This window comes from Variovorax gossypii (assembly GCF_003965815.1).
Classification (GTDB): Bacteria; Pseudomonadota; Gammaproteobacteria; order Burkholderiales; family Burkholderiaceae_C; genus Variovorax; species Variovorax gossypii.
Map to the genome: position 1 here is coordinate 1 of NZ_RXOE01000007.1, position 54521 is coordinate 54521.

54 protein-coding genes and 1 tRNA gene (1 of these 55 running past the window's edge) are annotated in these 54521 nt (G+C 68.5%); 24 read left to right on the plus strand and 31 right to left on the minus strand.

The genetic code is table 11. From position 1 onward, the window contains the following. Positions 1 to 37: 37 nt before the first annotated feature. The 7 genes from EJP69_RS22220 to EJP69_RS22255 form a co-directional block, all read right to left on the minus strand. A complete protein-coding gene (locus tag EJP69_RS22220; RefSeq protein WP_093195717.1) occupies positions 38 to 997 on the minus strand; it encodes a branched-chain amino acid ABC transporter permease in 960 nt (319 codons plus the stop codon). Beyond that, on the minus strand, positions 994 to 1866 hold the full coding sequence (locus EJP69_RS22225) for a branched-chain amino acid ABC transporter permease (protein WP_093195716.1): 873 nt from the start codon (positions 1864 to 1866) through the stop codon (positions 994 to 996). The genes EJP69_RS22220 and EJP69_RS22225 overlap by 4 nt, the downstream gene beginning before the upstream one ends. A 161-nt stretch (positions 1867 to 2027) precedes the next feature. Continuing rightward, on the minus strand, positions 2028 to 3209 hold the full coding sequence (locus EJP69_RS22235; protein WP_126472530.1) for an ABC transporter substrate-binding protein: 1182 nt from the start codon (positions 3207 to 3209) through the stop codon (positions 2028 to 2030). Then, positions 3206 to 4012 (minus strand): alpha/beta fold hydrolase, encoded by an 807-nt coding sequence (locus EJP69_RS22240; protein WP_126472531.1) that lies wholly within the window; start codon positions 4010 to 4012, stop codon positions 3206 to 3208. The genes EJP69_RS22235 and EJP69_RS22240 overlap by 4 nt, the downstream gene beginning before the upstream one ends. Beyond that, positions 4009 to 5628 carry a benzoate-CoA ligase family protein gene (locus tag EJP69_RS22245; RefSeq protein WP_126472532.1) on the minus strand — a complete coding sequence of 540 codons (1620 nt, stop codon included), beginning with the start codon at positions 5626 to 5628 and terminating at the stop codon, positions 4009 to 4011. Before EJP69_RS22245 ends, EJP69_RS22240 begins: the two co-directional genes overlap by 4 nt. Before the next feature lie 31 nt (positions 5629 to 5659). Continuing rightward, entirely contained in the window at positions 5660 to 7228 is a 1569-nt protein-coding gene (locus EJP69_RS22250) for a 3,4-dehydroadipyl-CoA semialdehyde dehydrogenase (protein ID WP_126472533.1), read from the minus strand. A 123-nt stretch (positions 7229 to 7351) separates the two neighbouring features. Then, positions 7352 to 7846: a 4-hydroxylaminobenzoate lyase gene (locus tag EJP69_RS22255; protein ID WP_126472534.1), complete on the minus strand. Its 495-nt coding sequence runs from the start codon at positions 7844 to 7846 to the stop codon at positions 7352 to 7354. 163 nt (positions 7847 to 8009) lie between these two features. Here EJP69_RS22255 and EJP69_RS22260 point away from each other — a divergent pair, with 163 nt between their 5' ends. From EJP69_RS22260 to EJP69_RS22280, 5 genes are all read left to right on the plus strand, one after another. Next, on the plus strand, positions 8010 to 8954 hold the full coding sequence (locus EJP69_RS22260) for a helix-turn-helix transcriptional regulator (RefSeq protein ID WP_125952426.1): 945 nt from the start codon (positions 8010 to 8012) through the stop codon (positions 8952 to 8954). 258 nt (positions 8955 to 9212) lie between these two features. Further along, positions 9213 to 10889 (plus strand): 2,3-epoxybenzoyl-CoA dihydrolase, encoded by a 1677-nt coding sequence (gene boxC / locus EJP69_RS22265; protein ID WP_126472535.1) that lies wholly within the window; start codon positions 9213 to 9215, stop codon positions 10887 to 10889. Positions 10890 to 10920: 31 nt separating this feature from the next. Continuing rightward, positions 10921 to 12348 carry a benzoyl-CoA 2,3-epoxidase subunit BoxB gene (boxB, locus tag EJP69_RS22270; protein WP_093195708.1) on the plus strand — a complete coding sequence of 476 codons (1428 nt, stop codon included), beginning with the start codon at positions 10921 to 10923 and terminating at the stop codon, positions 12346 to 12348. A gap of 130 nt (positions 12349 to 12478) precedes the next feature. Beyond that, positions 12479 to 13771: a benzoyl-CoA 2,3-epoxidase subunit BoxA gene (gene boxA, locus EJP69_RS22275; RefSeq protein ID WP_126472536.1), complete on the plus strand. Its 1293-nt coding sequence runs from the start codon at positions 12479 to 12481 to the stop codon at positions 13769 to 13771. A gap of 10 nt (positions 13772 to 13781) precedes the next feature. Further along, the gene (locus EJP69_RS22280; protein ID WP_093300457.1) at positions 13782 to 14225 is read left to right on the plus strand and encodes a MaoC family dehydratase; all 444 of its coding nucleotides are present in this window, start codon (positions 13782 to 13784) and stop codon (positions 14223 to 14225) included. Positions 14226 to 14312: 87 nt separating this feature from the next. Here the strand turns inward: EJP69_RS22280 and EJP69_RS22285 are convergent, their stop codons facing one another. The 4 genes from EJP69_RS22285 to EJP69_RS22300 form a co-directional block, all read right to left on the minus strand. Further along, positions 14313 to 14777, minus strand: coding sequence for an adhesin (locus EJP69_RS22285; RefSeq protein WP_093300458.1), 465 nt, complete (start codon positions 14775 to 14777; stop codon positions 14313 to 14315). A gap of 175 nt (positions 14778 to 14952) precedes the next feature. Next, the gene (locus EJP69_RS22290) at positions 14953 to 15984 is read right to left on the minus strand and encodes an alpha/beta hydrolase family protein (protein ID WP_126472537.1); all 1032 of its coding nucleotides are present in this window, start codon (positions 15982 to 15984) and stop codon (positions 14953 to 14955) included. Between the two features lie 113 nt (positions 15985 to 16097). After that, positions 16098 to 17285, minus strand: coding sequence for an AraC family transcriptional regulator (locus tag EJP69_RS22295; RefSeq protein WP_126472538.1), 1188 nt, complete (start codon positions 17283 to 17285; stop codon positions 16098 to 16100). 60 nt (positions 17286 to 17345) lie between these two features. Next, complete coding sequence (locus tag EJP69_RS22300) at positions 17346 to 18260, minus strand: reverse transcriptase family protein (protein WP_126472539.1); 915 nt, start codon at positions 18258 to 18260, stop codon at positions 17346 to 17348. Between the two features lie 691 nt (positions 18261 to 18951). On the opposite strand from EJP69_RS22300, the gene EJP69_RS22310 reads away from it, so the two are divergent. The 3 genes from EJP69_RS22310 to EJP69_RS22320 all read left to right on the plus strand — a co-directional run bounded on the left by EJP69_RS22310 (position 18952) and on the right by EJP69_RS22320 (position 20456). Beyond that, complete coding sequence (locus tag EJP69_RS22310; RefSeq protein ID WP_126472541.1) at positions 18952 to 19413, plus strand: RrF2 family transcriptional regulator; 462 nt, start codon at positions 18952 to 18954, stop codon at positions 19411 to 19413. Beyond that, positions 19403 to 20308 (plus strand): NAD(P)/FAD-dependent oxidoreductase, encoded by a 906-nt coding sequence (locus EJP69_RS22315; protein ID WP_126472542.1) that lies wholly within the window; start codon positions 19403 to 19405, stop codon positions 20306 to 20308. Before EJP69_RS22310 ends, EJP69_RS22315 begins: the two co-directional genes overlap by 11 nt. A gap of 72 nt (positions 20309 to 20380) precedes the next feature. Next, positions 20381 to 20456, plus strand: a tRNA-Gly gene (locus tag EJP69_RS22320). A 52-nt stretch (positions 20457 to 20508) separates the two neighbouring features. Here EJP69_RS22320 and EJP69_RS22325 read toward each other — a convergent pair. The 9 genes from EJP69_RS22325 to EJP69_RS22360 all read right to left on the minus strand — a co-directional run bounded on the left by EJP69_RS22325 (position 20509) and on the right by EJP69_RS22360 (position 28193). After that, positions 20509 to 21606: an RNA ligase (ATP) gene (locus EJP69_RS22325; RefSeq protein WP_126472543.1), complete on the minus strand. Its 1098-nt coding sequence runs from the start codon at positions 21604 to 21606 to the stop codon at positions 20509 to 20511. A 48-nt stretch (positions 21607 to 21654) separates the two neighbouring features. Then, positions 21655 to 21795 carry a hypothetical protein gene (locus EJP69_RS29550; RefSeq protein ID WP_170217211.1) on the minus strand — a complete coding sequence of 47 codons (141 nt, stop codon included), beginning with the start codon at positions 21793 to 21795 and terminating at the stop codon, positions 21655 to 21657. Between the two features lie 102 nt (positions 21796 to 21897). Next, positions 21898 to 23223 carry a fumarylacetoacetase gene (gene fahA / locus EJP69_RS22330; RefSeq protein WP_126472544.1) on the minus strand — a complete coding sequence of 442 codons (1326 nt, stop codon included), beginning with the start codon at positions 23221 to 23223 and terminating at the stop codon, positions 21898 to 21900. Between the two features lie 13 nt (positions 23224 to 23236). Continuing rightward, positions 23237 to 24043, minus strand: a complete 807-nt coding sequence (locus EJP69_RS22335; RefSeq protein WP_126472545.1) for a cyclase family protein — start codon at positions 24041 to 24043, stop codon at positions 23237 to 23239. A 54-nt stretch (positions 24044 to 24097) separates the two neighbouring features. Then, entirely contained in the window at positions 24098 to 24886 is a 789-nt protein-coding gene (locus tag EJP69_RS22340; RefSeq protein WP_126472546.1) for an ABC transporter permease, read from the minus strand. Beyond that, positions 24883 to 25653, minus strand: coding sequence for an ABC transporter permease (locus EJP69_RS22345; protein WP_093300466.1), 771 nt, complete (start codon positions 25651 to 25653; stop codon positions 24883 to 24885). Before EJP69_RS22345 ends, EJP69_RS22340 begins: the two co-directional genes overlap by 4 nt. Continuing rightward, positions 25646 to 26503, minus strand: a complete 858-nt coding sequence (locus EJP69_RS22350; RefSeq protein ID WP_093300467.1) for an ABC transporter ATP-binding protein — start codon at positions 26501 to 26503, stop codon at positions 25646 to 25648. Before EJP69_RS22350 ends, EJP69_RS22345 begins: the two co-directional genes overlap by 8 nt. Continuing rightward, positions 26500 to 27444, minus strand: coding sequence for an ABC transporter substrate-binding protein (locus EJP69_RS22355; RefSeq protein ID WP_126472547.1), 945 nt, complete (start codon positions 27442 to 27444; stop codon positions 26500 to 26502). The genes EJP69_RS22350 and EJP69_RS22355 overlap by 4 nt, the downstream gene beginning before the upstream one ends. Beyond that, on the minus strand, positions 27441 to 28193 hold the full coding sequence (locus tag EJP69_RS22360) for a TetR/AcrR family transcriptional regulator (RefSeq protein WP_126472548.1): 753 nt from the start codon (positions 28191 to 28193) through the stop codon (positions 27441 to 27443). The genes EJP69_RS22355 and EJP69_RS22360 overlap by 4 nt, the downstream gene beginning before the upstream one ends. 100 nt (positions 28194 to 28293) lie before the next feature. Here EJP69_RS22360 and EJP69_RS22365 point away from each other — a divergent pair, with 100 nt between their 5' ends. Then, positions 28294 to 30297, plus strand: a complete 2004-nt coding sequence (locus EJP69_RS22365) for an acetoacetate--CoA ligase (protein ID WP_126472549.1) — start codon at positions 28294 to 28296, stop codon at positions 30295 to 30297. A gap of 8 nt (positions 30298 to 30305) precedes the next feature. After that, on the plus strand, positions 30306 to 30752 hold the full coding sequence (locus EJP69_RS22370; protein ID WP_240652264.1) for a YbaY family lipoprotein: 447 nt from the start codon (positions 30306 to 30308) through the stop codon (positions 30750 to 30752). A gap of 7 nt (positions 30753 to 30759) precedes the next feature. On the opposite strand, the gene EJP69_RS22375 is transcribed toward EJP69_RS22370, so the two are convergent. Next, complete coding sequence (locus EJP69_RS22375) at positions 30760 to 32712, minus strand: adenylate/guanylate cyclase domain-containing protein (protein WP_126472550.1); 1953 nt, start codon at positions 32710 to 32712, stop codon at positions 30760 to 30762. 222 nt (positions 32713 to 32934) lie between these two features. Next, positions 32935 to 33648: a 2OG-Fe(II) oxygenase gene (locus EJP69_RS22380; protein WP_126472551.1), complete on the minus strand. Its 714-nt coding sequence runs from the start codon at positions 33646 to 33648 to the stop codon at positions 32935 to 32937. A 117-nt stretch (positions 33649 to 33765) separates the two neighbouring features. On the opposite strand from EJP69_RS22380, the gene EJP69_RS22385 reads away from it, so the two are divergent. The 4 genes from EJP69_RS22385 to EJP69_RS22400 are packed head-to-tail and all read left to right on the plus strand — an operon-like array spanning position 33766 to position 36243. Next, complete coding sequence (locus tag EJP69_RS22385; protein WP_240652265.1) at positions 33766 to 34113, plus strand: hypothetical protein; 348 nt, start codon at positions 33766 to 33768, stop codon at positions 34111 to 34113. Next, positions 34110 to 34934 (plus strand): zeta toxin family protein, encoded by an 825-nt coding sequence (locus EJP69_RS22390; RefSeq protein WP_126472552.1) that lies wholly within the window; start codon positions 34110 to 34112, stop codon positions 34932 to 34934. Before EJP69_RS22385 ends, EJP69_RS22390 begins: the two co-directional genes overlap by 4 nt. Beyond that, complete coding sequence (locus tag EJP69_RS22395; protein ID WP_126472553.1) at positions 34931 to 35437, plus strand: GFA family protein; 507 nt, start codon at positions 34931 to 34933, stop codon at positions 35435 to 35437. The genes EJP69_RS22390 and EJP69_RS22395 overlap by 4 nt, the downstream gene beginning before the upstream one ends. 5 nt (positions 35438 to 35442) lie before the next feature. Further along, positions 35443 to 36243 carry a 2-keto-4-pentenoate hydratase gene (locus EJP69_RS22400; RefSeq protein WP_126472554.1) on the plus strand — a complete coding sequence of 267 codons (801 nt, stop codon included), beginning with the start codon at positions 35443 to 35445 and terminating at the stop codon, positions 36241 to 36243. Here EJP69_RS22400 and EJP69_RS22405 read toward each other — a convergent pair. After that, on the minus strand, positions 36230 to 37144 hold the full coding sequence (locus EJP69_RS22405) for a LysR substrate-binding domain-containing protein (protein WP_126472555.1): 915 nt from the start codon (positions 37142 to 37144) through the stop codon (positions 36230 to 36232). The two genes, EJP69_RS22400 and EJP69_RS22405, sit on opposite strands and share 14 nt — an antisense overlap. A gap of 185 nt (positions 37145 to 37329) precedes the next feature. On the opposite strand from EJP69_RS22405, the gene EJP69_RS22410 reads away from it, so the two are divergent. From EJP69_RS22410 to EJP69_RS22425, 4 genes are all read left to right on the plus strand, one after another. Continuing rightward, positions 37330 to 38529 (plus strand): acyl-CoA dehydrogenase, encoded by a 1200-nt coding sequence (locus EJP69_RS22410; RefSeq protein WP_126472556.1) that lies wholly within the window; start codon positions 37330 to 37332, stop codon positions 38527 to 38529. 7 nt (positions 38530 to 38536) lie between these two features. Beyond that, complete coding sequence (locus EJP69_RS22415) at positions 38537 to 39775, plus strand: CaiB/BaiF CoA transferase family protein (protein ID WP_126472557.1); 1239 nt, start codon at positions 38537 to 38539, stop codon at positions 39773 to 39775. An 18-nt stretch (positions 39776 to 39793) separates the two neighbouring features. Next, entirely contained in the window at positions 39794 to 40225 is a 432-nt protein-coding gene (locus EJP69_RS22420; protein ID WP_126472558.1) for a VOC family protein, read from the plus strand. Between the two features lie 219 nt (positions 40226 to 40444). Then, positions 40445 to 40858: an organic hydroperoxide resistance protein gene (locus EJP69_RS22425; RefSeq protein ID WP_126472559.1), complete on the plus strand. Its 414-nt coding sequence runs from the start codon at positions 40445 to 40447 to the stop codon at positions 40856 to 40858. Positions 40859 to 40873: 15 nt separating this feature from the next. On the opposite strand, the gene EJP69_RS22430 is transcribed toward EJP69_RS22425, so the two are convergent. Continuing rightward, positions 40874 to 41332: a CopD family protein gene (locus tag EJP69_RS22430; protein WP_126472560.1), complete on the minus strand. Its 459-nt coding sequence runs from the start codon at positions 41330 to 41332 to the stop codon at positions 40874 to 40876. Positions 41333 to 41391: 59 nt separating this feature from the next. Further along, positions 41392 to 42393, minus strand: a complete 1002-nt coding sequence (locus EJP69_RS22435; protein ID WP_240652266.1) for a LysR family transcriptional regulator — start codon at positions 42391 to 42393, stop codon at positions 41392 to 41394. Between the two features lie 128 nt (positions 42394 to 42521). Here EJP69_RS22435 and EJP69_RS22440 point away from each other — a divergent pair, with 128 nt between their 5' ends. From EJP69_RS22440 to EJP69_RS22450, 3 genes are read left to right on the plus strand one after another with little or no spacing between them, the layout of a single operon-like run. Then, positions 42522 to 43865, plus strand: coding sequence for a DUF3100 domain-containing protein (locus EJP69_RS22440; RefSeq protein ID WP_126472561.1), 1344 nt, complete (start codon positions 42522 to 42524; stop codon positions 43863 to 43865). A gap of 30 nt (positions 43866 to 43895) precedes the next feature. Then, positions 43896 to 45086, plus strand: coding sequence for a M20 aminoacylase family protein (locus tag EJP69_RS22445; RefSeq protein WP_126472562.1), 1191 nt, complete (start codon positions 43896 to 43898; stop codon positions 45084 to 45086). Next, entirely contained in the window at positions 45083 to 46468 is a 1386-nt protein-coding gene (locus tag EJP69_RS22450; RefSeq protein ID WP_170217216.1) for an L-serine ammonia-lyase, read from the plus strand. The genes EJP69_RS22445 and EJP69_RS22450 overlap by 4 nt, the downstream gene beginning before the upstream one ends. Before the next feature lie 22 nt (positions 46469 to 46490). On the opposite strand, the gene EJP69_RS22455 is transcribed toward EJP69_RS22450, so the two are convergent. Together EJP69_RS22455 and EJP69_RS22460 are read right to left on the minus strand one after the other, a co-directional pair. Next, positions 46491 to 47105, minus strand: a complete 615-nt coding sequence (locus EJP69_RS22455) for a VOC family protein (protein WP_126472564.1) — start codon at positions 47103 to 47105, stop codon at positions 46491 to 46493. A gap of 35 nt (positions 47106 to 47140) precedes the next feature. Further along, positions 47141 to 48013, minus strand: a complete 873-nt coding sequence (locus EJP69_RS22460) for a fumarylacetoacetate hydrolase family protein (protein ID WP_126472565.1) — start codon at positions 48011 to 48013, stop codon at positions 47141 to 47143. A 138-nt stretch (positions 48014 to 48151) separates the two neighbouring features. Here EJP69_RS22460 and EJP69_RS22465 point away from each other — a divergent pair, with 138 nt between their 5' ends. From EJP69_RS22465 to EJP69_RS22475, 3 genes are read left to right on the plus strand one after another with little or no spacing between them, the layout of a single operon-like run. Next, positions 48152 to 49069 carry a LysR substrate-binding domain-containing protein gene (locus EJP69_RS22465; RefSeq protein WP_126472566.1) on the plus strand — a complete coding sequence of 306 codons (918 nt, stop codon included), beginning with the start codon at positions 48152 to 48154 and terminating at the stop codon, positions 49067 to 49069. Positions 49070 to 49128: 59 nt separating this feature from the next. Continuing rightward, the gene (locus EJP69_RS22470; protein WP_126472567.1) at positions 49129 to 49956 is read left to right on the plus strand and encodes an isocitrate lyase/PEP mutase family protein; all 828 of its coding nucleotides are present in this window, start codon (positions 49129 to 49131) and stop codon (positions 49954 to 49956) included. Beyond that, positions 49892 to 50536 carry a uracil-DNA glycosylase family protein gene (locus EJP69_RS22475; protein ID WP_420824231.1) on the plus strand — a complete coding sequence of 215 codons (645 nt, stop codon included), beginning with the start codon at positions 49892 to 49894 and terminating at the stop codon, positions 50534 to 50536. Before EJP69_RS22470 ends, EJP69_RS22475 begins: the two co-directional genes overlap by 65 nt. 7 nt (positions 50537 to 50543) lie before the next feature. On the opposite strand, the gene EJP69_RS22480 is transcribed toward EJP69_RS22475, so the two are convergent. The 4 genes from EJP69_RS22480 to EJP69_RS22495 form a co-directional block, all read right to left on the minus strand. After that, complete coding sequence (locus EJP69_RS22480) at positions 50544 to 52220, minus strand: amidohydrolase (RefSeq protein ID WP_126472569.1); 1677 nt, start codon at positions 52218 to 52220, stop codon at positions 50544 to 50546. 1 nt (position 52221) lies between these two features. Next, positions 52222 to 53211, minus strand: a complete 990-nt coding sequence (locus EJP69_RS22485; RefSeq protein WP_126472570.1) for a tripartite tricarboxylate transporter substrate binding protein — start codon at positions 53209 to 53211, stop codon at positions 52222 to 52224. A gap of 65 nt (positions 53212 to 53276) precedes the next feature. Continuing rightward, positions 53277 to 53633 (minus strand): cupin domain-containing protein, encoded by a 357-nt coding sequence (locus EJP69_RS22490; RefSeq protein ID WP_126472571.1) that lies wholly within the window; start codon positions 53631 to 53633, stop codon positions 53277 to 53279. A 21-nt stretch (positions 53634 to 53654) separates the two neighbouring features. Continuing rightward, positions 53655 to 54521: the 3' portion of a quinone oxidoreductase family protein gene (locus EJP69_RS22495; RefSeq protein ID WP_240652267.1), read on the minus strand. It continues 141 nt past the right edge of the window; 867 of the gene's 1008 nt are visible here — the last part of the coding sequence; its start codon lies off the right edge, out of view — the gene reads right to left on this strand; the stop codon is at positions 53655 to 53657.

Below are 54521 nucleotides of genomic sequence, written 5' to 3' on the forward strand. Positions count from 1 at the left end.
CTCCCCCAGCGGGGGAGGGAGGAAGTCATCGTGCAAGTCATGCAGCCCCCTTCGGCGACAGGCGTTGGACGAGACCGATCAGGCCCTTGGGCAGCAGCGCCACGAACACGATGATCGTGAGGCCCAGCGTCAGCTGCCAGTGGTCGGCCAGCGGGCCCATCACGGCATGCGTGGAGAAGATCTCCTTCAGCAGCGTGAACGCCACCGCGCCGATGACCGCGCCGCGCAGATGGCCGAGGCCGCCGAGGATCACCATCAGAAGCACCTCGCCCGAGTTGTGCCAGGCCATCAGCTCCGGGTTGACCACGCCGTCGCGCGAGGCCAGCAGGAAGCCCGCGAGCCCGGCCAGCGCGCCCGCCAGCACGAAGGCCGCGAGCTTGTAGCCGTACACCGCGAAGCCGGCGGCGCGCATGCGCTGCTCGTTCACGCGGATGCCGGCCAGCGCCGCGCCGAAGCGCGAGCGCCGGATGAGCGCCAGCAGCGCGTAGGTGAACACCAACGAGCCCAGCACCACGTAGAACAGCACCGTGCGGTTCTCCATGTCGAGCGCGCCGATGGCGGGCCGCACGTACATGTAGATGCCGTCGCTGCCGCCGCCCACCTTGGTGTCGTGGAACACGAAGAAGGCCATCTGCGCGAAGGCCAGCGTCACCATGATGAAGTACACGCCGCGCGTGCGCAGGCTCAGCGCGCCGACGAAGAGTGCGTAGAGCCCGGCCGCGCCCATGGCCGCCGGCAGCAGCAGCGCGAAGTTGCCGCCCTCGTTGCCCGAGGCCAGCACGGTGACGTAGGCACCGATGCCGTAGAACGCCGCGTGGCCCAGGCTCACGAGGCCGGTCATGCCCACCAGCAGCTCCAGGCTCAGCGCGAAGATCGACAGGATCATCACCTTCACGATGAAGTCCGATGCGTAGTTGCCCATGAACGGGCCGGCGACGCCGATGGCGACCGCGCAGGCCACGGGCAGGAGGAACGCTCCCTTCTTCATGGCTGTCATGGCCGCCTCCCCATCAGCCCCTCGGGCTTCCAGATCAGCACGATGGCCATCAGCAGGTAGATGCCGATGCCGCTCAAGTCGGCGAAGAACACCTTGCCGAAGGTGTCGACGAAGCCCACCAGCAGCGAGGCCACCAGCGCGCCGGTGATGGAGCCGATGCCGCCGATCACCACCAGCACGAAGCAGATGATGAGAACGCTCGCGCCCATGTTGGGATACACCGAGGACATCGGCGCGGCGATCATGCCGGCCAGCGCTGCGAGCGCCACGCCCGCGGCGAACACGATGCGGTAGAGCCGCTTCACGTCGATGCCGAGGCCGCGCACCATGTCGCGGTTGCTCGCGCCGGCGCGGATCATCATGCCCAGCCGCGTGCGGTTGACCACCCAGTACAGCCCCACCGCCAGCACGATGCAGGCGGCCGAGGCGAAGAGCCGGTACCACGGATAGCTCATGACGCTGCCCAGCGCGAAGCTGCCGTCGAGCCACGCGGGCACCTTCACGCCGTGCACATCGTTGCCCACGAGGATGGAACGCAGCTCCTCGAACACCAGGATCAGGCCGTAGGTCATGAGCACCTGCTGCAGATGGTCACGCTGGTAGAGGTAGCTGAAGAAGGCCCATTCGAGCAGGTAGCCGAAGACGGCCGCCAGCACCACGCCGGCCACCAGCATCAGCAAAAACTGATCGCCGAAGACAGGCGCGAGCGAGAACGCCATGTACGCGCCGATCATGTAGAAGCTCCCGTGGGCGAGGTTGATGACGCCCATGATCCCGAAGATCAGCGTCAGCCCCGAGGCCACGAGGAAGAGCAGGAGTCCGTACTGAACCGAGTTCAGACACTGGACCAGGAAGGTTCCGAAATCCAAGATTTTTCCTAACCCCCAGGCTGCGCGCACTTCGTGTCGCTTCGCCAACCCCCTTGCAGGGGGCGACGCCTGCGGCCCGGCAAAGCCGGTTCCGCGGCGTCTCGCGAAACGAGCCCTGCGGGCTCGCGGCTGGCGTTGTTTGTTGAAAGGAGGTTGGTGCCTTACATCCGGCAACCGCGAGCGGGGTCGGCCAAGCCCTTGATGGCGGTGCTCACCAGCTTGTTCTCCTTGCCCTCCACCTTGCGCAGGTAGATGTCCTGCACCGGGTTGTGGGCCTTGCTCACGGTGAAGGTGCCGCGCGGGCTGTCGATCTTGGCCTTCTCGACGGCGGCCGCGAACTCGGCCTTCTTCGAGATGTCGCCCTTGGTGGCGTTCAGGCCCACGCCCAGCATCTGGGCGGCGTCGTAGCCCTGCACCGCATACACGTCGGGCTGCAGCTTGAACGACTTGGCGTAGGCCACGCGGAAGGCGTTGTCGCGCGAGGTGTTCAGGCCGTCGGCGTAGTGCAGCGTGGTGAGCATGCCCTGGGCCGACTCGCCCTGCGCGTCGAGCGTGCCGTCGGTCAGGAAGCCGGGGCCGTACAGCGGAATGGTCTTGTTCAGGCCGGCGGCCTGGTAGTCCTTGACGAACTTCACTGCGCCGCCGCCCGCGAAGAAGGCGTACACCGCATCGGGCTTGGCCGCCGCGATCTCGGTCAGCAGCGCCTGGAACTCCACGTTGGGGAAGGGCAGGGTGAGCTGCTTGTCGACCTTGCCGCCGTTCTTCTCGAAGCCTTCCTTGAAACCGTTGACCGACTCGTCGCCCGCCGCGTACTTCCAGGTGATGGTCATGGCCTTCTTCTTGCCCTGCTGCTTGGCCGCCACTTCACCCATGGCGTAGGCCGGCTGCCAGTTGCTGAACGAGCTGCGGAAGATGTTGGGCGCGCACATCGGGCCCGTGACGGCGTCGGCGCCGGCGTTGGGCACGATCAGCACGGTGCCGCTTTCCTTGGCGGCCTTGGCCATGGCCATCGCCACGCCGGAGTGCACGGTGCCGACGATCACGTCGACGTTGTCGCGCTTGATGAGCTTGTTGACGTTGTCGGTGGCCTTGGCGGGGTCGGACTCGTCGTCGACCTTGAAGTACTCGATCTCGCGGCCGGCGAGCTTGCCGCCCTGTTCGTCGACGTAGAGCTTGAAGCCGTTCTCGATGGCCACGCCCAGTGCGGTGTAGGTGCCGCTGTAGGGCAGCATCAGGCCGACCTTGAGCTTGCCGGTGCCCTGGGCTGCAGCGGCCGTCGCCAGCGAGGCGAATGCGATGGCCGTGAGGGCCAGGCGGATGGTCGAGGCGGTGCGAATGGTCATGATGTCTCTCTCCGGTTTTTGGTGATGAAGGAAGTGGCCGCGACGATGACACGATCCGGCTGATCGCGATGCGGGGAATGCCCGCATTCAGGGATTTCGAGCAGCTCGCAACCACTGACGCGCGCGGCGATGCCGCGGATCTGCGCGAGGGTGCCGTACTCGTCGTCGATGCCCTGCACGGCGAGCACGGGGCAGCGGATGGCGTCGAGTTCTTTCTCGATGTTCCAGTCGCGAAATGGCGGGTGCAGCCAGATGCGGTTCCAGCCCCAGAAGGCCGAGTCGGCGCTGTCGTGGTAGCGGCCCAGCTTCTGCGGCAGGTCGGTGCCGAGGTAGGCGGTGCGCGCGTTCTCGATGTTCGCGACGGTCACGTCCTCCACGAAGATGTGCGGCGCCAGCACGACGAGGCCGGCCACCTTGTCCGGAAAGCGCGAGGCGTACAGCAGCGAGATCGAGCCGCCGTCGCTGTGGCCGAAGAGCCAGGGCTTCTCGTGGCCGAGCCCGAGTGCTGAGAACAGGGCGGGCAGCACTTCGTGCGCCTGGCGGTGCATGAAGTCGACGTCCCAGATCTCGTCCTCGGCACGCGGCGTCGAGCGGCCGTAGCCCGGGCGCGAGAACACGAGGCCGCGCACGCCGGCGGCTTCGCACAGCCGCGCGGGGAAGTCCTTCCACATCGCGACGGAGCCCAGGCCCTCGTGCAGGAACACGACGAGCGGCGCGTCGCCGCGCTCGGGCGCGATCCATTGGCACTCGATGCGCACCTCGCGGCCGCGCCAACCAATGGTGGCGAACGCGGGCGCGCTCATGCCTGCTTTTCCTTCTCGCGCAGGCGGAAGCGCTGGATCTTGCCCGTGGCGGTCTTCGGCAGCTCGCCCACGAATTCCAGGAAGCGCGGGTACTTGTACGGCGCCAGGCGTTCCTTCACGAAGGCCTTCAGCTCTTCCTCGGTGGCCGCGCTGCCGTCCTTCAGCACCACGAAGGCCTTGGTCTTGGTCAGGCCGTCGGCGTCTTCCTTGCCGATCACCGCCGCCTCGAGCACGGCGGGGTGCTGCATCAGCGTGGCCTCGACCTCGAAGGGCGAGACGTAGATGCCGCTGACCTTGAGCATGTCGTCGCTGCGCCCGGCGTAGGTGTAGTAGCCGTCGGCGTCGCGGGTGTACTTGTCGCCGCTCTTGGTCCAGCCGCCCTGGAAGGTCTCGCGCGACTTCTCGCGGTTGCTCCAGTACATCAGCGCCGAGCTGGGGCCGCGGATGTAGAGGTCGCCCACCTCGCCGTCGGGCACGGGGCGGCCGTCCTCGCCGCGCAGCTCGACCTCGTAGCCTTCCACCGGCCGGCCGGTGGTGCCGTAGCGCACGTCGCCGGGGCGGTTGGAGATGAAGATGTGCAGCATCTCCGTGGAGCCGATGCCGTCGATGATCTCGCAGCCGAAGTGCTGCTTGAAGCGCTGCGCGATCTCGCCCGGCAGCGCCTCGCCGGCCGAGGAGCACATGCGCAGCGCCACCGCTTCGCGTGCCGGCAGCTTCGGCGAGGCGAGCATGCCGGCGAAGCCGGTGGGGGCGCCGAAGAACACGGTGGGCCGCATCGGCGCCGGGCCGCCCCAAGCCGATGCAGCCCCCTCGGGGGGCAGGCGCGAAGCGCCTTGGGGGCCCGTATCTCCGACCCAGCGCCGGAAGGTGGCGTCGGGCGTGGGGCGCTCGGCCATCAGCACCACGGTGGCGCCCACCGAGAGCGGGAAGGTCAGCGCATTGCCCAGGCCGTAGGCGAAGTACATCTTGGCGGCCGAGAAGCAGACGTCGTCCTCGGTCAGCGCGAGCACCGGCTTGCCGTAGAGCTCGGCCGTCCACCACAGGTTGGCGTGCGTGTGGACCGTGCCCTTGGGCTTGCCGGTGGAGCCGGACGAATACAGCCAGAAGCCCGGGTCGTCGGATGCGGTCGTCACCGGGGCCGCCAGCGGCTCTGCGGCGGCGAGCGCTGCGTCGAACTCCTGCGCACCCTCGGGTAGCGCCCCGGTGGGCTGCGACACGAACAGCGCGCGCACCTCGTGCCCGCCGCGCGACATCGCCTCCTGCAGCGTGGGCAGCAGCGCGCCCGAGACCAGCGCGGCCTGAGCGCGGCTGTGGTCGAGCATGTAGGCGTAGTCGTCGGACGTGAGCAGGGTGTTGACCGCTACCGGCACCACGCCGGCATAGAGGCAGCCCAGGAAGCTCACGGGCCAGTCGTTGCCGTCGAGCATCAGCAGCAGCACGCGCTCCTCGCGCCGGATGCCGGCCGCCTGCAGGGCAGCGGCCAGCCGGCGCGAGCGGTCTTCGAGCTGGCCGTAGCTCAGCGTGCCGCGGTCGTCGATGTAGGCGGGGCGCGCGGCGCGCTCGCGGTTGAGGTCGAACAGATGTCCGGCGAAGTTGAATCGTGGGGGCAGTGTCATGGTCTTGTCTCCTTCGGCCGTGTTTCTTCTTCTAGAGGCCGAGCGCGGCGAGGACGCCGGGGCTTGCCTGCACCGCCGCGCGGCGGTGATAGAAATCGAGCGCGCGCAGTCCGCCCAGCTCGGCGCCGCCGCCCGCGCGGCCGGGGCCGCCGTGCAGCGACATCGGCATCACGTTGCCGTGGCCGGTGTGGGCCTGCGCCACCTCGGGCGTGATGACGTGCACGCGGCCGTGGCTCGGCGCTACGGCGAGCGCGGCCTGCGCCAGCGCCGCGTCGTCGCTTCCATACAGAGAGGTGACGAGCGAGCCCTGGCCGCGGTGGGCGAGCGCGATGCCGTGTGCGAGGTCGCGGTATGGCAGCAGCGTGGCGACGGGGCCGAACACTTCGACGTCGTGCACGCGCTGCGCGGCGTCGGCGTCGCGCGCGCCCAGCAGCACGGGGGCGATGCAGGCGGCCACGGCCGGGTCGGCGTCGACCAGGGGCTTGTCGCGGCCGTCGTGCAGCACGGTAGTCTGCGCGGCCAGCGCGTCCAGCGCGGCCAGCGCGTCCAGCCCCTCGCGCACCGAGTCCAGTTGCGCGCGGCTCACCAGCGAACCCATGCGCACGCTCTCGTTGCGCGGATTGCCGACGCTGATGCCAGCGAGCTTCGCGCCGATGGCCTCGGCCGCCGCGTCGTACAGCTTAGCGGGAACCAGGACGCGACGGATGGCGGTGCACTTCTGGCCCGACTTCACCGTCATCTCGCGCACCACTTCGCGCACGAGCAGGTTGAAGGCATCGCTGCCGGGCGCGGCGCCGGGCAGCAGCAGGGCGCTGTTGAGGCTGTCGGCCTCGATGTTCACGCGCACCGAGCGCTGGGCCACGGCCGGGTGCGAGCGGATCACCGCCGCCGTCTCGGCCGAGCCGGTGAACGAGGCCACGTCGAAGGGCTGCAGCGCATCCATCAAACCGGCCGAGCTGCCGCAGACGATGGAGAGCGCGCCGGCGGGCAGCACGCCCGCATCGACCACGTCCTTCACCATGCGCTGCGTGAGCCAGGCGGTGGCCGTGGCAGGCTTCACGATGACCGGCACGCCCGACAGCAGCGCGGGTGCGGCCTTCTCCCACAGGCCCCACGAGGGGAAATTGAAGGCGTTGATGAAGAGCGCCACGCCCTGCGTCGGCACCTGCAGGTGCTGCGACTGGAACACCGGCTCCTTGCCGAGCTTCGCCGCGTCGCCGTCGCGCAGCGCGCGCACGTCGCCGAGCGCGTCGCCCCACTTGGCGTACTGGCCGAGCGTGAAGATCGCGCCGTCGATGTCCACGGCCGAGTCGTTCTTCACCGTGCCCGAGTTCGCGGTGGCGATCTCGTAGTAGGCGTCGCGGTTGGCCTGCAGCACCTTCACGACGGCGGCGAGCAGCCCCGCACGCTGGCGGTAGGTGAGGGCGCGCAGCGCATTGCCGCCCTGTTCGCGTGCGAAGGCGAAGGCGGCGGGGAGGTCGAGGCCGGTGGCATCGACGCGCGCGAGCTCGGTGCCGAGCACCGGGTCGAACAGGGGCGTGCCGGCGCCCGTTCCGCTTTGCCAGCGGCCGGCGACGTAGTTGGAAAGAAGCTCGGTCATTCGATGGGTCTCAACGTGGGCAGATTCGGGGAACACCGCGGAACCGGCTTTGCCGGGCCGCTGGTGTTGCCCCCGGCGAGGGGGTTGGCGGCCACACGAAGTGGGCAAGCCTGGGGGAGTGCTTCATACGGTGAACTTGATCTGCCCCTCGGGCAGTAGGTAAAGGACGAGCGCGCGGCCACTGGCCACGGTCGGGCGATGCGCGGTGCCGGGGCCGTAGACGCACCAGCCCGCGGGCCGTCCGTCGAAGGTGGCGGCTGCGCCGTCGAGCGGCATGATCAGGTCGATCTCGCCGTTGGGATGCGTGTGGTGCGGGCCGGCGATGTCCTGCATGTCGACCACGTCGACCGAGAAGCGGTGCAGCGCGTCCTCGGCCTTGAAGACGCGGCCGTACTTGATGCCGCCGCCTTCGCGCTCGCAGAGCCAGCCTTCGGCGACGCCGCCGATGCAGGCCTGGCGCAGCCGATCGAAGCTGGCGCTGCCGGCGCCGTGGTTGGCGTTGAGCCACCGGTCGAGCTCGCCGTCGAGCGGCTTGCCGGCAATTTCGGCGGTCAGGCCGGCGATCAGCTGGTGGAATGCTTCCTTGCCGGAGGCGGGAGTGCTGCTGCTGTCGGACATCGTGGGGCCTCGAACTTTGGAACTACCTTGCAGGATCACTGTATGTGCAGTATCTTGCGTGTAGCCGAACAATAAGCATCGAGACAATGAGTGTCAAGCAATATAGTGCATCTATGGTGTTTACCCTGAGCGAGCACAATCCCGGCGAAGAACGAGGAATTGCATGAATGAGCATGTAGACGCGGCGCTGGCCGCCGCGCTGGAAGGCGGCAATGGCGGCAACGGTGCTGCGCCCGCCGGGGAGGCGAAGAATCCGCTGCTCGCGGCGCTGGGCGACCGCGTACGCAACCTGCGTGCGCAGCGCGGCCTCACGCGAAAGGCCGTGGCCATCGCGGCCGACGTGTCGGAGCGCCACCTCGCCAATCTCGAATATGGCATCGGCAACGCGTCGATCCTGGTGCTGCAGCAGGTGGCCGGCGCGCTGCACTGCTCGCTGGCCGAGTTGGTGGGCGACGTGACCACCAGTTCGCCCGAGTGGCTGCTGATCCGCGAACTGCTCGAGAACCGCAGCGAAGCCGACCTGCGCCGCGTGCGCGTGGCGATCGGCGAACTGCTGGGCACCGCCTCGGTCGACCCGGCGCGGCACCGGCGCATCGCGCTCGTTGGGCTGCGCGGCGCGGGCAAGTCGACGCTGGGCCAGATGCTGGCCGAGGACCTGGAGATTCCCTTCATCGAGCTGAGCCGCGAGATCGAGAAGCTCGCTGGCTGCAGCGTGCGCGAGATCCACGACCTGTACGGAACCAACGCCTACCGCCGCTACGAGCGCCGCGCGCTGGAAGAGGCGGTGCAGATCTACAGCGAGGTGGTGATCGCCACGCCCGGCGGCATCGTCTCCGACCCGGCCACCTTCAACGAGCTGCTCGCGCACTGCACCACCGTGTGGCTGCAGGCCGCCCCCGAGGAGCACATGGGCCGCGTGGCCGCCCAGGGCGACACCCGCCCGATGGCCGCCAGCAAGGAAGCGATGGAAGACCTGCGCCGCATCCTGAATGGCCGCGCCGCCTTCTATTCGAAGGCCGACCTGTCGGTGGACACCAGCGGCAAGACCCTGTCGCAGAGCTTCCAGGCACTCCGGGCGGTCGCCCGGCAGTCCATGGGGCTCGCTTAGCTCACCCCCAGGCTTCGCGCACTTCGTGTCGCTACGCCAACCCCCTTCCGGGGGCAACACCAGCGGCGCGGCAAAGCCGGTTCCGCGGTGTTCCTGGAAAAGTCTCCGGGAGCCTGAATCGGGCTGAAATCTGAAAAAAAGTGCAGCAGGCATTGACTTGCCTGTTTGCATGCAGCATGATGCATGTCATCGGAGCAAGAAAGTGCATTATCTTTCCTGTTCACGGTTTCCGAACACTGCCCCACAGGAGACTTCCGCATGACCGACACCACCACGCTCCAGGCGCCCCAGCGCGTCGACTACCGCACCGAACCCGGCCAGTACCGCCACTGGTCGTTGAGCTTCGACGGCGCCATCGCGCGCCTCGTGCTCGACATCGCGGAAGACGGCGGCATCCGCCCCGGCTACAAGCTCAAGCTCAACAGCTACGACCTGGGCGTGGACGTGGAGCTCAACGACGCGCTCAACCGCGTGCGCTTCGAGCACCCCGAGGTGCGCACCGTGATCGTCACCAGCGGCAAGGACCGCATCTTCTGCTCGGGCGCCAACATCTTCATGCTGGGCGTCTCCACCCATGCCTGGAAGGTCAACTTCTGCAAGTTCACCAACGAGACGCGCAACGGCATCGAAGACTCCTCGAAGCACTCGGGCCTGAAGTTCCTCGCGGCCGTGAACGGTGCCTGCGCGGGCGGCGGCTACGAGCTGGCGCTGGCCTGCGACGAGATCCTGCTGGTGGACGACCGCTCCTCCGCCGTGTCGCTGCCCGAAGTGCCCCTGCTGGGCGTGCTGCCCGGCACCGGCGGCCTGACCCGCGTGACCGACAAGCGCCACGTGCGCCATGACCTCGCCGACATCTTCTGCACCAGCGTCGAAGGCGTGCGCGGACAGCGCGCGGTCGAATGGCGCCTGGTCGACGCCGTGGCCAAGCCCGCGCAGTTCGCCGCCGCCGTGCAGGAACGCGCCTCGCAGCTCGCCGCCGGCAGCGACCGCCCCGCCAACGGCAAGGGCGTGTCGCTGACGCGCATCGAGCGCACCGACAGCGCCGACGGCATTTCGTATGCGAACGTCGATGTGCAGATCGACCGCAGCAAGCGCACCGCCACCATCACCGTGAAGGCACCCACCGGCGCGCAGCCGGCCGACATCGCCGCCATCGAGGCGGCGGGCGCCGCATGGTGGCCGCTCGCGATGTGCCGCGAGCTCGACGACGCCATCCTCAACCTGCGCACCAACGAGCTCGACGTCGGCACCTGGCTGCTCAAGACCGAGGGCGACGCCGCCGCCGTGCTCGCCTCGGACGCGGTGATGCTCGCCAACAAGGACCACTGGCTGGTGCGCGAAACCATCGGCGCGCTGCGTCGCACGCTGGCTCGCCTCGATGTTTCTTCGCGCAGCCTGTTCGCGCTGGTGGACGCCGGCTCGTGCTTCGCCGGCACGCTGGCCGAGCTGGCCTTCGCGGCCGACCGCACCTACATGCTCGCACTGCCCGACGACGCCGCGCGTGCGCCCAAGCTCACGCTGGACGAATTCAACTTCGGCTTCTTCCCGATGGTGAACGACCAGAGCCGCCTGCAACGCCGCTTCTATGAAGAGGCCGCGCCGCTGGAAGCCGCGCGCGCCGCCGCCGGCAAGGCGCTCGACGCCGACGAGGCGCTGAAGCTGGGCCTGGTGACCGCCGCGCCCGACGACATCGACTGGGACGACGAGATCCGCATCGCCATCGAGGAGCGCGCCGCGATGTCGCCCGACTCGCTCACCGGCCTGGAAGCCAACCTGCGCTTCGCGAGCAAGGAGAACATGGTCACCCGCATCTTCGGCCGCCTCTCGGCCTGGCAGAACTGGATCTTCAACCGCCCCAACGCCGTCGGCGAGAAGGGCGCGCTGAAGGTCTACGGCACCGGCCAGAAGGCTGGCTTCGACCTGAACCGCGTTTGAACTGGCAGTCCGCACAACCCAAGGAACAACGATGAGCACGATCAACTACAGCGAGAAGATCCCCAACAACGTCAACCTCGGCGAAGACCGCACGCTGCAGCGCGCGCTCGAGGGCTGGCAGCCGAACTTCATCAACTGGTGGGACGACGTGGGCCCCGAGGGCTCGACCAACCACGAGGTGTACCTGCGCACGGCCGTGAGCGTCGACCCGCAGGGCTGGGCCCAGTTCGGCCACGTGAAGATGCGCGACTACCGCTGGGGCATCTTCCTGAACCCGGGCGACGCCAACCGCGAGATCCACTTCGGCGACCACAAGGGCGAGAAGGCCTGGCAGGACGTGCCCGGCGAGCACCGCGCCAACCTGCGCCGCATCATCGTGACGCAGGGCGACACCGAGCCCGCGTCGGTGGAGCAGCAGCGCCACCTGGGCCTGACCGCGCCCAGCATGTACGACCTGCGCAACCTGTTCCAGATCAACGTGGAAGAGGGCCGCCACCTGTGGGCCATGGTCTACCTGCTGCACAAGCACTTCGGCCGCGACGGCCGCGAGGAAGCCGAGGCCCTGCTGCAGCGCACCTCGGGCGACGAGAACAATCCGCGCATCCTGGGCGCCTTCAACGAACGCACGCCCGACTGGCTCGCGTTCTTCATGTTCACGTACTTCACCGACCGCGACGGCAAGTTCCAGCTGTCGGCGCTGGCCGAGAGCGCCTTCGATCCGCTGGCGCGCACCACGAAGTTCATGCTGACCGAGGAAGCCCACCACATGTTCGTGGGCGAGAGCGGCGTGTCGCGCGTCATTGCGCGCACCGCGCAGGTCATGAACGAGCTGAAGACCGACGACCCGCAGAAGGTGCGCGCGGCCGGCTGCATCGACCTGGGCACCATCCAGCGCTACCTGAACTTCCACTACAGCGTGACCATCGACCTGTTCGGCGCCGACCAGTCGAGCAACGCCGCCATCTTCTACAGCTCGGGCCTGAAGGGCCGCTACGAGGAAGGCAAGCGCACCGACGACCACGTGCTCAAGGGCCAGACCTACAAGGTGCTCGAGGTGAAGGACGGCCAGCTCGTCGAGAAGGACGTGCCGATGCTCAACGCGCTCAACGAAGTGCTGCGCGACGACTTCATCAAGGACTCGGTGGCCGGCGTGGGCCGCTGGAACAAGGTGCTGGAAAAGGCCGGCATCCCGACCCGCCTGGTGGTGCCGCACAAGGCCTTCAACCGCCAGATCGGCGCGCTCGCCGGCATCAAGATGTCGCCGGAAGGCCGCGTGGTGAACGACATGGAATGGGCCGCCAAGCGCGACGAGTGGTTGCCCAGTGCCGAAGACTTCGCTTTCGTGGCATCGTTGATGGGCCGCGTGGTGGAGCCGGGCAAGTTCGCGGGCTGGATCTCGCCGCCGGTGATGGGCATCAACCGGCAGCCGGTCGATTTCGAGTACGTGCGCTTCGGTTGATTGGTATTTGGGTATTGCTCCTTCCCCCTCTGGGGGAAGGCTGGGATGGGGGCAAGCAGCGTGACCACGACAAGCGCCGCGTGCCCCCACCCAACCCTCCCCCAGCGGGGGAGGGCTCTAGGAGAACAACATGGACATGGCCGTCGAAGCCGGGATCATCAAGCAGCACCTGATCGACCCCGAGATCTGTATCCGCTGCAACACCTGCGAGGCCACCTGCCCCGTCAACGCGATCACGCACGACGACAACAACTATGTCGTGCGCGCCGACATCTGCAACGGCTGCATGGCCTGCATCTCGCCGTGCCCGACGGGCTCCATCGACAACTGGCGAACCATGCCGTTGGTGCGTGCGTATTCCATCGAGGAGCAGTTCACGTGGGAATCGCTGCCGGCGGAGCTTTCGCCTGAAGAGCTCGAGGCGGCCGGCGTTTCGGCGGACGTGGCGGGCGACCCTGAAGCCGCGGTGCCCGCGCAGACGCAGGCACAGGCCCAGGCGGCGGTCGAATCGCTGGAGCCGGCCTTCAACTCCGCGCAGTACGGCGCCACCGTGCCGCCCTGGTCGGCGGCGCACGCCTACACCAACCTCTTTCCGCCGAAGACGCCGACCATCGCCACCGTGGTGGGCAACTTCAACTGCACCGAGGCCGGCTTCGACAGCGAGACGCACCACATCGTGCTCGACTTCGGCGTGGTGCCGTTCCCGGTGCTCGAAGGCCAGTCGATCGGTATCGTGCCGCCGGGCGTCGACGCCATCGGCAAGCGCCACCATGCGCGCCAGTATTCGGTGGCCAGCCCGCGCAACGGCGAGCGGCCCGGCTACAACAACGTCTCGCTCACCGTGAAGCGCGTGACCGAGGACCACGAGGGCGAGCCGGTGCGCGGCGTGTGCTCCAACTACGTGTGCGACCTGAAGGTGGGCGACACGGTGCAGGTGGTGGGGCCCTTCGGCTCCTCGTTCCTGATGCCGAACCATCCCCGCTCGCACATCGTGATGATCTGCACCGGCACCGGCAGCGCCCCCATGCGCGCCATGACCGAGTGGCGCCGCCGCCTGCGCAAGAGCGGCAAGTTCGAGGGCGGCAAGCTGATGCTGTTCTTCGGTGCGCGCACGCAGCAGGAGCTGCCGTACTTCGGCCCGCTGCAGTCGCTGCCCAAGGACTTCATCGACATCAACCTCGCGTTCTCGCGCACGCCGGGGCAACCCAAGCGCTACGTGCAGGACCTGATGCGCGAGCGCGCCGCCGACCTGGCCGCGCTGCTCAAGGACGGCGCCAGCCATTTCTACGTGTGCGGCCTGAAGAGCATGGAAGAGGGCGTGGTGCTCGCGCTGCGCGACGTGGCCAAAGATGCGGGGCTCGACTGGGACACGGTGGGCGCCGCGCTGAAGCGCGAAGGCCGCCTGCACCTCGAAACGTACTGAGCTGCGGCGAATGAAGTTCGCCGACTTCCACGCGGGCCAGGTCATCGAGGCCGGGCCCTATGTGCTCACGGAGGCCGAGCTCGTGCAGTTCGCGCGGGCCTACGACCCGCAGTGGTTCCACACCGATGCGGAAGCGGCCGCCGACAGCCCTTTCGGCGGTCTCATCGCGAGCGGCTGGCATACCTGCTCCATCGCGATGAAGCTGGTGGTTGGGGCTGCGCTCGCCGGTTCCGAATCCTTCGCATCGCCGGGACTGGAGCACGTGCGCTGGCCCAACCCGGTAAGGCCGGGCGACGCGCTGCGGCTGGTGGCGGACGTGATCGAGGTGCGCCGCTCCGAGAAGCGCCCGACGCTCGGCATCCTGCGCTGGCGCTGGCGGCTCTTCAACCAGCGCGAGCTGATGGTGCTCGACGCAGAGGTCACGAGCCTGTTCAAGCTCAAGCCTGCCGACTGACAGAAAGAAGAAACGAGACGAAACAACGAGAAAAAGGCCCGCGGCGCACCGGCACCGCGGGCCTTTCTCATCGGGCCGAAGTCGTCGTTACTTCTTGATGTCGACCGCGCCCGAACCCTGGGCCTTGCCATGAGCCTTCGCGCCGACGGCAGGTGCCTTCACCGCGCCGCCGGCCGAGCCGACAGCACCGGTTGCGCCTTCGAGCGTGCCGCCCACGGTGTTGGTCACGCCGCCCACGGCGTTCGTGGCTCCACCGACCGCATTGGTGGCACCGCCGACGGCGCCGGTCGCACCGTTCACCAGGCCGCCGACTGCATTGCCCGCGCCGCCTGCAGCGCCGCCGGCATTCGTGTTCGCGCTGGCACCCGCATTGGCACCGGTCGCCGCGCCCGCGTTGCCGCGTGTGCCCGTGCCGGAGCCCGACGCATTCACGTCGGCATTGACCCCGACGCCGACCCCGACGCCTTGCGCCTGGGCTGCGCCGCCGATGGCCAGCAGGCCTGCGAGCAGGGCGCCGAGGACGATGCGGTTGTGTTGCTTTTGCTGCTTCATGGGTGACTGTTCCTTTCGTTGCATGGTCACGTTTCAATGAACCGACCGGAGTTCGATCGGTTCGGGGGCAACCATGGCCGGGCCGGGATCTGTCGCCATGTGCGCCACAGTCGCCCGAACGTGTGGGAATCGGCTGTCGGCGGAATCGGGGGCTCGGACGTTAGCCCCGCCCTGCTCAAGGCAGCAGATGCGCGCTGAAGAAAGCTGTTGTCTTGCGATTCACTTCCGGCAGCACGCCCGCGCGGTCGAAGCCGGGGGGGTCGTCAAGCATGTCGCCGACCAGCCCCGTGAGGCCCGGAGGCGGGGGCGAGAGCAGTGCACCGTGGCCACCGGTGGGCATGTCCGCGATCAGCTCGCAGCGCGGCAGGCAGGCCGCCAGCACGCGGTCGCTGTGGAAGCGCGGAATGAGCCATCGGTCATGCTGCGCGGTGATCAGGCCGAGCGGCACGCGCGGATTGGCCAGCGAGGCCATGTCGAAATCGGCCGACGAGGGCACGCCCGCCACGATGGCGGCGATGCGCAGGTCTGTGTGTTCGCGCGGCGCGGCGTCGTCGAAGCGATGATGGATGACGAACAGCGCGGCCCATTTCCTGATGCTGTCCAAAGGCCCACCGGTCAGCCGCGTGATGAGCCCGACGCAGGACTGGAAGTCGTCCACCAGGTTCGCCTCGCAGTGCTGCATGAACCCGGCCGGCGACCACTGCCCGCCCGCGAGGCTCAATGCCGTGTGGCCGCCCGCCGACATGCCGTACATGCCGACCTTGTCGAGATGCAGCAGCGGCGCGAATCGCGGGTCGCGCCCTACCGCGTCGATGGCGCGCGACACCTCGGCCGGACGCATCGACCAGCTGTCGGGGCCGGGATTGCTGTCGTCCTTGTAGTTGTCGGCCTTGTGTTCGGGCATGGCGACGATGAAGCCGGCATCGACGAGGCTGCGCGCGATGTCCGCATGCACCCACGGCGCGCCGCCCGAGCCGTGCGAGACGACGACCAGCCGGCCGTTGCCGCGCACCGGCGCCCCCTGCACGGCGAGGTCGAAGTTGAAGCGCCCGCGCCGGGTGGGCTGGGCCGTATCGGCGGACGGGTAGAACACCGTTACCGGGCCGTCGCCGGGCGCGGCGGGAATTTCCGCGAGTCCCATCGAGGCGTGAACCCCGCCGGACCACAGTGCCAGCAGCAGGTACAGGAAATACAGATGTCTTCTCATCGAACCAACTCCTTGTCGTCATCGAGGGCCCACGCCCACGGTGATTGCACGATGCCGGGCGACGCGGCTCGCGTCTCGCCGAAACCTGCAAGCGCGGCTTTCGGCCAGAGATTTCAGGAATCGGCCAGCTTCTTCTTGCGGAATTCGGTGGGCGTGAGGCCGGTGGCGGCCTTGAATGCGCGGTTGAACGGGCCGATGGACTGGAAGCCCGCGGTCAGTGCGATGGTCAGCACCGGCAGCTCGCGTTTCGAGGAATCGGCCAGAGCAGCCGTCGCTTCAGCGAGCCGGAAGCCGTTGACGAAGGCATTGAAATTGCGATGGCCCAGCCGCTGGTTGATGAGGCGGCGAAGCCGGTACTCGGGCACCGACAGGCGGGCGGCGAGGGTGGCGATGCTCAGGTCTTCGCTGCGGTAGGCGTGCTCGACCACCATGGCGTGCTGCAGGGATTCGGCGAGGCGGTCTTCGGCGGGGTCGGGAGCTGGCTCGGGTCCCGGTTCAGGGGGAGGAGGATCGGCGGGTGCTTCGATGGGAGGTTGTGGTGCCAGCGGCGCTGGTGGCGATGCCTCCGCAACGGCGGGCGGCAGGTCTGGTATCAACAGCGGGATCGCGGCCGGCGCCTGCGCCGCCGGAAAGAGCTCCGACCCCGCCAGCCGCACCATCCGCCACACCACCACCGCCACGATCAGCAGCAGCATCGCCACGTCGGCCGTGGCGGACGGGCCCGAAAGCTGACCGCGAGGCGAGGCCAGCCGCACGGCCAGCATGCCGAGGCTGTAGCCGATGCCCGTCGCCACGATGAACAGGCGCAGCCGGCGCCGGCCTTCCACCAGGTCCGCGCGCCATTGTGAAGCCGCCGCCATCGCGGCCAGCACCGCGAACACCAGCGGCACTGCGCGCTGGATGATGATCGTCACCGGCGCGAGCACCGAGGCACTCCCTGTGACGATCGCGCAGTTGAGTGCCGCCAGCGCCGCCACGGCGAGCCATGAGGCGGCGTGCACCGGCCGCAGGGCGAAATCGTCATCGAACAGCGCCCGGACGAACACCCAGAACAGCACCGCGTTGCCGACGGAGACCGCAACGAAGGGGGCCTGCCATGTGCGCGGCACCGAGGCTTCGAACATCGGCGTGGAGCCGATGACCTGGATGCACAGCCCCAGCGCGAGCAACACGCCCGCGCGCGCCGACGGCAGGCGAGGGCGGTCGCGGCCGAGGATCAGCGTGAGCACGAGCAACAGGGCCAGCAGCACTCCGCGCAGGGCGGCGTCGAGCAGGCTTGACGAAAGTGGCAGCGCTGTCATCAGGTGGCGTGCGTTTGGCGGCGGCCGACGATAACAGGCGGCTCAGCCTTTTGCTCGCTCCTAAAGCTGCATCTTTATCTTGTAGGCCCGAAGTTGTCGGACTCGTGCAAGGAAGCGCTCATCAATCTGTGCATTCGCTACCGCCTTGCCGATGAGGCTATTGATTGTTTCCAGCCTTTTCGCCGGGTCCTGCATGCACAGAGTATTGATCGTGTTCCATAGCTCAAGCTCGCGCCTTGGCTGAACGGCAATGCGGTCACCGGCGATCAGCACTCCCGTCACAATCTTGGGCTGACTCGCCGTGTAGACACGATCACTGTGGTATCTGAACCCATGGCGGTGAACTATTTGCTTTGCCGCCCAGAGGAAGCGAGGAGTTGCGTTCACGCCTGACCACGTCAGATCGTCGACGTAATAACTGTCCCTGACTTCGTGTCTGACCGAATGCCTGTGTAACTCGTCAAACATAGGCTTCGCCGAGAAGAAGGCCAACAATTGACTGGCGCTGCTTCCTATGGGGAGGTGGCCGTTCGCAGTGCAGAGTCTTGCTAACAGGCCCGATACGTCGGGGCTGCATTGAAGACCACTATTAAAGAACCGATACACATGAGCGGATGACACCGAGGCATAGAACTTCTTGATGTCGAGTTTGACGAGGGGAACCAAACCAACATGAACTCGAGCGTTCGTAATGTAAGAGCGCTGCTTGCACCCCGAGTGCAAATAGTCGGGCTTCTCGATGCAGTTGAGTATCTGGAAGATGCGCCTATGCAGCCGCGCCAATGCGGGCTTTGGAAGTTCCACTGATCTCTTTTTCCCGGCGTACACCACATCGAAACGCCGATAGTTGTCCGTTTGATTTGCCAATGCCTCTAGTTTTGGCAGGTTGGAAAAAAGAACGGCGGCCAGCCTTCGTCGGCTTCGAATCTTGTAGAGCGGGCTCTCGTTGATCGGATAGCTTCTTGAAGCGGGCAAGTGGTCCTCACGTCAAAAGGCGCGCGCGGATCAGAACTCATGCATGGTTGACTTCGACGCAGCGGGCGTTACCGATGTCTCCATTCACTGAATATGCGGACCAGAGGACATCCCTCAGCTTGTCCCAGATTTCCAGAAGGACGGCGATGAACCTCGCGATCCACACTACGCTCCGTGCAATCTGGCTAAACATCGGCTTTGTCGATGCCCGCTGGCGACTTGGGCGCCTACGCTTCTTCTTAGTCATGTCATGACTCCTTCTTCAACCCGGCCTCGCGACGTGCGAGGCCTCTCGTCCGAGTTGGAGAAAGTGGGAGAGCGCCAGCAGTTTTACCTCTGGACCACTAGTTTCGGCTTCAAACTCGCCTGAAGCCGAAGCTGCCAAGACAAGCAGTCATCGCGACTACGTCGTCACTAGAAATAAAGGTCGTCGCAAGACTCCGTGTCCCGGCAGATGCCAGAAATCTTTCGATTTCCCCGGGCCCCGTCACCGTGGCCCCGCTCTTGACGAGTGCACCCTTTAGCCCAAGCGAGAGGAAATCTACATCTGTCTGTCAGCTCATACAAGAGGGCTTTCCGCTGTTGCTTGAGACACCTGTCGTTCTCCAAAGACCCACCTTTTCTCAAGGGTTCAGTGCCTGTTTGACTACGCCTTCATTGTTCTTCATTGTTATGCAACTCATAATGTTGCATGAAACGAGACAGCAAGCTTTCAGCCGTCCTGCACGTGCTGCTGCACATGGCCGAGATGAAGACGCCCGTCACCTCCGAGTCGCTCGCGATCGCGATGCAGACCAATCCGGTGGTGGTGCGCCGGCTCATGGCCGGCCTGCGGCAGTCGGGGTTCGTGAGTTCCGCCAAGGGGCATGGCGGTGGCTGGGTGCTGTCTTGCACCTTGACGGCGGTGACGCTGGGCGACATCCACAACGCCGTCGGCGCGCCTGCGCTGCTGGCCATGGGCAACCGTACCGAGAGCCCGGGCTGCATCGTCGAGCAGGCCGTGAACGCGGCACTCGACGGCGTGTGCGACGAGGCCGAGGCGCTGCTGCTCAGGCGCTTCAACAGCATCACGCTGGCGGATCTCTCCAGGGACTTTCATCGCCGCATGACTGGCGGCGGCTTCACATTGAAGGACATCGAACATGCGTCATGACGCTCTCATCGTGGGCGGCAGCTTCGCCGGCCTTTCCGCCGCCATGCAGCTTGCCCGGGCGCGACGCAAGGTCTGCGTCGTCGACGCGGGCGCGCCGCGCAACCGCTTTGCCGCCGCGTCGCACGGCTTCTTCGGGCAGGACGGCGTGCCGCCGCTGAAGATGATTGCCGACGCGCGCGACAAGCTGCTCGCGTATCCCACCGTCGAGTTCGTCAAGGCCAGCGTGGTGCAAGCGAGCACCGATGGCGCAGCGGGGTTCACTGTTTCATTGAGCAATGGCGAACGCCGCGCGGCCGGCAAGCTGTTGCTGGCGTTCGGCGTGCAGGATGGCCTGCCGGAGGTTCCCGGCCTTGGCGAGCGCTGGGGCGAGAGCGTGCTGCACTGTCCGTACTGCCACGGCTACGAGTTCAGCGAGCGCCAGCTGGGCGTGCTCTATCACCACGGAGTGCAACCGCCGGACCACGCGCTGCTGATCGCCGAATGGGGCCCGACCACTCTCTTCCTGAACGGCGGCGAGGCGCCAGATGCCGAGGCATGTGCGAAGTTGCAGGCGCGAGGCGTGACGATCGAGTCGGGTCGCATCGCGGGTCTGGAAGGAGAGGGGCGCAGCCTGACCGGCGTGCGTATCGACGACGGCCGGCTGTTGCCCATCGAGGCGCTCTACGTCGCACCGCGCACGCGCCCGGCGAGCCCGCTGGCTGAGCAGCTGGGCTGCGCCTTCGACGACGGCCCGCTCGGCAAGGTACTGCGCGTCGACGCGATGAAGATGACTACCGTGCCCGGCGCCTACGCCGCGGGCGATCTCGCGATGATGTTCTCCAACGCCACGCTGGCCTCGGCGGACGGACTGTCTGCTGGCGTGTCGATGCACCGGTCGATGGTCTTCGACGTCTGAAGGGGAGAAAAAGAACTTTTTTCGGCGATTCGGAAAAATCGGCCCCAAATCACCCTATAATCTGAGGCTCACGCGGGAATAGCTCAGTTGGTAGAGCGCAACCTTGCCAAGGTTGAGGTCGAGAGTTCGAGACTCTTTTCCCGCTCCACATTGCAGAAAAAGGCCACCTCATCGGTGGCCTTTTTCATTTGGGCGCCTGTTCAGCGGTCTGCATGCTTCAACAGGTAGGTGTTCGAGATCGCCTTGAACGACAGCCCGCCGTCCAGACGCTTGAACACCACCCCTTCGCGCGAAGTGCCCGGGTTCAGCGACGGCCCTTCGGCGTACGCCAGCACCCCGGCCATCGATCCATCGAAGCGGTCGAGTGCGGCCACTTCGAGCAGCGGCACGCTGCGCACCGTCGCTCCCAGCACGCGCAGTGCATCGATCACTGCGTTGCGCTCGTCCATGCCGCAGTAAGCGCCACGGTCGATGTCGAATACATCGAAGACGTGGAACTGCTGCCCGCGCAGCTTCTCCGGATTGCCCTGGATGCCCTCTCCGATGATCTCGCCCTGCAGAGCCAGGTTGCGGCCCAGCGTCGCGAGCACTTCCAGCAGGCGGTCTTCCCGCGCCACGCGCCACAGGCTGTTTCCCGGGGTTTCGCGCAGCTGCCAGTTGCGCCCGCACACGCCGACTGCACCTGCGTTGTGGAACACGGTCATGCTCGATCCGTCGAGCTTGACCGTGACCTCGAACGCAAGCCCGTCATTTGCTGCAAGCACTTCCGGCAGGTTCTGGATGCGCTCCTGGTCGGTCTTGGAGATGAAGGACGGGAACGGGCCTTCCACTTCGCCAGACAGGCAGGCCGGGATCACAGGCTCCCATTTGCCGATGCCCAGCAGCTCCGCCCAATCGCGGTGGCGTAGATCAGGATCGGCCAGCGCGAGCGCGTCGATCTCCGGGAACTGCGACAGCGGCAGGATCAGTCCCTGTGAAATCTGGCCGCGCAGCTTCATCGTGCGAAGCCGAACACCGCGCTGTTCGTTCCAGGTGATCGCGGCTTTTTCGAGAAAGGCGAAGCGCGGGTCGTCGAGCGGCAGGAACGCGTCGATCTCGAAGAAGACGCAGCGATCGCCAACGGCGAACTCCCCCTTCTTGATGACGACGCTCCAGCCTTCGACGACGGCGCATTCGATGGCGTCAGCCCCGGGGATGGGACGGACGAAGTCGACGGTGCGGACGGTGACAAGTTTGCGCATGGTTGTTTTCTCCCTGTGGTTGATGGTGACGCAAAAAGAAAAGAGGCCCGGAACCATTCGGTGTCCGGGCCTCTTTGAAAAGAAAGAGTTCTGAAGCGGTGCGCGCTATGCGCCGACTCCACCCGGTGAGGCCTGGTTGCCCGTTTGCTGCTGGCCGATTGCATGGCCCGCGACGTACACGAACGCGTGACCCGTTGTCGGGTTCGCGTTGCTGACGTTCTTGGCGATGACCAGTGTGGTGCTCACGGAGTGGCTTTCGGATGAGTGCGGTTTGCTTCTTGTGTTGTCGGCGATCCTTGCGGCGAGACCGCGAAGGGAGCCGGACTGTAAAGAGTGTTTATGCCGGCGTCAACCCCTCGCCGGCAACACAGTCCCCCGGCTCTCCCCGAACCCGATGCGCGCATGCCCCGGCTTCTCGCACCAGCCGCGCAGCAGCACCGCGTCGCCGTCTTCCAGGAAGCCGCGCTGCTCGCCGTTGGCCAGCGTCACCGGGCTTTGCGCGGCGCGTGTCAACTCGATGATCGCGCCGGCTTCGCCTTCGCCGGGGCCCGAGATCGTGCCGCTGCCGAACAGGTCGCCCGGGTTAAGGCTGCAGCCGCCCATCGTGTGGTGCGTCACCATCTGCGCCACGGTCCAGTACTGATGCCGGAAGCTGGTCGACGAAAGCCGCGACGCTCCGGTCTTTTCGCTGCGGGCCTTCTCGCTCTCCAGCCACACCTCCAGCCGGATGTCGATCGCGCCGCCATCGCGGTTCGCCGGGTTTTCCAGGTACGCGAGCGGCTGCGGCTCGTTGGCCGGACGGGTCCATGCCTGCCGGTAGGGCGCGAGCGCTTCCATGGTCACGATCCATGGCGAGATCGTGGTGGCGAAGTTCTTCGCGAGGAAGGGGCCGAGCGGCGCCATTTCCCAGAACTGGATGTCGCGCGCCGACCAGTCGTTGAGCAGGCAGATGCCGAAGATGTGCTCTTCCGCGCGCTCGAGCGGAATGGGCTCGCCTTGCGCGTTGCCCGTGCCGATCCACACGCCGAGCTCCAGCTCGTAGTCGAGCCGCGCGCAGGCCTGGCAGGTCGGCGCCTTCGCGCCCGGCGCCATCGCCTGCCCCATCGGGCGGTGGAAGCGCTGGCCGCTCACGCCGATGGTCGACACGCGCCCGTGGTACGCGATCGGGATCCAGCGGAAGTTGGGCGTCACGTCGCCGTCGGGATTCATCAGGCGGCTGATGTTCAGCGCGTGGTCGATCGAGGTGTAGAAGTCGGTGTAGTCGCCGATGCGCGCGGGCACGGTGTACTCGGCTTCGGCCTGCGGCACGAGGCAGTCGCGCACGGCCTGCACCGCGGCGACGGGCGCGTCGTTCTTCAGCAGGGCGAAGAGTGCGTGGCGCAGTGCCTTCCATGCGGCGGGGCCGAGTGCGAAGAAGTCGTTCAGCGCGGGCTGCGCGGCAGTCTTCGCCGCGTCGAGGGCGAGACCGTCGAGCTGCTGCAGCCTCGCGAGCGCCGCCAGGTCCAGCACCTGGTCGCCGATGGCGACGCCGCCGCGAAATGCCTCGTTGCTGCCGGCGCGGCGGAACACCGCGTGCGGCAGGTTCTGGATCGGGAAGTCGCTGCCCTGCGCGTTGGCCGATTCGACCCAGCTGCGCGCGTGAACGTCGTGCGTATGGTTGAGTGCGATGCTCATGGTGAACGGAACCTCAGGCCGAAGCCATCAGCGCGTCGTCGAAGATCGCGACCGCGCGGGTCCAGCCGGCCGACGCGCCGCGGATCTTGTGCGGGAAGCAGCTGATGTAGAAGCCCGTGGGCGGCAGCGCCTCCAGGTTGTGCAGCTTCTCGATATGGCAGTAGCCGATGTCGCGGCCGGCCTTGTGGCCTTCCCAGATCAGCGAGGCGTCGTGCGTCTCGCCGTACTTCTTGGCGGTGTGCACGAAGGGCGCGTCCCAGCTCCACGCGTCGGTGCCGGTGAGGCGCACGCCGCGCTCCAGCAGGTACATCGTCGCCTCGTAGCCCATGCCGGCACCGGCGGACACGTAGTCGGGATGGCCGTAGCGCGAGCCGGCGCGCGTGTTGACCACCACGATCTCCAGCGGGCTCAGCGTGTGGCCGATGCGCTTGAGTTCGGCCTCGACATCGTCGGCGGTGACCACGTACCCGTCCGTGAAGTGGCGGAAGTCGAGTTTCACGCCGGGCTGGAAGCACCATTCGAGCGGCACGTCGTGGATGGCGATCGCGGGCTTCTTCTCACCCAGCGCCTTGTCCATGGTCGAGTGGAAGTGATAGGGCGCGTCGAGGTGCGTGCCGTTGTGCGTCGACAGCTGCACCAGCTCCACCGCCCAGCCTTCGCCGTCGGGCAGGTCTTCCTTCTTCAGGCCGGGGAAGAAGGGTTCGATCTGCTCGTAGGTCTGCTCGTGCGTGAAGTACTGGATCTTCGGCGCGAAGGCCGGCGGGTCGGAGAGCACATCGTTCTCGAGAAAGATCGATAGGTCGACGAATTTGCGTGGCATGAAGAGGCTCCTTGTGGGGTGTACGTGTTGGAGGAGGGCAGGAAGACGAAGGAATCAGGGGCGCTGCCAGCGCAGCAGGCGTTGTTCGGCGAAGGCCAGCAATGCATTGCTCACGAAGCCGATGAGCCCCAGCAGCACGATGCCGGCGAACAGGTCGCTCGCGCGGAAGGCGCGCGCGGCCAGCAGGATGGCCTGGCCCAGGCCGCTTTGCGAGGCGATCATCTCGCCCACCACCGCGACGATGAGCGCGATGGTCAGCGCGAGCCGCATGCCGGCCAGGATGTCGGGCATCGCGTTGGGTAGTCCCATCTTCCAGATGTATGCGGCGCGCGACATCTGCAGGCAGCGCGCCACTTCCGACAGGCGCGGCTCCACGGCAGCGAAGCCGTGCACCGTTGCCAGCAGCACCGGCCACATCGCGCCGAACGCGACCACGAAGAGCACCATGCCGGGGCTCAGCCCGAAGATGGAGATGGCCAGCGGCAGCAGTGCCGAGGCGGGCAGGGGGCGGATGAATTCGAGCGTGGGCTGCACCCATGCGCGCACCTGGGGCGACACGCCGATGGCCGCGCCCAGCAGCACGCCGAAGAGCGAGGCGAGCAGCCAGCCTTCGACCATGCGGCCCACGGTGGCGCGCGTGAATGCCAGCAGCTCGCCGTTGCCGTCGCCGCCCGCAAGATTCAGCCCCTCGAGCAGGCTGGCGAAAGTGGCCTGCGGCGTCGGCAGGAACACGCGGCTGACCCAGCCCGCGTTGCTCGCCACCCACCACAGCGCGACGAGCGCCAGCAGCACGCCCAGCGACCCGAGCCGGTAAACGCCGACGCGGTTGTCGTTTCCGTTCATGCCTGGACCCCCATGCGCCGCGACACCGCGCGCTGCAGCACCAGCATGCCCGCGTTGACCGCGAAGCCCACCACGCCGATCCAGCCCAGCCAGGCCAGCATCAGCGCCGGATCGAAGCTCTGCTGCGCGATCATCATCGCGTAGCCCATGCCGTTGGGATTGGCCGCGATCTCCACCGTCACGGCCACCACCAGCGCCACGGCAACGCCTAGCCGCAACGCGACGAACAGGCGCGGCACGATGGCCGGCAGCACGATCTTGAAGGCACGCTCGCGCGCCGAAAGCCCCAGCACGCGGCTCACTTCGAGCAACCGGGGCTCGACCTGCTGCACCGCCGCCTGCACCAGCACCAGCAGCGGCCAGAAGGTCGCGAAGGCGACGATGGCCAGCTCCATGCGCACGCCGAAGCCGAAGCCCAGCATCGCGAGCGGAATCAGCGCCACGGAAGGCACGGGCCGCAGCACCTCGATGGAGACCGACCCGAGCTGCGCCGCGCGGCGCGAGAGCCCGAGCACCACGCCCAATGCGATGCCGAGCACCGCACCCAGCAGCAGGCCTAGCGCCGCAGTGCCGAGCGTGAAGCCGGTGGCCTGCCAGAGCGAGCCGTCGAGCGCGGCACCCACGAAGGCCTTGGCGGCGGCGCTCGGCGGCGCGAGCGCATCGCTGCCCAGCGCGGCCGCGCGCCGTGCGTACCACTCGAAGGCGCCGATCAGCACGACGGGAAACACCCATGGCCGCAGCCAGCGGAAGAGGCGGTTCTCAGTCATGGCCCTGCTCGATGAAGGCGAACAGCTCGCGCCGCAGATGCAGGTATTCCGGATGCTCCTTGGTCGAGAGCTGGTCGCGCGGGCGCGGGATCTTCACGTCGATCATCCGCGCAAGGCTGGGCCGCCCGGGCCCCGGATTGGCCTGCAGCGCGATCACGCGGTCGCCGAGGTAGATGGCCTCTTCCAGGTCGTGCGTGACGAAGAGCACCGTGAGCCCGTCCTCGCGCACCAGCCGCGCGAGCTCGTCCTGCAGGCTCTGTCGCGTGAGCGCGTCCAGCGCGCCGAAGGGCTCGTCCATCATCATCAGCTCGGGCTTCTGCGCGAGGCAACGGGCGATCTGCGCGCGCTGCTGCATGCCGCCGGAGAGCTGCACCGGAAACTTGTGCGCGTGCTTCGCGAGCCCGACCTTGCCGAGCACGTCGGCGATACGCGGTGCGCGCTCGGCTGCGGGAACGCCGGCCGCTTCGAGCGCCAGGCTCACGTTGCCTTCCACCGTGCGCCAGGGCAGCAGGGCGCGGCCGTAGTCCTGGAACACGAAAGCCACCTCGCGTGAAGGCTCGGTCATCTTCACGCCGTTGCGCCGCACCTCGCCCGCGCTGGCCGTGACCAGCCCGCTGGCCGCGCGCAGCAGCGTGGTCTTGCCGCAGCCGCTGGGGCCGACGATGCAGACGAACTCGCCGCGCGCCACGTCGAACGAAGTGGGCGAGAGGATCTCGCGCCCGCCGAGGCGGATGGTCACGCCGTCGAAGCGCAGGAAGGGAGTGGCTTGCATGGCGGAGCCGGCTGGCGGGTGGAAGGCGCCCGCCGGCAGTGCGGCGCGCGTGGTGACGGGAGAAGGTGCGGCGATCACTTGGCCACCAGCTTCGCCACGTCGATGTTCGTCTTGAGCATTTCCTGCTCCTTCATCAGCCCGGTCCAGTAGGCGAGCTGCTTCTCCGTCACCACGGGGCCGGGCGGCGAGACCTGCACCTTGGCCAGCACGTCGGGCGGAAGCTTGATGTACTTGCCGATCGATGCGCGCACCTTCGCGTCGTTCTTCGGCTGCTGCATGAACGATGCGGCCTCGACCAATGCCTCGCGGAATGCGCGCGCCGCCGCCGGGTTCTTCGCCACCCACTCGCGCTTGGCCGCGTGCACGATGGTCTGGTTGTTCTCGGGCAGGAAGGTCGAGTAGTACGAGGCCACGTAGCCCGCGCCGCTCTCGGTGATGCGGCTCATGAACGGGTCGGCCGACACCACCGCGTCGACCGACCCCCCGCGCAGCAGGTCGGCATGCTGCGGGAACGCGGCCTCGACGAAGTTGACCTTGCGGTAGTCCACACCGCTGTCCTTCAGCCAGGCGCGGAAGGTCACGTGCAGGAAGGCGCCCAGGCCCGGCACGCCGATCTTCTTGCCCACGCAGTCCTGCGCGCTCTTGATGCCAGAGCCCGCACGCGCCACCAGGCCGAAGCCGGTGATGGTCTTCGAAGTGAGGCCGCCGCCGGCCACCAGCACCAGGTCGAGTCCTCCGTCCACCGCCTGCAGGAACACCGAGGGCGTGGGGCCGCCGATCTGCAGCGAGTCGGACTGCAGCGCGGCCGGGATCGTCGAGTTCAGCGGAATGAACTTGAGCTCGACCTCGAGGCCGTGCTTCTTGAAGTAGCCCTCCTCGGCGGCCACGAACACCGATGCGAAGTCGGTCACGGCCGTGTAGCCGAACACGATCTTCGTGGCGGACTGTGCGCGCGAAGGCAGCGCGGCGGCAGCCGATGCCGCGGCGAGCGCCGACAGCAGGGTGCGTCGTTTCATCATGTCTTCTGTCTCCTGGGGGTGGTTTTCTTCTGCGTGGGGCGGGCGGTCTTCGGGCGCGGCAGCGCCGCGCGCAAGCCGCCGACGATGAAGTTCACGAGCATCGGCGCCACGGCGGGGTCGGCGCGCTTGTTCTCGCCGCGCGTGAGCCGTTCGATGCGGCTGTCGTTCAGGTGGTGCAGCAGCGCGCCCAGCGCGAACTGGTAGCCCCAGGCCGCCTGGCTGCGCGTGGCATGAGGCAGCGCGACGTGCAGCGCGTCGATGTAGGCCCCGGCCAGCGGATCGAAGTAGGCGCGCAGCACGCGGTCGGCTTCCTCGGTGGCGTGATAGAGCTCGCGCGCCACCAGCAACGCGTAGTACTCGCCCTCGGAGCTCGCGCGCAGCGCCAGCACGGGCGCGGTGAAGGCTTCGATGATGCGCTGCAGCGTGCGCGGATCGTCGGGGTCGATGTTCACGGCGGCCAGGCCCGCGAGACGCGCATCGATCGAGTGCGACCAGTGCTCGAAGATCGCGTGGAAGAGCTCGTGCTTCTGGCCGTAGTAGTAGCCCACCAGCGCCAGCGGAACGCCGGCCTCCTCGGCGATCTGGCGGATCGTCACGACGTGGTAGCCGTGCTGCGAAAAAAGCTTCTCCGCCGCCAGCAGGATCGCCTGCTTGCGGTCGGGGCGCGCAGTCTCGATGGCGACTTCTGCCAGGGCCTGCGCCGGAGCGCGCGAGGCGCGGTGCCTTGCGGTGGGTGTGCGGGTACTCATCGGGGCGTATTGAACACTTGTACAAAAACATTGAACACGCGTACAAACCCTGAGGTCAACCCTCATTGAGCACGCTCGTTCGCAGCGCTAACCTCGTGCGATGCCTGCTCCCAACATCCCCCAGATCCGCCTCTACCGAGAATGGCTGCGCGAGACGTGCGGCCTTTCCTTCGACAGCTACGACGCCCTGTGGCGCTGGTCCGTCACCGAGCTCGACGCCTTCTGGCAGAGCATCTGGGACTACGCCCGCATCCAGTCGCCCACGCCGCATACCGCGGTGCTCGCCGAATCGCGCATGCCTGGCGCGCGCTGGTTCCCCGGCGCCCAGGTCAACTACGCGCGCGAGGTGCTGCGCCATGTCGACGCCGCGCACGCTGCAGGCATGCCCGCCATCGTGAGCGACAACGAACTGGGCCAGGTGCGCGAGATGTCGTGGCCCAAGATGCGCCGGCAGGTCGCGTCGGTGGCGCTCACGCTCAAGTCGCTCGGCGTGAAGCGCGGCGACCGCGTCGCGGCCTACATGCCCAACGTGCCCGAGACCATGGTGGCCTTTCTCGCATGCTCCAGCATCGGCGCGATCTGGAGCGTGTGCGCGCCCGACATGGGCACGGCCGCCGTGGCCGACCGCTTCAGCCAGATCGAGCCCAAGGTGCTGATCGCCGTCGACGGCGTGCACTACGGTGGCAAGCCGCTCGACCGCAGCGCCGTGCTGCAGGAGCTGCGCGCGCAGCTGCCGAGCGTGCGCAAGCTGCTGCTCGTGAAGTCGCCGCATGCCGCCGGCGCGGTGCCGCACGACACCGACTGGACGCAGGCCATCGGCCGCGACGACGACGAGGTCGCCGCCTTCGAGCCCGAGTGGCTGCCCTTCGACCATCCGATCTGGATCGTCTATTCGAGCGGCACCACCGGCCTGCCCAAGCCCATCGTGCACGGGCAGGGCGGCATCATCCTCACCATGCATGCCTGCGGCCTGCACAACGACGTGGGCGCGAGCTACGGCACCAACAACTTCGGCGAGCGCTACCACTGGTACAGCTCCACGGGCTGGGTGATGTGGAACTCGCAGCTCTCGGGCATGGCCTTCGGCGCCACCATCTGCATCTACGACGGCAATCCGGCCGGCAGCAAGGAAAAGCCCGACTGGGGCGTGCTGTGGCGCTTCGTGGCGCGCCACGAGGTCACCTTCTTCGGCGCGGGCGCGGCCTACTTCACCAACTGCATGAAGGCCGGCCTCGTCGCGAAGGAGTGCGGCGACCTCTCGCGCGTGCGCGCGCTGGGCAGCACCGGCTCGCCGCTGCCCGAGGAAGTGCAGCGCTGGGGCTCGAAGCAGATCCTCGACGCGGGCTCGAAGGAGGTGTGGTGGTGCAACATCTCCGGCGGCACCGACTTCTGCGGCGCCTTCGTCGGCGGCAACCGCGACCTGCCCGAAGTGCCCGGGCAGATGCAGTGCCGCGAGCTCGGCCACGCGGTCGAGGCCTGGAACGAACAGGGCCAGCCCGTCATCGGCGAAGTGGGCGAGCTGGTGTGCACCAAGGCCATTCCGTCGATGCCGCTGTACTTCTGGGGTGACGAGGGCAATGCGCGCTACCTCTCGAGCTACTTCGACACCTACCCCGGCGTCTGGCGCCATGGCGACTGGATCAGGATCGGCGAGGACGGCGGCTGCATCATCTACGGCCGCAGCGACGCCACCATCAACCGCCAGGGCCTGCGCATGGGCACCAGCGAGATCTACAGCGCGGTCGAGGGCCTGCCCGAGGTGCTCGACTCCATGGTGGTCGACCTCGAATACCTGGGCCGCGAGAGCTACATGCCGCTGTTCGTGGTGCTTCGCCCCGGCGTGGCGCTCGACGATGCCATGCGCGCGAAGATCAACAACGCCATCAAGACATCGCTTTCTCCGCGCTTCGTGCCCAACGACATCTTCCAGGTGGCCGAGATACCGCGCACGCTGTCGGGCAAGAAGCAGGAACTGCCGATCAAGAAGCTGCTGCTGGGCCAGCCCATCGAGAAGGTGGTCAACCGCGAGGCCATGGCCAACCCGGGAAGCCTTGACTGGTTCGTGGCTTTTGCCGCGCGGCGCGCGGAGGCCGCCTCCGCATAATGGGACGCATGAAAAGACGAACCAGCCTCCTCATGTTCTCCGCCATCGCGGGCGCCTCGTTGCTGAGTGCCTGCGCCGTGCCTTCCTCGCCGTCGGCGGGCGGCAGCGCGGCGCAGCTGCGCGTGAGCGGCACCGTCACTTACCGCGAGCGCATCGCGCTCGACCCGGCGGCCGAGATCCAGGTGCAGCTTCTCGACGTGTCGCGCATGGACGCGCCGTCGGTGGTGCTCGCCGAACAGCGCATCAAGGCCAACGGCAAGCAGGTGCCCTTCGCCTACGAGCTGAAGGTCGACGCCGCGCGCATCGATCCGCGCATGCGCTATGCCGTGTCGGCGCGCATCTCGCGCGGCGACCAGCTCCTGTTCATCAACGACACGCAGTACTCCGTGCTCACGCAGGGCGGCGGCACCAGCGCCGACCTCGTGCTGGTGCGCGTCACCCAGGCGCCGCGCTAGCCGCCGATCACGACATCACCAGCTCGTAGAGCACCATGCGCGTCTGCCGGCCGCGCAGTTCCACCTGTTCCTCGATGCGCCGCGCATGCAGCCGGCCGTCGAGCCCGGCGAAGGTGGTTTCCGAAATCAGCGCTTGCGTGCCCAGCTGCTTGTTGATGCCCTCGATGCGGCTCGCCACGTTGATCGCATCGCCGAAGGCGGTGTAGGACAGCCGGTCGTTCGAGCCCAGCACCCCCGCGATCACCGTGCCCGTGTGGATACCCACGCGCGTGCGGAACTCGGGCAGGCCCTGCTCGACCCACTTGCGGTTGAGCTCGTCCATTTCCACGTGCAGCTCCAGCGCGGCCAGGCAGGCCTTGTACTCCGCGTCCTTCAGGTCGGAGGGCGCGCCCCACAGCACCATGATGCCGTCGCCGATGAACTTGTCGACCACGCCGCCGTGCCGCGCGAACACGCCGGTCGCCAGGTTGAAGTATTCGGTCAGCATGCCCACCAGCACGTCGGTGTCCAGCGACTCCGAGATGGAGGTGAAGCCCTCCACGTCGGTGAACATCACCGTCACGCGGCGCGGCGAGCCGGAAGGGCCGAGCGCGTGGCCTTCGTCGATCAGCTGGTTGATCACGTCCACCGGCACGAACTTGCTGAAGGCCTTCAGGCTGCGGGCCGAGTCGTCCAGTGCCTGGTCGAGGTGCTGTATCTCGAGCACGCGGCTGGGCTCGCGCGGAAGGTTGTCGAGTTCCAGCAGGCCGATGCGGCGCGCGATGTGCGAGAGGTTCTCCACCGGCGCGGTCACCAGCTTCGACAGCTTCAGCGACATGAACAGCGCGATCACCAGGAAAGCCACCGCAAGCCCCAGTCCCAGGAGCACCGCGCGGCGCAGGTCGCCCAGGAGAACGTCCTCCGGCACCCAGCTCACCAGCTGCCAGCCGGTGCTCGGGATGCGCGAGGTCTGAACCAGATAGCGGCGGCCTTCGTAGGCGAAGGAGAACTCCGTGTCGTTGCCGCTGCCCGCCGTGCCGGCGGCCTGCATGTGGGCGTGCAATGCGCCGAGCACGCCGCTGGGCGACTCCAGCTTGTGCAGCACGCCGGGCAGGTCGCTGCGTGCGAGCACGCGGAAGTCGGCGCTCAGCAGCGCGCTGTCGCCGTAGCCGTCGTTGTTGAACTGGCGCACGAATTCCGAAAGCCGGCCGAGCGAAACGTCGCCCGCCACCACCAGCTTCTGCGCGCCGCCCGGGTAGTTGCGCTGGCTGGGCAGCGCGTACGTCACGCCCAGTTCCTGCGCGGCGGCGAACACGTAGGGCTGCGTCCAGACCGGCCCGCCTGCCTTCGAGGCCTGCAGGTACCAGCTGCGCCTGGTCGGGTTGTAGTCGCTGCGGAAGGCTCCCAGGCGCTGGGTGGCGTAGCGCTGCTGCACGTTGGCCTCGGCGTCCAGCGGCAGCTTGTACTGCCAGGTCTCGGTGGTGAAGCCTTCGTCGAGCTCGATGTGGCGCATGGCCGGCACCGGATAGCGCAGGGCCATCAGCATCTGGCCCCTCTCGTTGCTCACGTAGATGCTGTCCAGCTCGGGCGACTGCTGCAGCAGCGTCCAGAGCAGCTCCGCCGTCTTCTCCGATTGCTCGCCCGCAGGACGCAGGCTGGGCGCGGTGCCCACCGCGTTGATGACCGATTCCGCCTTGTGCAGGAAGGCCCGCACCTTGTCCTCGGTGCGGTCGTGGTTGGCCTTGTGCGCCGACACGCCGACGCGCGACACCAGCCGCTGCGAGCCCCAATAGCCCAGCGACACCAGCAGCAGCGACTGGGCCAGCGCAACCGCGCTGACGATGGTGCCCACGTCCACCCGGAATCGGCGCGAGCGCCCGGGCGGTGCGACGAGCGCAGCCGCGGGCGGCGACGCTCCTGTGACAGATTTGACCGACGGCTTTCCAGCCGCTTCCGGATTCCCGGACGAGTTCTTGTTCATACAGCTCCCTGGCAACCACTCGACGCGCCCGCTGAGCCGAAGCCGCGGGCCGGCTTCCGGCAGGCCCACGGCCCCGATCATTGGCGTCGGGGTCCTGTGGCTGCTCGGAAGCGGGCGTGATTTTCGCCTGAGTTCGGCGTTCCGTGCGGTACTGCACAGCGCCGCCGTGGCCCGGACCTGTCTAGACCAGTCCGGGGAAGCTGCGTAAAAGGAGGCGGCCCGTCAGCGCGCGTCGTGGAAGATGATTCCGAGCGTGTGCCGCCGCCCCGAGCGCACGCGGCTCACGCCGTGTCGCATCGTCACGCGGTAGCTGCCGCGCGTGCCGGCCACCGGCCGCTGGTTGACCGCGAAGATCACCGCCTCGCCCTGCGCGAGCGAAACCACCTCGGCGCGCGACTGCATGCGCGGGCGCTGCTCGGTCAGCACGAACTCGCCGCCGGTGAAGTCGCGGCCCGGCTCGCTCAGCAGCACCGTGAGCTGCAGCGGGAACTGCAGGTCGCCGTACAGGTCCTGGTGCAGGCAGTTGTAGTCGCCCTCGTCGTAGCGCAGCAGCAGCGGGGTGGGGCGCTCCTGCCCGGCCGCGTGGCAGCGCGCCAGGTAGGCGGCGTGGTCCGACGGGTAGTCGGCCGGCTGGTCCATCGCCGCGGCCCAGGCATTGGCCAGCGGCGCGAGGCGCTCGTACAGCGCGCTGCGCCATGCCGCGAGCTTGGGAGGCAGCGGGTTGGCGAAATACTGGTACTCGCCCTGGCCGAAGCCGTGGCGCTGCATGACGACGCGGCTGCGGAAGTGCCGGGGCTGCTCGTACATCGTCGCGAGCGCGGCGCATTCCTTCGGGGTGAAGATCGCGGCACCGGTGGTGGCGCAGCCGCGGGTGGCGATGTCGGCTTCGATGCGGGGCCAGTCGAGCGCTTCGACCAGGGAGGCGGGGGTTGTCATGGACGCAGTGTCCCGCTTCCGGGCGCGCGGGGCTCGCCGTTTCCGGACGCGGCTTTCCCGCGCGGGCTTTGCGGCGTTGCAGGGCGGCCGTCATCCGTTTTGAGCGATCATGCGCTCATGGCAAGAGAAAAAACCGCTGCACGCGAAGCCGCCACGGGGCAAATGGTCCAGGGGCGGTCGGTTGCCGTGCTGGGGCGCGGCATGGCCCTGGTCAAGGTCGGCAAGGCGCCGCGTCCGGCGGTGCGTCCCGAGGACAACACCACCGTGCTGCTGAAGAAGGCGGCACGTGCGCTCAACAAGCCCGGCATCGACCGTTCGGTGGTCTTCCGCGGGCCCAACGCGGCCAAGGTCTACGCCTACTCCGCCTATCCCCAGGACCCGACCAAGGTCGTGCGCGAAGCGGCCGACGGCACCAAGGTCATCGGCCGCATGGTCGACGGCAGGTTCCGCGCGAGCAAGGCGTGAGCAGCCGGCCGCCGAAGCTCGAAAAGCTGCTGGAGCAGACGCAGGGGCCGCGCCCGGTGGCCTTCGTGCTGGCCGGCCACAACGGCTCCGGCAAATCGACGCTCTGGTATTCGCGCCTCGCGCCGTCGCTGCGGCTGCCGCTGGTCAATGCCGACCGAATGATGATGTCCATCCTGCCCGACGCCGATCCCGCCACCGGACACATCCCCGGCTGGGCCCAGCGCCTGCGCGACGACGACGAGCGCTGGCAGATCCTCTCGCAGAAGGGCGTGCGCGCCTTCAAGAGCCTGGTGATGGACCAGCGCATGCCCTTCGCCTTCGAGGCCGTCTTCTCGCACTGGAAGCCGCTGCCCGGCGGCGGCCACGAGTCGAAGGCCGACGACATCCGCGCGATGCAGGAGGCCGGCTACTTCGTCGTGCTGCTCTTCGTCGGCCTCGTCTCTGTGGACATGTCCGTCTTCCGCGTGAGCACGCGAAAGCAGCAGGGCGGCCACGACGTGGACCGCAAGAAGCTCGTCGAGCGCTTTCCCCGCACGCAGGCGGCCGTCGGCCACGCGGCGCAGATCGCGAACATGACGCTGATGTTCGACAACAGCCGCTCCGAGAAGAACGCCTTCGCGCTGGTGCGCGCGCAGGCGAAGAAGTCGGTTCTCTTCGATGCGCGCGATCCGCAGTTCGACGTGGACCCCGAGCTGCGTGCCGTATGCGACCCATGGCTCGAGAAGGTCACGGGGCCGTTCAGGCCGTCGCGCTCCCCGCAGCCGAAGAAGACCGCCGAGACCGCACCGAAGCAACAGCAGAAGGACCGCAGCACCCCATGAGCACCTCGAACCCATCCTCCGATCAAGCCGCCGGCGACTGGCAACTTCCCTGGACCGGCGGCTGCCGGTGCGGCCAGGTGCGCCTGCGCATCAGCGCGCCGCCGCTGCTGTCGATGGCCTGCCACTGCACCGGCTGCCAGACCATGAGCGCGAGCGCCTTCTCGCTCTCGCTGGCCATTCCCACGCCGGGCTTCGAGGTGGTGTCGGGCGAGCCCGTCATCGGCGGCCTGCACGGCGCCGACTCGCACCACTACTTCTGCCCGCACTGCAAGAGCTGGATGTTCACGCGCGCCGAAGGGCTCGACGACTTCGTCAACCTGCGCCCCAGCATGCTCGACCGGCATGAATGGGTCGAGCCCTTCATCGAGACCTGGGCCGACGAGAAGCTGCCGTGGGCCTCCACGCCCGCGAAGCACAGCTTCGGCACCATGCCCGCCTTCGACGCCTTTCCGGCGCTGGTCGAGGCCTATGCCCGGGAAGGCGTCCGGCCCGCGAAGAGGTGATGCGCATGACACCCCAGGCCGTTCTCGACCACTACGACCAGGGGCTGCTGTGGCCCGCCGATCGCCCGCTCCCGATCGCGGCGGACGTCGATGCCGCATACCAGCAGGCGCTGGCCCTGCGCGCGCTGCGCACCGCTCGCGGCGAACGGCCCGTGGGCTACAAGATCGGCTTCACCAACCGCACGATCTGGCCCCGCTACGAGGTCTATGCGCCCATCTGGGGCACCGTGTGGCACACCACGCTCGCGCGCAGCAGCGGCGGCACGGGCGAAGTGAGCCTCGACAGGCTCTGCCAGCCGCGCCTGGAGCCCGAGATCGTCTTCGGCATCGCCGCGACGCCGCCGCGCGACGCAACGCTGGAAGAGCTGTTCGGCTGCATCGCATGGCTCGCGCCGGGCTTCGAGATCGTGCAGTCGCACCTGCCCGGCTGGAAGTTCACCGCCGCCGACACCGTGGCCGACGGCGGGCTGCATGCGCGCCTGCTGATCGGGCGCGAGACGCCGGTCGGCCGCTTCGCCACCAGCGCCCATGCGCTCGACGAACTGCTTGGCCGCGCTCGCGTGAGGCTCTACCGCGGCGATGAACTCATCGAAGAAGGCAAGGGCGTCAACGTGCTCGATGGCCCGCTGCATGCCCTGCACCATTTCAACCAGGAACTGCAGCGCTGCCCCGGCGCGCCGGCGCTGATGCCCGGCGACGTGGTCACCACCGGCACCTGGACTGATGCCTGGCCGCTGGAGCCCGGCCAGTCGTGGCGCGCCGAGTTCGACGCGCCCTTCGACTCGCTCGGCATCACGCTGCGCTAGCGGCGGCTCGCGCCTGCTCCAGCAGCCAGTCGCTGAAGAACCTCAGCAGCGGCCGCTGGTCGGCTCGCTCGGGCATCACGAGGTAGTAGTTGCGCTCGCCCGAGAGCGGCCGCGCGCAGGCCACCACCAGTTCGCCGCGCGCTAGTTCGTCGGCCACCAGCATGGTCGGCATCAGCGCCACGCCGAGCCCGTGCGACGCGGCGGCGGCGAGGATGGAGAACAGCTCGTAGCGTGGCCCGCCGCGCGCGTTGGGCGCGTCGATCTGCTGCGCATCGAACCACTGGCGCCAGCCGTCGGGGCGCGTGCTCTGCTGCAGCAGCGGCATCTTCGCGATGGCGGCGGGCGTCACGGCCTTGCCGCGCGGAAGCAGGGCGGGGCTGCACACCGGCACCACGTCCTCGTGCATCAGCAGCAGCGCGCGCGTGCCGGCCCAGTTCTCGACCTGCGCGGGCGTGCCGGCGTACAGCGCGGCGTCGAACTCCGCGTCGGCGAAGAGAAAAGGCCGGGTGCGCGTCTCGATGTGCACCACCACGTCGGGCTGCAGCGCCGCGAAGCCCTTCAGGCGCGGCATCAGCCAGCGGGTGGCGAAGGTGGGCACGGCCGCCAGCGAAAGCGAGCCGCCTTCGCCCTGGTGCGCCATGGCGTCGAGCGTGTCGCGCTCCATCGCCTCGAGCCGTTTGGCTGTCTGCCGCGCGTAGGCCGTGCCGCTGGCCGTGAGCGCCACGCCGTGCCGCGTGCGGCGGAACAGCGCCACGCCCAGGAAGGCCTCGAGCGTGCCGATCTGGCGCGACACCGCGCTCTGCGTGAGGGCGAGCTCCTGCGCGGCGCGGGTGTAGCTCTCGTGGCGCGCGGCGGCGTCGAAACACACGAGGGTCTGCAGGGGCGGGATCTTGCGGCGCATGTATGCCTCGGCTGTATGTATGGATTCGATGGCTCGTCAATGGAGAAGCCGGTCGAACATCTTGCAAGACATTCTACGAGCGCATATCTGGGTGCGGAATCCTCGTTTGCGTCATGGCCCCCGCGTGGCTAGCATCGCCCCATTCCCCCTCTTTTCTCTTTTTCCCCTTTTCCGGAGACAGCCACATGGCCGCCAAAGCGCAATTCCACTGGGACGACCCCCTTCTTCTCGACCAGCAGCTGACCGACGAAGAACGCATGATCCGCGACGCGGCCAATGCCTACTGCCAGGAGCGCCTGGCTCCCCGCGTGCTCGAAGGCTTCCGCACCGGCGAGACCGACCCCGCCATCTTTCGCGAAATGGGCGCCCTCGGCCTGCTGGGCCCGACGATTCCCGAGCAGTACGGTGGCCCCGGCCTCAACTACGTGGCCTACGGCCTGATCGCCCGTGAAGTCGAGCGCGTCGACTCGGGCTACCGCTCGATGGCCAGCGTGCAGAGCTCGCTGGTGATGGTGCCGATCTTCGAATTCGGTTCCGAGGGCCAGAAGCAGAAGTTCCTGCCCAAGCTCGCTACCGGCGAATGGATCGGCTGCTTCGGCCTGACCGAGCCCGACCACGGCTCCGACCCCGGCGGCATGGCCACGCGCGCCAAGAAGGTTCCGGGCGGCTACTCGCTCACCGGCTCGAAGATGTGGATCAGCAACTCCCCCATCGCCGACGTGTTCGTGGTGTGGGCCAAGGAAGTCAGCGAGAGCGGTGCCGTCGGCCCGATCCGCGGCTTCGTGCTCGAGAAGGGCATGAAGGGCCTGAGCGCCCCGGCGATCCACGGCAAGGTCGGCCTGCGCGCCAGCATCACCGGCGAGATCGTGATGGACGGCGTGTTCTGCCCCGAGGAAAACGCCTTCCCCGAAGTGCAGGGCCTGAAGGGTCCCTTCACCTGCCTGAACAGCGCCCGCTACGGCATCTCGTGGGGCGCGCTCGGCGCCGCCGAAGACTGCTGGCACCGCGCCCGCCAGTACACGCTCGACCGCAAGCAGTTCGGCCGCCCGCTGGCCGCCAACCAGCTCATCCAGAAGAAGCTGGCCGATATGCAGACCGAGATCACGCTGGGCCTGCAGGGCAGCCTGCGCCTTGGCCGCATGAAGGACGAGGGCATCGCCGCGGTGGAAATCACCTCGATCATGAAGCGCAACAACTGCGGCAAGTCGCTCGACATCGCCCGCATGGCGCGCGACATGATGGGCGGCAACGGCATCAGCGACGAGTTCGGCGTGGCCCGCCACCTGGTGAACCTCGAAGTGGTCAACACCTACGAAGGCACGCACGACATCCACGCCCTCATCCTGGGCCGCGCCATCACCGGCATCGCCGCCTTCTCGAACTGATCCGCGCATGACCGGCAAGCCCGCAGCACTCGACGGCATCAAGGTCCTCGATCTGTCCCGCGTGCTCGCGGGCCCGTGGTGCACGCAGATCCTCGCGGACCTGGGCGCCGACGTCGTCAAGATCGAGCGCCCCGGCGTCGGCGACGACACGCGTACCTGGGGCCCGCCCTTCATCAAGGACGCGAACGGCAACGACACCGACCAGGCCAGCTACTTCACCGCCTGCAACCGCAACAAGCGCTCGGTCACGGTCGACATGGCCACGCCCGACGGGCAGGCGCTGTTGAAGCAGATGGCGGCGCAGGCCGACATCGTGGTCGAGAACTTCAAGACCGGCGGCCTCAAGCAGTACGGCCTCGACCACGAGAGCCTGCGCGCGGCCAATCCGCGCCTCATCTACTGCAGCGTGACCGGCTTCGGCCACGACGGCCCGTACGCCGAGCGCGCGGGCTACGACCTGATGATCCAGGCCATGACCGGCATGATGAGCATCACCGGCCGTCCCGACGACGTGCCCGGCGGCGGCCCGCTGCGCGTGGGCGTGGCGCTGACCGACCTGTTCACCGGCGTCTACGCCAGCACCGCCATCCTGGCCGCGCTGCAGGTGCGCGACCGCACCGGCGAAGGCCAGCACATCGACATGGCGCTGCTCGACGTGGGCATGGCCATCCTCGCCAACCAGGCGAGCGCCTTTCTCAATACCGGCAAGGCGCCCGGGCGCCAGGGCAACACGCACCCCAGCCTCGCGCCCTACCAGGACTTCCCGACGCAGGACGGCGCGATGCTGCTGGCCATCGGCAACAACGGCCAGTTCGCGCGCTTCTGCGAGGCCGGCGGCCACCCCGAATGGGCGACCGACGCGCGCTTCGCCACCAACACCCTGCGCGTGAAGCACCGCGGCGTGCTGATTCCGATGATGGAAGAGCTCACGCGCACCCGCACCACCGCCGCATGGGTCACGTTGCTCGAAGACAAGGCCGTGCCCTGCGGCCCCATCAACGATATCGCGCAGGCCTTCGACGACGCGCAGGTCAAGGCGCGAGGCCTCGCGGTCACGCTGCCGCGCGACGCGGGCGACGGCATCGCCAGCATCACCGGCGTGGCGAGCCCGCTGCGCCTTTCGGGCACGCCGCCCGTGCTGCGCCATGCACCGCCGGCGCTGGGTCAGCACACGCAGGAGGTGCTGGCGGAAATGGGCGTCGACGCGGCCCGCTTCGAGGCCCTGCGTTCGGCCGGCGTGGTCTGAACCGATGAGCAGGTCCGCATGACGAACCCGATGCGCCAGCCACCGTTCTCGGTGCTGCGCATCGACCACGTCGTGCTGCGCGTGAAGGACGCCGAGCGTTCCATCGCCTTCTACTGCGGCGTGCTGGGCTGCACCGTCGAGAAACGCCGCGACGACCTGGGGCTCGTGCACCTGCGCGCGGGCGCCAGCCTGATCGACCTCGTCACGCCCGACGGCCCGCTGGGCAGACAGGGCGGGGCGCTCGCCGGCAGCGAAGGCCGCAACGTCGATCACCTCTGCCTGCGCATCGAGCCCTTCGACGAGGCGGCCATCCGCGCGCTGATGGCGCAGAACGGCGTCGCGGTGCACGGCGAGGTGCAGAACAACTTCGGCGCCGAGGGCAACGGCCCCTCGATCTACATCGCCGATCCCGACGGCAACGGCGTCGAACTCAAGGGCCCTGCGGCCTGAGCCTTCCTTCTTCCTGATCCCCTCCGTCCGGAGATTTGTACGCCACTGTGTCTGCATGGCGCAGCGGACACACGCGCATGCAAACCGGCCGGTGGTTCGACACATCGCGGATACAGCCTGTCGATGTAATTCCCGCATCGCCAACGATGCGCATGCAGACGAGGCGATGGAGCCCACAACCAAGTCTTTCGAACCACCTTCCAGTCCAAAGGAATCTCCATGACCGACAAGCAAGTCCTCTACACCGGCAAGACCCACACCACCGGCGGCCGCCTCGGCGCATCGCGCAGCAGCGACGGCCACCTGGACATCCAGCTCTCGCCCCCCGGCGGCAACGGCACGGGCACCAACCCCGAGCAGCTGTTCGCGGCCGGCTGGTCGGCCTGCTTCATCGGCGCCATGGGCAAGGCTGCGGGCACGCTGAAGGTCAAGCTGCCGGCTGACCTGTCGGTGGACGCCGAGGTCGACCTCGTGCTCCAGGAGGGCCAGTACTTCCTGCAGGCGCGCCTGAACATCAGCCTGCCCGGCCTCGACCGCGACACCGCGCGCGCCGTGGTCGACACCGCGCACCAGACCTGCCCCTACTCGAAGCTCACGCGCGGCAACATCGACGTGGAGTTGAACTTGGTCTGAGCGGCGGGGCGGCCGTCAGCCCGCCCGCCCGACGGTCGCCACGCCGAACACGATCACGCCCAGCACGAGGTTCACCGTCACCAGCTTGCGCACCGTGTTCAGCCGCGCGGCCGCCGTTGGCCAGGCGCTTTCGTCCACCGCGCGCCGCATGGCCCTGAATACCGAGGCGCGGATGTAGACGTAGATGGCGAGCATCACGATCGCGATGCTCATCATCGCCTCGATGCGCCAGTGCAGGCCGCGGAAGCCGCCGCCCGCGAGGATCATCGCCACGCCGGTCGCGAAGAGCAGCGTGACCGATGCGTCCACCCCCACGAAGAAGCGCCGCAGCGTCGCGGCCATCATGCGCAGGCGCAGCGGCGGCTCCAGCGTGGCGACGGCCGAGGGGCGCACCGCGAAGTGCATGGTCGCCATGCCGCCGACCCAGAAGGCGGCGCAGAGCAGGTGGATGAAGAGCGGGATGACGTAGGACATGGGGCCCGATCAGAACACCGAAGGGGCGTGGCGCGCAATGTCGCGCCTCATGCCGCGCCTCATGCCGCGCGCTTGCCGGTTTTCCTGGCCGCCTTTTCGACCTTGTCCGCCTTGCCCGTCCCTTCCGGTTTCTCCTCGCCGCCGCCCCCGGAGGCATAGCGGCGCATGTCGGCCACCACGCAGCGCAGCAGCTCCGCGGCCGCCGGCGACAGCATGCGCCCGTGGCGCGACACGATGTGCGAGCGGCCCTGCGACAGCAGCGGGTTCTTCATCGGCAGCTCGACCAGTTCCGGATTGCTCGCGTTGGGCGTGAGCGAGATGCGCGTGCCCAGCGCATAGCCCAGTCCCGCCGACACGAAGTGCCCCAGCGCACTGAACGAGGTGGTGGTCAGCAGCGAGGGCAGGCGCACGCCTTCGCTGATCTCGGCGGCCTCGATGTGCTTGCGCACGCCGAAGCTTCGGTGCAGCGTGGCGCCCGCGTAGGGCAGCAGGTCGCTCAGCTTGAGCGGGCGGCCCAGCTGCGTGAGCGGATGCGAAGCCAGCACCAGCGCCTGGATCGGCTGCGGGTGCGAATGGTGCGAGGTCAGCCGCTCGTCCTTGGGCGGCTGGAACAGCAGGCCGACGTGGGCCCGCTCCTCCACCACCCGCTGCACGATCTCGTCGGTGCTCGCCACGTCGAGGTCGATGGTGATCCGCGGGTGCGTGGTCATGAAGTCGCGCAGGCTGTGGCGCATGAGCCAGTCGACGTATCCCTCGCCGGCCACGATGTCGATGTGGCCGCGCTCGATCTTGCGGATGCCGTCCATCTGCGCCATCAGGTGCTGCTTCTGGCTGTTCTGGCGCCGCACGTAGCCGGCCAGCATCTGGCCCGCGTCGGTGGCGACCACGCCGCGCCCGTGGCGCTCCAGCAGCGGCAGCCCGCACTCCTGCTCGAGGATGCCGATGGCCCGGCTCACGGCCGACGGGTCCATGTCGAGCACCTCCGCGGCGCCGCGCACGGAGCCGCTCTCGAGCACCTGCATGAAGTAGCGCACGCGGCGCGTGTCGAGCCTGTCGTCCATGGCCTTCGTCTCCTGAGTGTTGCATTCAATGCAACAAATATGTCGATTCGCGGTCATTGATGCAAGAGGCCGGCAACCCCAAACTCGCCGGCACCCCGCAGGTCCTGCGCCACACGATGCCCCACGCGATGACATCCACCGCCTCCACCACGCTCGCCGCCGCTGCCCCTTCTTCCTCGGCTTCCGGAAAACTCAGGCTCGTGCTCGTCACCCTGGCCGTCGTGGCCGCGGCCGAGCTGATCGGCCCGGTGCAGTTCAGCGTCGGCCCGGGCAAGGTGGCGCTGCTGCCGATGCTGTGGGCGCTGCTGATCGCGGCCGCATGGGGCATCGCGCACCGCCGCGTGCCGGGCGTGGTGCGGGTGGCGACCGCCGAGCAGTCCTTCGCCGGCGGCCTGCTGAACGCGGGCCTGCTGCTCTTCGTGGTCAAGCTGGGCCTCACGGTCGGCGCCGCGCTGCCGCAAGTGAAGCAGGCCGGCTGGGCGCTGCTGTTTCAGGAGTTCGGCCATGCGCTCGGCACTCTGGCGCTGGGCCTGCCGCTGGCGCTGCTGCTGGGCATCAAGCGCGAGGCGGTGGGTGCCACCTTCTCCGTGGGCCGCGAGGGCAACCTCGTGATCATCGGAGAGAAGTACGGCATGGCCTCGCCCGAGGGCCGCGGCGTGCTGGCCGAGTACATCACCGGCACCGTGCTGGGCGCGCTCTTCATCGCGGTGCTGGCGGGCTTCGTCGCCAGCCTGCACGTCTTCGATCCGCGCTCGCTGGCCATGGGCGCCGGCGTGGGCTCGGGCAGCCTGATGGCGGCGGCGCTGGGCGCCATCGCGGCGCAGCAGCCGGCCGAGATGCTGCCGCAGCTCACCGCCATTGCCGCCGCGTCGAACCTGCTGACCACGGTGGTGGGCTTCTACTTCACGCTGTTCCTGTCGCTGCCGCTGTGCTCGTGGCTCTACGGCAAGCTGGAGCCGGTGCTGGGCCGCTTCTCGAAGCGCGGCTCGCAGGACGCGGGCACGGCGGCCGTCTCGCAGGCCAGCGTCGGCCATGGCGGCGCGATGTCGCTGCGCGACACGCTCATCGCCTGGGCGGTGGTGGGCGGCGGCGTGCTCATCGGCAATTCGCTGACCTACAAGGTGCCTGTGCTGGTGTCGCTCGAAGGCCTGGCCGCGGTGGTGGTCATCGCGCTGATCGTCGAAGGCATCAAGCGCCTCGTGCCGCGCCTGCCGATGGTGCTGGTGCTGTCGGTGGTGGCCACGGTGGCCGGCATTCCGGGGCTGTTTCCGTTCTCCGATGCGCTGATCGCGATCACCGGCAAGCTCAACTTCCTGGCCTTCACCACGCCGGTGCTCGCGCTGGCCGGCTTCTCGGTCGCCAAGGACCTGCCGGTGTTCCGCCAACTGGGCTGGCGCATCGTGGTGGTGTCTCTTACCGCCACCGCCGGCACCTTCCTCGGCGCCACGGTGATCGCCGAATTCTTCCACTGACCCCATTCCACGAGAGAGCTGAAAAGAACCATGTACCGCGACCCCGAAATCGCCGAAGACACCCGCGCCCGCATGCTGGCCTGGCGCCGCGACATCCACGCCAACCCCGAGACGGCCTTCGAGGAGCACCGCACCGCCAACGTCGTCGCCAACGCGCTGATGCTGATGGGCCTGCCCGTGCACCGCGGCCTGGCCGGCACCGGCGTGGTCGGCACGCTGAAGAACGGCGAGGGTCCGAGCATCGCGCTGCGTGCCGACCTCGACGCGCTGAACATGCAGGAGCTGGGCACGCAGCCGCACGCCTCGAAGTGCGTGGGCAAGATGCACGCCTGCGGCCATGACGGCCACACGGCCATGCTGCTGGGCGCGGCCGAGCACCTGTCGCGTCACAAGCCTTTCAAGGGCACGGTGCACTTCGTGTTCCAGCCCGCCGAGGAGAACGAGGGCGGCGGCCGCGTGATGGTCGACGAGGGCCTGTTCGAGCAGTTCCCGGCCGACGCCGTCTACGGCATGCACAACTTCCCGAGCCTGCCGCGCGGCCGGTTCGCTATCCGCAAGGGCACGATGACGGCCTTTCTCGACACCTTCGAGATCGTCGTCACCGGCAAGGGCAGCCACGGCGCCATGCCCGAGACCGGCATCGACTCGGTGGTGGTCTCGGCCCAGCTCGTCAACGCGCTGCAGACCATCGTGAGCCGCCGCACCGGCGCCACCGATTCGGCCGTGGTGAGCGTCACGCAGATCCACGGCGGCGACACCTGGAACGTGATTCCTGAAACGGTGGTGCTGCGCGGCACCGTGCGCACGCTCGACCCCGGCATCCAGGACCAGACCCAGGCCGCCATGCAGCAGATCTGCGACGGCGTGGCCGCCACGCACGGCGCCAAGGTGGCGCTCGACTACCGCCGCGGCTACCCCGGCGTGGTCAACACACCTGCCGAGACCGACGCCGCCATCGCCGCCGCTGCCAGCCTGGTGGAGCTTGCGCAGGTGCACACCGACATCCCGCCCGCCATGGGCTCGGAAGACTTCGCCTTCATGCTGCAGAAGCGCCCGGGCGCCTACATCGGCATCGGCGCGGGCGAGGGCCCGAACGACCCGAACGTGCACAACCCGTACTACGACTTCAACGACAACATCCTGCCGCTGGGCGCGGCCTATTGGGTGGCACTGGTCAAACAGCAGCTTCCTGCATCAAGAGATGAGAGCATGATGCGCTGATGCTCTCAGTCTTCGACATCTTCAAGATCGGCATCGGCCCCTCCAGCTCGCACACCGTGGGGCCGATGCGCGCGGCGCTCATGTTCGCGCGCTCGCTGGAAACGCGCGGCGTGCTCGCCCAGGTGGCGCGGCTGCGCGTGGACCTGTTCGGCTCGCTCGGCGCCACCGGCCACGGCCATGCGACCGACCAGGGCGTGATCCTCGGCCTCTTCGGCGACGCGCCCGACACCGTGCGGCCCGAGACCGTGCAGCCCCGGCTGGAGGAGTTGCGCCGCACCGGCCGGCTGAGCCTGCTGGGCACCACGCCCATCGACTTCGACCGCGTGCGCGACATCGCCTTCCGCGGCGAGGAGTCGCTGCCCGAGCACCCGAACGCCATGTGCTTCACCGCCTTCGCGGCCGATGGCGCCACGCTGGCCGAGGGCAGGTACTTCTCGGTCGGCGGCGGCTTCGTCGTCGAGGGCGGGCAGGCCGTGGCCGCCACGGTGGCAGCCACCGCCGCCGTGCCGCATCCCTTCTCGACCGGTGACGAGCTCATGGCGCAATGCCGCGACAACGGCCTGTCGGTGGCCGCGCTGGTGATGCGCAACGAATGCGCATGGCGCCCCGAGCCAGAGGTGCGCAGCGGCCTGCTGCGCATCTGGGGCGTGATGCAGCAGTGCGTGCAGCGCGGCTTCGGCATCGACAACCCGCTGGCTGCGCAGGCGCTGCCGGGCCCGCTGCGCATGCGCCGCCGCGCGCCCGAACTGCACCGCGAGCTGCTCGCACAGGCCGGCGCAGCCGATCCGCTCGCGGCGATGGACTGGGTCAACGCCTTCGCGATGGCGGTGAACGAGGAGAACGCCGCCGGCGGCCGCGTGGTCACCGCGCCCACCAACGGCGCGGCCGGCGTGGTGCCCGCGGTGATGCACTACTACCAGCGCTTCGTGCCGCAGGCGAGCGACGAAGGCATCGTCGACTTCCTGCTCACCGCCGCGGCCATCGGCATGCTCTACAAGACCAACGCCTCCATCTCGGGCGCCGAGGTCGGCTGCCAGGGCGAGGTCGGCGTGGCCTGCTCGATGGCGGCCGGCGCGCTGGCCGCGGTGCTCGGCGCCACGCCGGCGCAGGTCGAGAACGCGGCCGAGATCGGCATGGAGCACAACCTGGGCCTCACCTGCGACCCGGTCGGTGGCATGGTGCAGATACCGTGCGTGGAGCGCAACGCGATGGGCGCGGTGAAGGCCATCAACGCGGCGCGCATGGCGCTGCGCGGCGACGGCAGCCACTACGTTTCGCTCGACGCCGTGATCCGCACCATGAAGCAGACCGGCGAGGACATGAAGGCGACCTACAAGGAAACCTCGCTCGGCGGCCTCGCGGTGAACGTGGTGGAGTGCTGAGCGCCCTCAGGTCGCGCCGGGCTCAGGGCACGAACATGTCCCACGGCCCCTTGCCTGTCGGCAGCCGCGGCCGCGCGGTGAGCGAAGCCAGCGGCTCGCCGGCCTCGTAGCGCGCGGCCAGCTCGACGGGGTCGAACACCACGCCCATGAAGTTCTCGGCGTAGGCGCCGCCCGCGAAGAAGGCGTCGACTTCCTCGGCCGTCTCGAACACGTCGTGCTGCAGCTCCAGCCGGTGGCCGTCGGGGTCGCGGTAGTACATCGAGATCGTCGGCCCGTGGTTGATGCACCAGTAGGGCAGGATGCCGCGCGTCGCCAGCCGCCGGTGGTTGGCCAGCAGCTCGCCGAGCGAGCCGTAGGTGAAGGCGATGTGCTCCAGCCCCGTGCTCGCGTCGGCCTCGTGCTTCAGCCCCGGCGGCGCGATCAGGCCGATGCGGTGATGCTCGTCGTCGTAGCTCAGGAAGCACAGCATCGCGTTCTCGAAGGCCACGCGGGCCTGCAGCACTTCCAGGTACCAGTCGCGCGAGCGCTCGAGCTCGCCCACGCGCAGCACCACGTGCGCGAGCTTGACGGGACGCAGCGCGGTGCGGGCGAAGTCGGGCAGGGAGCGGCGCGCGGGCAGGGCGATTTCGTCGTTCACGGGTGTCTCCTTTTCTTCTTCGAAGGGCGGTGCGTTCAGGCGGCGTCGGGCTCGGCCACCACGCGGTTCTCGATGTGGCCGATGCCCTCGATCTCCACGCGCACCACGTCGCCCGGCACCAGGTAGCGCGGCGGGTCCATCAGGCCGCCGACGCCGGCGGGGCTGCCGGTGCTCAGCACGTCGCCAGGCTCCAGCGTGAAGGCGGTGCTCAGCTCGACCAGCATCGCCTCGATGCGGTGGATCATCTGCGCCGTGTTGCCGTCCTGCCGCAGCTCGCCGTTGACCCAGGTGCGCAGCCGCAGCGCGTGCGGATCGGCGATCTCGTCGCGCGTCACCAGCCAGGGGCCGAAGGGCCCGTGCGTGTCGAAGGACTTGCCCAGCGTGTGCGTCGGCGCGCGCATCTGCCAGTCGCGCACGCTCATGTCGTTCACGACCACGTAGCCGGCCACCATCGCCATCGCGTCCTCGGCGCGAACATGGCGGCAGCGCCGGCCGATCACCACGCCCAGCTCGCCCTCGTAGTCGAACTGGTCGGACACGCGGGGCTTGTGCACCGCGTCGAAGGGGCCGGCCACGCATGAGACCTGCTTGTTGAACCACACCTGCCCCGGCGGCCGCGTCAGGCCGAGCTTCGCGGCTTCCTCGAGGTGCGAGGCGTAGTTGCCGCCGAGCCCGAGGAACTTGCGCGGCGCGGGAATCGGCGCGGCCAGCCGCACGTCGGACAAGGCCAGGCGCGGCGCATCGGCCAGCGCCGCGTGCAGCCAGGCCATGCCTTCGTCGCCGCGCGCGAGCAGTTCGAGCAGCCCCGCGGGCGCGCCGGGCTGTGCGCTCAGGTCGGCGACTTCATCGTCGTTTCGGACCACGCCGAAGCGAAGCGTGTCGCGATGGTGGAAGCTGGCGAGTTTCATGGCGTGTGCGCGGGCAGGTGGTTGACCGGGAGGTGGTCGATCGATGATGCTGGTGGAACGAACGCGGAACAATTCGCCATAAAAGAACGGATCGTTCCGCCAGCAGAACGAAGAAGACCGAAAAAGACCGGAAGAGACATGGAAGACTTCAACGACCTCGCCCTTTTCGCCCACGTGGTCGAGCAGCAGGGCTTCAGTGCCGCCAGCCGGCACCTGGGCATTCCCAAGTCGCGCCTGAGCCGGCGCGTCTCGCTGCTGGAGGAGCGCATCGGCGTGCGCCTGCTGCAGCGCAGTTCGCGACGGCTGCTGCTCACCAGCGTGGGCCGGCAGTTCTACGAGCGCTGCCAGGCGACCGTGGCGGCCGGCGAGGAAGCCTTCGACGTGGCTCGCCAGGCCACCGCGCAGCCGCAGGGCCTGCTGCGCGTGAGCTGCCCCTTCACGCTCGCGCAGTTCTGGCTCACACCGCTGATTCCGTCCTTCATGCGCGCCTTTCCCGGCGTGCGCCTGCGGCTGGAGGTGAGCAACCGCCGCGTCGACCCGCTGCAGGAGAACATCGACGTGGTGCTGCGCGTGCGGCGCCCGCCCTTCGAGGATTCGAGCCTGGTCGCGCGCCCGCTGGGCAGCACCGTCGACGTGCTGCTTGCCAGCCCCGCGCTGGTGGAGCGGCTGGGCATGCCGCAGTCGCTCGCCGACCTGGCCGCGTGGCCCGTGCTGTCGCTGCCCGCGGAGAACGAGCGCTACCGCTGGGCACTGGAGCGCGGTGCCCAGTCGCATGACTTCGCCTTCACGCCGCACTTCGTGACCGACGACATGTTCGCGCTGAGGCACCTGGCGGAGCAGGGCATGGGGCTCGCGCTGTTGCCCGAGATCATGTGCCGCGATGCCCTCGCCGACGGCAGGCTGCTGCGCCTGTGCGGCGAGTGGGCCTGCGCGGCCAGCGAGATCCAGGCCGCCTTCGCCTCGCGCCGCGGCATGCTGCCGGCGGTGCGCGCCTTCATCGACCACCTGCTGCAAAACCCGCCGGGCGCTGCGGAACCGGGGGCCGGCGTATCCTGACCGCCCTTCCCGCCGTCCTGTTTTCTCCCACGCAACAAGAAAGAAAGCCGAACTCCGCCATGACCCGCACCATCGCCCAGAAACGCGCCGACTTCCGTGCCCTCCACGAACAGGGCTGCTTCGTCATTCCGAACCCCTGGGACACGGGCAGCGCGCGCTTTCTCGAAGGGCTGGGATTCAAGGCGCTGGCCACCACCAGCTCGGGCTTCGCCTGGTCGCAGGGGCATGCGGACGGCGCGATGTCGCGCGAGCACATCCTGGCGCACCTGCGCGAACTCGTGGAAGCCACCGACCTGCCGGTGAACGCCGACTTCGAGAACGGCTTCGCCGCCGACGCGCGGGGCGTGGCCGAGAGCGTGAGCCTCGCCGTCGAGATGGGCGTGGCGGGCCTGTCCATCGAGGACTCGACGGGCAACGCCGCCGATCCGCTCTTTCCCGTCGACGTGGCGGTCGAGCGCCTGCGCGCCGCGCGCAAGGCCATCGATGCATCGGGCGCCGACGTGCTGCTGGTCGGCCGCGCCGAGAACTTCTTCGTGGGCCGGCCCGACCTCGACGACGCCATCGCGCGGCTCAAGGCCTATGCGAACGCGGGCGCCGACTGCCTCTACGCCCCCGGCATCAAGACCCGCGAGCAGATCGCCGCCGTGGTCGCCGCCGCGGGAGGCAAGCCGGTGAACCTGCTCGTGGGCGCGCCCAGCGAACTCACGATGCAGGACATCGCCGAACTCGGCGTGCGCCGCGTGAGCGTGGGTGGCGGGCTGGCGCGCTCGGCCTGGGGCGGTTTCATCCGCGCCGCGCGCACGCTGGCGGAGGGGCGCTTCGATGGTTTCGCCGACGCGGCGCCGGGCGCCGAACTCAACGCCTTCTTCAAGCCCTTCGCCAGCTGAGGCCGTGGACGCGCTGCTCGCCGAGGTGCGCGCCTGCCGCGCGTGCGAGGCGCACCTGCCGCTGGGGCCGCGGCCGGTGGTGCAGGCCAGCACGAGCGCCAGGCTGCTGATCGTCGGGCAGGCGCCCAGCCTCACGGTGCATCAGACGGGCGTGCCGTGGAACGACAGGAGCGGCGACCAGCTTCGCCGCTGGCTCGGCATCGACCGCACGGTGTTCTACGACGCCGCGCGCGTGGCCATCGTGCCGATGGGCTACTGCTACCCGGGTCGCGGCAAGAGCGGCGACCTGCCGCCGCGCCGGGAGTGCGCCGAGCTCTGGCACGACAGGCTTTTCGCGCAGATGAAGCAGGTCGAACTGACGCTGCTCATCGGCCAGTACGCGCAGCGCCACTTTCTGGGCAAGAAGGCGAACGCCGGTGTCACCGAGACCGTGCAGGCCTTCGCCGACTACGCGCCGCGTTTCATTCCGCTGCCGCATCCGTCGCCGCGCAACACGGGCTGGCTCAAGCACCACCCGTGGTTCGAGAGCGACGTGCTGCCGGTGCTGCGCGAGCGGGTGCGGCACGCGCTGGGGCTCTGAACAAGCTTCAGGGCGCGGAAGCCACCGAGGCACCCGCGGCGTTGAATGGCCGCGCTGCGTACACCACGCGCCCGCCCACCACCGTCATCAGCGATGTCGTCTTGCCGATGCGCTCCAGCGGCACGGCGAAGAAGTCCTGGTCGAGCACGGCGAAGTCGGCGAGCTTGCCCACTTCGAGCGTGCCGCGCCTGTTCTCGTCGAAGCTGAACCAGGCGCTGCCGGCGGTGTACAGGCGCAGCGCCTGCTCGCGTGTGGGCGTCTCGTCGGCACCGCGCATGGCCTTGCCGCTCACCGTCTTGCCGTCGAGCATCCACTGCAGTGCGACGAAGGGGTTGTACGAGGCCACGCGATGCGCGTCGGTGCCGGCGCCCACGTTCACGCCGGCGCGCAGCGCTGTGCCTATGGGCGGCATGCGCCGCGCTGCGTCGCCGCGCATGGCGAGCGCGCGGTCGCCCTGGAAGTACATCGCGTCCTGCATGGTCCAGCCGATGCCCAGCGCCTTCATGCGCGCGAGCGTCTGGGGCGAGGCGTCGTCGAGGTGGGCGATGGACCAGCGCAGGTCCTTGATCGGCACCTCGGCGTTCAGCTTCTCGTACAGCCCCAGCAGGTGGTCGACCGAGCCGTTCTCCTGCCAGTGGATGGTGACGGCCAGCTTGCGCTGCGCGGCCCATTTGACGAGCTCGTAGAACTTCGCCTTCGCCGCCTCGTCGGGGAAATTGTTGTTGTACATCGCGAGCGTCACGCGTTCGCCCAGGCCGTTGAACTTGAGCATGTCGTCGCCGAAGCCCATCGGCAGCATCTGCGTCAGGTCGCGGAACTCCTGCAGCTCGGCGCCCGGTTTCTGCGCGAACACGCTGTAGGCCACGCGCAGCGTCAGCGCCTTCTCGCGCCACAGCTCGAACAGCGCCGCGTACTGCGATGGCGCGATGCTGAAGCCGCCCGGGTCCACCAGCCCGGTGATGCCGAGGCGGTTCAGCTCGGTGAAAAAGGCGCGCGTGCCGGCCACGTTGTCGTCGTAGGTGGGCTTGGGCAGCTTGTCGAAGAGCGCCGAGATGCCGACGATGTCGCCGCTCATCCAGCCCGGCGCGCCGTCGGGCGTGGGCTTCATGCCCGCGGGCAGCGTGCCCGGCGCGACGCCCAGCGCTTCCAGCGCCTTGGGCGTCATCACCACCGCCTCGTAGAAGAGCTGCACGTACACCGGGTTGTTCGGCGCGGCCTCCTGCAGCTCGGCCAGCGTGGGGCGGCGGCGTTCGGCGAACTGCTGCTCGGTCCAGCCGCCGGCCACGATCAGCCAGCCGCCGGGGCGCGCGTTCGCCGCGGCGGTGCGGATGCGCGCCATCGCCTCGGCGATGGTGCCGGCGCCGATCCAGTTGACCTCGGTCGAATAGCTCAGCGCGGCGCGCACCGCGTGCATGTGCGAGTCGATCAGGCCCGGAATGACGGTGCGGCCGCCCGCGTCGACCGTGCGTGTCGCGGTGCTCGTGAAAGCGCCCATCTGCGCGGCGCTGCCCACGGCCACGATGCGGCCGTCGCGTACCGCGATCGCCTGCGCCATGGTGCCGGCGGCGTCGAGGGTGGCGATCTTCGCGTTGGTGACGACCAGGTCTGCCGGTTGCGTCTGCGCGGCAGCGGGCAGCAGCAGGCTGGCCGCGATGGCCGCCGCCGAAAGGAGTGCGCGTGCCATGTCAGTCGACCTTGATGCTGGCGGCTTTCACCACCTGCTGGGCCTTCGCCGTCTCGTCGACGATGAACTTGTTGAACTGCGCCGAAGGCATCGTGAACGGCTCGGCGCCCAGCTTCTCCAGCCGCTCCTTCAGCTCGGGCGATGCCATGATCTTCGCGACCTCGGCCTGCAGGCGCTCGACCACCGGCTGCGGCGTCTTCGCGGGCGCGAACAGGCCGACCCAGAACAGGTACTCCGAGCCCGGCACGCCGGCTTCCACCGTGGTGGGCGCATTGGGCAGCGCCGACGAGCGCTTGCCCGTGCCCACGGCCAGCGCCTGCAGCTTGCCGGTCTGGATCAGCGGCAGGGCCGACACCATGGGCGCGAAGAACCAGTCGACGCGTCCGGCCATCACCTCGGTCATGGCCTCGGGCGTGCCGCGGAAGGGCACGTGCTGCGCGTCGACGCCGGCCGCGAGGCGGAACACCTCAGCGTTCATGTGCGTGGCCGAGCCGTTGCCGGCGGAGGCGTAGTTGAGGCCGCCTGGCTTGGCCTTCGCCTTGGCCACGAGGTCTTTCACGTCCGCGAAGTGCGAGGGCGCCGTCACCAGCACGTTGGGCAGGCTGGCCATCGGCGTGATGCCGGTGAAGTCCTTGATGGTGTCGTACGACAGGCCCTTGTAGATCCACGGGTTCACGAGGTGGCCGGCCGAGTGCACCAGCAGCGTGTAGCCGTCGGCCGGCGACTTGGCCACGATGGCCGCACCCAGTGTGCCGCCCGCGCCGGGCTTGTTGTCCACGATCACGCTGGTGCCCAGCGCGGGCCCGAGCTTCTCGGCCACGAGGCGCGCGACGATGTCGGTGCCGCTGCCTGCGGTGAAAGGCACGACCAGCCTGACCGCCTGCGTGCCGGGCCAGTTGCCCTGCGCGTGGGCGCCCGTGAGCGCGCAGGCCGCGAGGGCCGCCGCCATCGCCAGCGTCTGGCGGCGGCTCCGGTTGAAAGTCTTCTTCATGCGTCTTGTCTCCGTTGATCTATTTGGTTGAGCGATGAATGACCGGGAAAAGGGAAGGGGCCGTGCTACGCCGGCGGCGCGTTCGGCATCACCAGCGCCACCAGTACCGGCCGGTTGCCGAGGTTCTCCAGCTGCCGCTTCTCGCCGGGCGCGAAGCGGCAGCTGTCGTAGGGGCCGAGCACTTCTTCCTGGCGCGTGCCGTCGATCTCGCCGACCACGTGCAGCTGGCCCTCGAGCACGAGGTAGAGCTTTTCCATCGGCGAGCCGTCGAGGCCGGTGCGGCCGCCGGGAAGGATCTGGCTCATGCCCATCCACATCTGCGTGGAGGGGCCGGCTTCCTTGCCCTGCAGGCGCAGGCAGCGCATGTCGAAATGGTTGGGCGCCTCGTAGTGCGGCGCCTCGCTGAAGCGGGTCACGTGCATGGGGTGTGCTCCGGAAAGAGTTCAGGGGCGCAGCACGACACGGTCGGTGCTGCCCGAGAGCACCAGCCGGTAGGCGTCGTGTGCCTCGTCGAGCGTGAAGTGGCGTGCCACCGGAAAGGGCTTCAGCGTGCCGCGCTCGAAGCCCTCGCGCATGGCGTCGAGCTGCGCGGTGCTGGCGACGCAGTCCATCGCCAGCGAGTCGATGCCCACGTAGGTGTGCATGCCCCGGTAGAACGCGAAGATGTCGAAGGGCACCGCGCGGTCGTGCGTGGCGATGAAGATCTGCGTCGCACCCTTGGCCATCGCCTTGTTGGCCGCCTCGAAGTAGGCACTGCCCACGGTGTTGTAGACGATGTTCGCGCCGCGTCCGTCGGTGAGCTCGCGCACCCGCGCGCCCACGTCGGCGTGGTGGCGCGCGTCGATCGTGTCCACCGGTCCGGCCGCGAAGCCCTGGAAAGGGCCTGCATGCCGCTGCACCGCGATCACGCGCGCGCCGGCCTGCGAGGCGAGCTGCACCGCCGCCTGCCCGACCTTGCCGTTGGCGCCCAACACCAGCACCGTCTGCCCGGCCTGCGGCATGCCGCTGCGGCGGAAGCCTTCGTAGGCTGTGACGAAGGGCACGCCCACCGCGCCGGCCTCGTCCATCGAGATGCCGCGGGGCTTGGCGCGCAGCGCCTGCTCGGGCAGCACCAGGTAGCGTGCATGCGAGCCGTCGCGCGTGATGCCCACGTCGCCGCCGGAGCCGTAGACCTCGCGGCCGATCCACTCCGAAGGGCCGCTCACCACGGTGCCCGCGAAGTCGCGGCCTGGCGTCCGGGGCCAGACCGCCTGCGGCATGATGCCCAGCGTGGCCTTCACGTCGCTGGGGTTCACCGCGGCGGCCGCGAT

What these genes read in the sequence shown, in the direction of transcription:
- EJP69_RS22490 (WP_126472571.1), bottom strand. Translation starts at nt 53,633, where the DNA reads ATGCACGTGACCCGCTTCAGCGAGGCGCCGCACTACGAGGCGCCCAAC.
- boxA (WP_126472536.1), top strand. Translation starts at nt 12,479, where the DNA reads ATGGACATGGCCGTCGAAGCCGGGATCATCAAGCAGCACCTGATCGAC.
- EJP69_RS22400 (WP_126472554.1), top strand. Translation starts at nt 35,443, where the DNA reads ATGACACCCCAGGCCGTTCTCGACCACTACGACCAGGGGCTGCTGTGG.
- EJP69_RS22240 (WP_126472531.1), bottom strand. Translation starts at nt 4,012, where the DNA reads ATGAGCGCGCCCGCGTTCGCCACCATTGGTTGGCGCGGCCGCGAGGTG.
- EJP69_RS22445 (WP_126472562.1), top strand. Translation starts at nt 43,896, where the DNA reads ATGTACCGCGACCCCGAAATCGCCGAAGACACCCGCGCCCGCATGCTG.
- boxC (WP_126472535.1), top strand. Translation starts at nt 9,213, where the DNA reads ATGACCGACACCACCACGCTCCAGGCGCCCCAGCGCGTCGACTACCGC.
- EJP69_RS22310 (WP_126472541.1), top strand. Translation starts at nt 18,952, where the DNA reads ATGAAACGAGACAGCAAGCTTTCAGCCGTCCTGCACGTGCTGCTGCAC.
- EJP69_RS22345 (WP_093300466.1), bottom strand. Translation starts at nt 25,653, where the DNA reads ATGACTGAGAACCGCCTCTTCCGCTGGCTGCGGCCATGGGTGTTTCCC.
- EJP69_RS22410 (WP_126472556.1), top strand. Translation starts at nt 37,330, where the DNA reads ATGGCCGCCAAAGCGCAATTCCACTGGGACGACCCCCTTCTTCTCGAC.
- EJP69_RS22435 (WP_240652266.1), bottom strand. Translation starts at nt 42,393, where the DNA reads ATGGACGACAGGCTCGACACGCGCCGCGTGCGCTACTTCATGCAGGTG.
- EJP69_RS22315 (WP_126472542.1), top strand. Translation starts at nt 19,403, where the DNA reads ATGCGTCATGACGCTCTCATCGTGGGCGGCAGCTTCGCCGGCCTTTCC.
- EJP69_RS22475 (WP_420824231.1), top strand. Translation starts at nt 49,892, where the DNA reads ATGGTTTCGCCGACGCGGCGCCGGGCGCCGAACTCAACGCCTTCTTCA.
- EJP69_RS22245 (WP_126472532.1), bottom strand. Translation starts at nt 5,628, where the DNA reads ATGACACTGCCCCCACGATTCAACTTCGCCGGACATCTGTTCGACCTC.
- EJP69_RS22465 (WP_126472566.1), top strand. Translation starts at nt 48,152, where the DNA reads ATGGAAGACTTCAACGACCTCGCCCTTTTCGCCCACGTGGTCGAGCAG.
- EJP69_RS22440 (WP_126472561.1), top strand. Translation starts at nt 42,522, where the DNA reads ATGACATCCACCGCCTCCACCACGCTCGCCGCCGCTGCCCCTTCTTCC.
- EJP69_RS22285 (WP_093300458.1), bottom strand. Translation starts at nt 14,777, where the DNA reads ATGAAGCAGCAAAAGCAACACAACCGCATCGTCCTCGGCGCCCTGCTC.
- EJP69_RS22460 (WP_126472565.1), bottom strand. Translation starts at nt 48,013, where the DNA reads ATGAAACTCGCCAGCTTCCACCATCGCGACACGCTTCGCTTCGGCGTG.
- EJP69_RS22250 (WP_126472533.1), bottom strand. Translation starts at nt 7,228, where the DNA reads ATGACCGAGCTTCTTTCCAACTACGTCGCCGGCCGCTGGCAAAGCGGA.
- EJP69_RS22355 (WP_126472547.1), bottom strand. Translation starts at nt 27,444, where the DNA reads ATGATGAAACGACGCACCCTGCTGTCGGCGCTCGCCGCGGCATCGGCT.
- EJP69_RS22405 (WP_126472555.1), bottom strand. Translation starts at nt 37,144, where the DNA reads ATGCGCCGCAAGATCCCGCCCCTGCAGACCCTCGTGTGTTTCGACGCC.
- EJP69_RS22395 (WP_126472553.1), top strand. Translation starts at nt 34,931, where the DNA reads ATGAGCACCTCGAACCCATCCTCCGATCAAGCCGCCGGCGACTGGCAA.
- EJP69_RS22470 (WP_126472567.1), top strand. Translation starts at nt 49,129, where the DNA reads ATGACCCGCACCATCGCCCAGAAACGCGCCGACTTCCGTGCCCTCCAC.
- EJP69_RS22340 (WP_126472546.1), bottom strand. Translation starts at nt 24,886, where the DNA reads ATGAACGGAAACGACAACCGCGTCGGCGTTTACCGGCTCGGGTCGCTG.
- EJP69_RS22415 (WP_126472557.1), top strand. Translation starts at nt 38,537, where the DNA reads ATGACCGGCAAGCCCGCAGCACTCGACGGCATCAAGGTCCTCGATCTG.
- EJP69_RS22360 (WP_126472548.1), bottom strand. Translation starts at nt 28,193, where the DNA reads ATGAGTACCCGCACACCCACCGCAAGGCACCGCGCCTCGCGCGCTCCG.
- EJP69_RS22255 (WP_126472534.1), bottom strand. Translation starts at nt 7,846, where the DNA reads ATGTCCGACAGCAGCAGCACTCCCGCCTCCGGCAAGGAAGCATTCCAC.
- EJP69_RS22280 (WP_093300457.1), top strand. Translation starts at nt 13,782, where the DNA reads ATGAAGTTCGCCGACTTCCACGCGGGCCAGGTCATCGAGGCCGGGCCC.
- EJP69_RS22260 (WP_125952426.1), top strand. Translation starts at nt 8,010, where the DNA reads ATGAATGAGCATGTAGACGCGGCGCTGGCCGCCGCGCTGGAAGGCGGC.
- EJP69_RS22420 (WP_126472558.1), top strand. Translation starts at nt 39,794, where the DNA reads ATGACGAACCCGATGCGCCAGCCACCGTTCTCGGTGCTGCGCATCGAC.
- boxB (WP_093195708.1), top strand. Translation starts at nt 10,921, where the DNA reads ATGAGCACGATCAACTACAGCGAGAAGATCCCCAACAACGTCAACCTC.
- EJP69_RS22235 (WP_126472530.1), bottom strand. Translation starts at nt 3,209, where the DNA reads ATGACCATTCGCACCGCCTCGACCATCCGCCTGGCCCTCACGGCCATC.
- fahA (WP_126472544.1), bottom strand. Translation starts at nt 23,223, where the DNA reads ATGAGCATCGCACTCAACCATACGCACGACGTTCACGCGCGCAGCTGG.
- EJP69_RS22425 (WP_126472559.1), top strand. Translation starts at nt 40,445, where the DNA reads ATGACCGACAAGCAAGTCCTCTACACCGGCAAGACCCACACCACCGGC.
- EJP69_RS22370 (WP_240652264.1), top strand. Translation starts at nt 30,306, where the DNA reads ATGAAAAGACGAACCAGCCTCCTCATGTTCTCCGCCATCGCGGGCGCC.
- EJP69_RS22335 (WP_126472545.1), bottom strand. Translation starts at nt 24,043, where the DNA reads ATGCCACGCAAATTCGTCGACCTATCGATCTTTCTCGAGAACGATGTG.
- EJP69_RS22290 (WP_126472537.1), bottom strand. Translation starts at nt 15,984, where the DNA reads ATGAGAAGACATCTGTATTTCCTGTACCTGCTGCTGGCACTGTGGTCC.
- EJP69_RS22365 (WP_126472549.1), top strand. Translation starts at nt 28,294, where the DNA reads ATGCCTGCTCCCAACATCCCCCAGATCCGCCTCTACCGAGAATGGCTG.
- EJP69_RS22220 (WP_093195717.1), bottom strand. Translation starts at nt 997, where the DNA reads ATGACAGCCATGAAGAAGGGAGCGTTCCTCCTGCCCGTGGCCTGCGCG.
- EJP69_RS22480 (WP_126472569.1), bottom strand. Translation starts at nt 52,220, where the DNA reads ATGGCACGCGCACTCCTTTCGGCGGCGGCCATCGCGGCCAGCCTGCTG.
- EJP69_RS22295 (WP_126472538.1), bottom strand. Translation starts at nt 17,285, where the DNA reads ATGACAGCGCTGCCACTTTCGTCAAGCCTGCTCGACGCCGCCCTGCGC.
- EJP69_RS22325 (WP_126472543.1), bottom strand. Translation starts at nt 21,606, where the DNA reads ATGGTTCCGGGCCTCTTTTCTTTTTGCGTCACCATCAACCACAGGGAG.
- EJP69_RS22430 (WP_126472560.1), bottom strand. Translation starts at nt 41,332, where the DNA reads ATGTCCTACGTCATCCCGCTCTTCATCCACCTGCTCTGCGCCGCCTTC.
- EJP69_RS22380 (WP_126472551.1), bottom strand. Translation starts at nt 33,648, where the DNA reads ATGACAACCCCCGCCTCCCTGGTCGAAGCGCTCGACTGGCCCCGCATC.
- EJP69_RS22375 (WP_126472550.1), bottom strand. Translation starts at nt 32,712, where the DNA reads ATGAACAAGAACTCGTCCGGGAATCCGGAAGCGGCTGGAAAGCCGTCG.
- EJP69_RS22385 (WP_240652265.1), top strand. Translation starts at nt 33,766, where the DNA reads ATGGCAAGAGAAAAAACCGCTGCACGCGAAGCCGCCACGGGGCAAATG.
- EJP69_RS22485 (WP_126472570.1), bottom strand. Translation starts at nt 53,211, where the DNA reads ATGAAGAAGACTTTCAACCGGAGCCGCCGCCAGACGCTGGCGATGGCG.